This window comes from Conexibacter stalactiti, assembly GCF_033542075.1.
GTDB lineage: Bacteria > Actinomycetota > Thermoleophilia > Solirubrobacterales > Solirubrobacteraceae > Conexibacter > Conexibacter stalactiti.
The window spans coordinates 57,672-105,116 of record NZ_JAWSTH010000009.1 but is presented as its reverse complement, the minus strand read 5'-3'; the positions used below and the strand labels follow the sequence as shown (position 1 = coordinate 105,116).

At 74.0% G+C, this 47,445-nt stretch carries 45 protein-coding genes and 1 pseudogene (1 of these 46 cut by a window edge); 15 read left to right on the top strand and 31 right to left on the bottom strand.

Features of this window, described 5'->3' with window-relative positions; translation table 11 throughout:
• From R7226_RS06015 to R7226_RS06005, 3 genes are all read right to left on the bottom strand, one after another.
• On the bottom strand, positions 1-1,168 hold a 1,168-nt coding region (locus tag R7226_RS06015), incomplete at its 3' end, for an AAA family ATPase (RefSeq protein WP_318596137.1).
• A 60-nt stretch (positions 1,169-1,228) separates the two neighbouring features.
• Complete coding sequence (locus R7226_RS06010) at positions 1,229-4,639, bottom strand: hypothetical protein (protein WP_318596136.1); 3,411 nt, start codon at positions 4,637-4,639, stop codon at positions 1,229-1,231.
• A 329-nt stretch (positions 4,640-4,968) separates the two neighbouring features.
• Positions 4,969-5,325 carry a winged helix-turn-helix transcriptional regulator gene (locus tag R7226_RS06005; protein ID WP_318596135.1) on the bottom strand — a complete coding sequence of 119 codons (357 nt, stop codon included), beginning with the start codon at positions 5,323-5,325 and terminating at the stop codon, positions 4,969-4,971.
• A 101-nt stretch (positions 5,326-5,426) separates the two neighbouring features.
• Here R7226_RS06005 and R7226_RS06000 point away from each other — a divergent pair, with 101 nt between their 5' ends.
• On the top strand, positions 5,427-6,092 hold the full coding sequence (locus R7226_RS06000; protein ID WP_318596134.1) for an NADPH-dependent F420 reductase: 666 nt from the start codon (positions 5,427-5,429) through the stop codon (positions 6,090-6,092).
• 13 nt (positions 6,093-6,105) lie between these two features.
• On the opposite strand, the gene R7226_RS05995 is transcribed toward R7226_RS06000, so the two are convergent.
• The 16 genes from R7226_RS05995 to R7226_RS05920 form a co-directional block, all read right to left on the bottom strand.
• A complete protein-coding gene (locus tag R7226_RS05995; protein WP_318596133.1) occupies positions 6,106-6,570 on the bottom strand; it encodes a Fur family transcriptional regulator in 465 nt (154 codons plus the stop codon).
• Entirely contained in the window at positions 6,567-7,679 is a 1,113-nt protein-coding gene (locus tag R7226_RS05990; protein WP_318596132.1) for a Nickel transporter NicT, read from the bottom strand. The genes R7226_RS05995 and R7226_RS05990 overlap by 4 nt, the downstream gene beginning before the upstream one ends.
• 124 nt (positions 7,680-7,803) lie before the next feature.
• On the bottom strand, positions 7,804-10,128 hold the full coding sequence (gene hypF, locus R7226_RS05985) for a carbamoyltransferase HypF (RefSeq protein WP_318596131.1): 2,325 nt from the start codon (positions 10,126-10,128) through the stop codon (positions 7,804-7,806).
• Positions 10,125-11,384 (bottom strand): SIS domain-containing protein, encoded by a 1,260-nt coding sequence (locus tag R7226_RS05980; protein ID WP_318596130.1) that lies wholly within the window; start codon positions 11,382-11,384, stop codon positions 10,125-10,127. The genes hypF and R7226_RS05980 overlap by 4 nt, the downstream gene beginning before the upstream one ends.
• Complete coding sequence (gene hypB, locus R7226_RS05975) at positions 11,381-12,091, bottom strand: hydrogenase nickel incorporation protein HypB (RefSeq protein ID WP_404827784.1); 711 nt, start codon at positions 12,089-12,091, stop codon at positions 11,381-11,383. The genes R7226_RS05980 and hypB overlap by 4 nt, the downstream gene beginning before the upstream one ends.
• Complete coding sequence (locus R7226_RS05970) at positions 12,079-12,429, bottom strand: hydrogenase maturation nickel metallochaperone HypA/HybF (protein ID WP_318596128.1); 351 nt, start codon at positions 12,427-12,429, stop codon at positions 12,079-12,081. Before R7226_RS05970 ends, hypB begins: the two co-directional genes overlap by 13 nt.
• Before the next feature lie 2 nt (positions 12,430-12,431).
• Entirely contained in the window at positions 12,432-12,947 is a 516-nt protein-coding gene (locus R7226_RS05965; RefSeq protein WP_318596127.1) for a hydrogenase maturation protease, read from the bottom strand.
• Positions 12,944-14,167, bottom strand: a complete 1,224-nt coding sequence (locus R7226_RS05960) for a hypothetical protein (protein ID WP_318596126.1) — start codon at positions 14,165-14,167, stop codon at positions 12,944-12,946. The genes R7226_RS05965 and R7226_RS05960 overlap by 4 nt, the downstream gene beginning before the upstream one ends.
• Positions 14,164-14,847 (bottom strand): DUF6084 family protein, encoded by a 684-nt coding sequence (locus R7226_RS05955; RefSeq protein ID WP_318596125.1) that lies wholly within the window; start codon positions 14,845-14,847, stop codon positions 14,164-14,166. The genes R7226_RS05960 and R7226_RS05955 overlap by 4 nt, the downstream gene beginning before the upstream one ends.
• Positions 14,844-16,280 (bottom strand): DUF5947 family protein, encoded by a 1,437-nt coding sequence (locus tag R7226_RS05950; RefSeq protein ID WP_318596124.1) that lies wholly within the window; start codon positions 16,278-16,280, stop codon positions 14,844-14,846. The genes R7226_RS05955 and R7226_RS05950 overlap by 4 nt, the downstream gene beginning before the upstream one ends.
• Before the next feature lie 4 nt (positions 16,281-16,284).
• The gene (locus R7226_RS05945; RefSeq protein ID WP_318596123.1) at positions 16,285-18,063 is read right to left on the bottom strand and encodes a nickel-dependent hydrogenase large subunit; all 1,779 of its coding nucleotides are present in this window, start codon (positions 18,061-18,063) and stop codon (positions 16,285-16,287) included.
• An 11-nt stretch (positions 18,064-18,074) separates the two neighbouring features.
• A complete protein-coding gene (locus R7226_RS05940; protein ID WP_318596122.1) occupies positions 18,075-19,136 on the bottom strand; it encodes an NADH-quinone oxidoreductase subunit B family protein in 1,062 nt (353 codons plus the stop codon).
• Positions 19,137-19,148: 12 nt separating this feature from the next.
• A complete protein-coding gene (gene hypE, locus R7226_RS05935; protein ID WP_318596121.1) occupies positions 19,149-20,252 on the bottom strand; it encodes a hydrogenase expression/formation protein HypE in 1,104 nt (367 codons plus the stop codon).
• Positions 20,252-21,367, bottom strand: coding sequence for a hydrogenase formation protein HypD (gene hypD / locus R7226_RS05930; protein WP_404827783.1), 1,116 nt, complete (start codon positions 21,365-21,367; stop codon positions 20,252-20,254). The genes hypE and hypD overlap by 1 nt, the downstream gene beginning before the upstream one ends.
• Positions 21,364-21,576, bottom strand: coding sequence for a HypC/HybG/HupF family hydrogenase formation chaperone (locus tag R7226_RS05925; protein WP_318596119.1), 213 nt, complete (start codon positions 21,574-21,576; stop codon positions 21,364-21,366). The genes hypD and R7226_RS05925 overlap by 4 nt, the downstream gene beginning before the upstream one ends.
• Positions 21,573-21,851: a HypC/HybG/HupF family hydrogenase formation chaperone gene (locus R7226_RS05920; protein WP_318596118.1), complete on the bottom strand. Its 279-nt coding sequence runs from the start codon at positions 21,849-21,851 to the stop codon at positions 21,573-21,575. The genes R7226_RS05925 and R7226_RS05920 overlap by 4 nt, the downstream gene beginning before the upstream one ends.
• A 112-nt stretch (positions 21,852-21,963) precedes the next feature.
• Here R7226_RS05920 and R7226_RS05915 point away from each other — a divergent pair, with 112 nt between their 5' ends.
• From R7226_RS05915 to R7226_RS05895, 5 genes are read left to right on the top strand one after another with little or no spacing between them, the layout of a single operon-like run.
• Entirely contained in the window at positions 21,964-22,632 is a 669-nt protein-coding gene (locus tag R7226_RS05915) for a GntR family transcriptional regulator (RefSeq protein WP_318596117.1), read from the top strand.
• Between the two features lie 9 nt (positions 22,633-22,641).
• Positions 22,642-23,961 (top strand): AAA family ATPase, encoded by a 1,320-nt coding sequence (locus tag R7226_RS05910; RefSeq protein ID WP_318596116.1) that lies wholly within the window; start codon positions 22,642-22,644, stop codon positions 23,959-23,961.
• Positions 23,958-24,428, top strand: coding sequence for a hypothetical protein (locus tag R7226_RS05905; protein WP_318596115.1), 471 nt, complete (start codon positions 23,958-23,960; stop codon positions 24,426-24,428). The genes R7226_RS05910 and R7226_RS05905 overlap by 4 nt, the downstream gene beginning before the upstream one ends.
• Positions 24,425-25,087: an RNA ligase family protein gene (locus R7226_RS05900; protein ID WP_318596114.1), complete on the top strand. Its 663-nt coding sequence runs from the start codon at positions 24,425-24,427 to the stop codon at positions 25,085-25,087. The genes R7226_RS05905 and R7226_RS05900 overlap by 4 nt, the downstream gene beginning before the upstream one ends.
• Positions 25,088-25,137: 50 nt before the next feature.
• A complete protein-coding gene (locus R7226_RS05895; protein WP_318596113.1) occupies positions 25,138-28,521 on the top strand; it encodes a pyruvate carboxylase in 3,384 nt (1,127 codons plus the stop codon).
• Here the strand turns inward: R7226_RS05895 and R7226_RS05890 are convergent.
• The 4 genes from R7226_RS05890 to R7226_RS05875 all read right to left on the bottom strand — a co-directional run bounded on the left by R7226_RS05890 (position 28,518) and on the right by R7226_RS05875 (position 31,395).
• Positions 28,518-29,513, bottom strand: a complete 996-nt coding sequence (locus R7226_RS05890) for a GGDEF domain-containing protein (RefSeq protein WP_318596112.1) — start codon at positions 29,511-29,513, stop codon at positions 28,518-28,520. The genes R7226_RS05895 and R7226_RS05890 overlap by 4 nt on opposite strands.
• A gap of 162 nt (positions 29,514-29,675) precedes the next feature.
• Complete coding sequence (locus tag R7226_RS05885; RefSeq protein WP_318596111.1) at positions 29,676-30,557, bottom strand: TIGR03619 family F420-dependent LLM class oxidoreductase; 882 nt, start codon at positions 30,555-30,557, stop codon at positions 29,676-29,678.
• Positions 30,554-31,027 (bottom strand): SRPBCC family protein, encoded by a 474-nt coding sequence (locus R7226_RS05880; RefSeq protein ID WP_318596110.1) that lies wholly within the window; start codon positions 31,025-31,027, stop codon positions 30,554-30,556. The genes R7226_RS05885 and R7226_RS05880 overlap by 4 nt, the downstream gene beginning before the upstream one ends.
• Positions 31,024-31,395: an ArsR/SmtB family transcription factor gene (locus R7226_RS05875; protein WP_318596109.1), complete on the bottom strand. Its 372-nt coding sequence runs from the start codon at positions 31,393-31,395 to the stop codon at positions 31,024-31,026. The genes R7226_RS05880 and R7226_RS05875 overlap by 4 nt, the downstream gene beginning before the upstream one ends.
• Positions 31,396-31,596: 201 nt before the next feature.
• On the opposite strand from R7226_RS05875, the gene R7226_RS05870 reads away from it, so the two are divergent.
• The 6 genes from R7226_RS05870 (at position 31,597) to R7226_RS05845 (ending at position 37,499) form a co-directional block, all read left to right on the top strand.
• Positions 31,597-32,775 carry an acyl-CoA dehydrogenase family protein gene (locus R7226_RS05870; protein WP_318596108.1) on the top strand — a complete coding sequence of 393 codons (1,179 nt, stop codon included), beginning with the start codon at positions 31,597-31,599 and terminating at the stop codon, positions 32,773-32,775.
• Positions 32,776-32,794: 19 nt separating this feature from the next.
• On the top strand, positions 32,795-33,688 hold the full coding sequence (locus R7226_RS05865; RefSeq protein WP_318596107.1) for a haloalkane dehalogenase: 894 nt from the start codon (positions 32,795-32,797) through the stop codon (positions 33,686-33,688).
• Positions 33,685-34,896, top strand: a complete 1,212-nt coding sequence (locus R7226_RS05860; protein ID WP_318596106.1) for an acyl-CoA dehydrogenase family protein — start codon at positions 33,685-33,687, stop codon at positions 34,894-34,896. Before R7226_RS05865 ends, R7226_RS05860 begins: the two co-directional genes overlap by 4 nt.
• A gap of 14 nt (positions 34,897-34,910) precedes the next feature.
• Complete coding sequence (locus R7226_RS05855) at positions 34,911-36,251, top strand: LLM class flavin-dependent oxidoreductase (RefSeq protein WP_318596105.1); 1,341 nt, start codon at positions 34,911-34,913, stop codon at positions 36,249-36,251.
• 48 nt (positions 36,252-36,299) lie between these two features.
• The gene (locus R7226_RS05850; protein ID WP_318596104.1) at positions 36,300-36,929 is read left to right on the top strand and encodes a class I SAM-dependent methyltransferase; all 630 of its coding nucleotides are present in this window, start codon (positions 36,300-36,302) and stop codon (positions 36,927-36,929) included.
• Positions 36,930-37,031: 102 nt separating this feature from the next.
• Positions 37,032-37,499: a hypothetical protein gene (locus R7226_RS05845; RefSeq protein ID WP_318596103.1), complete on the top strand. Its 468-nt coding sequence runs from the start codon at positions 37,032-37,034 to the stop codon at positions 37,497-37,499.
• Between the two features lie 21 nt (positions 37,500-37,520).
• Here the strand turns inward: R7226_RS05845 and R7226_RS31770 are convergent, their stop codons facing one another.
• On the bottom strand, positions 37,521-38,519 hold the full coding sequence (locus R7226_RS31770) for an ATP-binding cassette domain-containing protein (RefSeq protein WP_412103077.1): 999 nt from the start codon (positions 38,517-38,519) through the stop codon (positions 37,521-37,523).
• A gap of 123 nt (positions 38,520-38,642) precedes the next feature.
• A pseudogene (locus tag R7226_RS31765) lies at positions 38,643-39,164 on the bottom strand (ATP-binding cassette domain-containing protein); the annotation flags it as partial.
• 315 nt (positions 39,165-39,479) lie between these two features.
• Here R7226_RS31765 and R7226_RS05835 point away from each other — a divergent pair.
• On the top strand, positions 39,480-41,948 hold the full coding sequence (locus R7226_RS05835; protein WP_318596101.1) for a choice-of-anchor D domain-containing protein: 2,469 nt from the start codon (positions 39,480-39,482) through the stop codon (positions 41,946-41,948).
• On the opposite strand, the gene R7226_RS05830 is transcribed toward R7226_RS05835, so the two are convergent.
• The 4 genes from R7226_RS05830 to R7226_RS05815 all read right to left on the bottom strand — a co-directional run bounded on the left by R7226_RS05830 (position 41,927) and on the right by R7226_RS05815 (position 44,928).
• The gene (locus R7226_RS05830; RefSeq protein WP_318596100.1) at positions 41,927-42,910 is read right to left on the bottom strand and encodes a calcium-binding protein; all 984 of its coding nucleotides are present in this window, start codon (positions 42,908-42,910) and stop codon (positions 41,927-41,929) included. The genes R7226_RS05835 and R7226_RS05830 overlap by 22 nt on opposite strands.
• Before the next feature lie 96 nt (positions 42,911-43,006).
• On the bottom strand, positions 43,007-43,543 hold the full coding sequence (locus R7226_RS05825) for a flavin reductase family protein (protein ID WP_318596099.1): 537 nt from the start codon (positions 43,541-43,543) through the stop codon (positions 43,007-43,009).
• The gene (locus tag R7226_RS05820; protein ID WP_318596098.1) at positions 43,540-44,058 is read right to left on the bottom strand and encodes an NADPH-dependent FMN reductase; all 519 of its coding nucleotides are present in this window, start codon (positions 44,056-44,058) and stop codon (positions 43,540-43,542) included. Before R7226_RS05820 ends, R7226_RS05825 begins: the two co-directional genes overlap by 4 nt.
• A 204-nt stretch (positions 44,059-44,262) precedes the next feature.
• Complete coding sequence (locus R7226_RS05815; protein ID WP_318596097.1) at positions 44,263-44,928, bottom strand: MBL fold metallo-hydrolase; 666 nt, start codon at positions 44,926-44,928, stop codon at positions 44,263-44,265.
• A 50-nt stretch (positions 44,929-44,978) separates the two neighbouring features.
• Here R7226_RS05815 and R7226_RS05810 point away from each other — a divergent pair, with 50 nt between their 5' ends.
• On the top strand, positions 44,979-45,533 hold the full coding sequence (locus tag R7226_RS05810; RefSeq protein WP_318596096.1) for a TetR/AcrR family transcriptional regulator: 555 nt from the start codon (positions 44,979-44,981) through the stop codon (positions 45,531-45,533).
• Between the two features lie 31 nt (positions 45,534-45,564).
• Here the strand turns inward: R7226_RS05810 and R7226_RS05805 are convergent, their stop codons facing one another.
• Both R7226_RS05805 and R7226_RS05800 read right to left on the bottom strand, forming a co-directional pair.
• Positions 45,565-45,933 carry an antibiotic biosynthesis monooxygenase family protein gene (locus R7226_RS05805; RefSeq protein WP_318596095.1) on the bottom strand — a complete coding sequence of 123 codons (369 nt, stop codon included), beginning with the start codon at positions 45,931-45,933 and terminating at the stop codon, positions 45,565-45,567.
• A gap of 136 nt (positions 45,934-46,069) precedes the next feature.
• Positions 46,070-46,438 (bottom strand): glyoxalase superfamily protein, encoded by a 369-nt coding sequence (locus tag R7226_RS05800; protein ID WP_318596094.1) that lies wholly within the window; start codon positions 46,436-46,438, stop codon positions 46,070-46,072.
• Between the two features lie 301 nt (positions 46,439-46,739).
• Here R7226_RS05800 and R7226_RS05795 point away from each other — a divergent pair, with 301 nt between their 5' ends.
• Positions 46,740-47,445: the beginning of a TolB-like translocation protein gene (locus R7226_RS05795; RefSeq protein ID WP_318596093.1), read on the top strand. It continues 1,520 nt past the right edge of the window; only the first 706 of its 2,226 coding nucleotides appear in the window; its start codon is at positions 46,740-46,742; its stop codon lies off the right edge, out of view.

The window sequence follows — 47,445 nt, the reverse complement described above, 5'->3', positions numbered from 1 at the left end:
AGGCGCCGGCCGGCGCCTGCAGCAGGTGCGCCGCGACCGCCGCGGGCGCTTCGCCGGCGGCCTCCAGCAGCTCGGCGGCGCGCGCGTGCAGCCGTGCGCGAGCATGCGCCGGCAGGTCGGCGGCGACCGCTCCGGCGACGAGCGGATGGACGAAGCGCAGCGGCTCACCGGGTGCCAGCACGTGCGTCGCCGCGAGCCGGTCGGCCGCCTCCGCCGCGGTCGCGTCATCGATCTCGACCAGCGCGGCGGCGCGCGCCAACGGCGCCCGCTCACCGAGCACCGCAGCCGCGCGCGCCAGCGCGACCGCCTCCGGCGGCAGCCGCCGGAAGCGCAGCAGCGTCGCGCGCAGGATGGTCTCGGGAACGAGCGACCGCACCTGCGAGGCGGCCGCGGCGGTCGGCGCGACGGCATCGGCGGCCGCCGCCTCGATCAGCTCCGTCAGCAGGAACGGGTTGCCGTCGGTCGCGGTCGCGCAGGCGGCGACGAAGGCGGGATCGGGCGCCGGCAGCCGTCGCGCGACGAGCGCCGAGACGGCCCGCGGACCGAGCGGCGCCGGCCGCAGCAGGCGCGCGCCGGGGGCGCCGCGCAGGCGGTCGAGCAGCTCCTCGGCGGCATCCGGCTCGCCCGGCCGCAGCGCGAGGACGAGCACGAGCGGCAGGTCGAGCCGCGCCGCCAGCGCGGCGAGGAAGGCGAGCGACGGCTCATCGGCCCAGTGCGCGTCGTCGACGAGCGCGATGCACGGCCGCGGCTGCCCGGCGTTGGCCAGCAGCCAGCGCAGCCCGTGCGCGAGCGCATGACGGTGGTCGTCGCCGAAGGCGATCGCGGCGGCGTCGGCGTCGCCCTCCAGCAGCGAAGCGGCCAGGCCGGCCGGGCCGGCGAGCAGCCGCGCGCGCTCCTGCGCGTCGGCGCCGGCCAGCAGCGGCTCGACGAGCTGGCGCGCGACGCCGAACGGGAAGGCCCGCTCCAGCTCGACGGCATGGGCGCTCAGCACGCGCAGCCCGCGCCTGCGCGCCGCGGCCCGCGCCGCCTCCAACAGCCGCGACTTGCCAGCCCCGGCCGGGCCCTCGACCAGCGCGAGGCCGCGCTCAGCCGCGGTCGCGGCGGCGTCGAGCAGGGCGTCGAGCGCGGCCAGCTCGCGCTCGCGCTCCAGAAGGGGCGTCCGTGCCACGGGCCGCAGTATGGACGACCGGCGGCCTCCTCAACGCGACTCGCCGGCCGCGATGTCAGCTCATCTGCCGAAGCAGAAGTTGGCGCGGCTGTTGCCGTCGGCGTCCTCGGCGCCGCCCCACGTGATCGTCAGCACCTTCAGCCGCCCGTAGACCGACAGCGCGTACGGCAGCGGCAGCAGCGGCGGCACGTCGAGGCCGGTCGCGTTCGTCGCGAACATCCCGCTCGTCAGCTGCGCGCTCGGGAAGCTCGGCGCCCACTGCCAGCCGCGCAGCATCGTGTCGCCCGGGTCGGCGTCGGTGTTGGCCGGCGTCGCGTTCGAGAGGACCCAGTTCTCGCGCTGCGGCCCGGCATTCGTCACGACCGTCTGCACGCCGCCGGCCGAGGCGCCGCCGAACGGCTCGAAGGTCGTGATCCCGCGCGATGTCTTGAAGCTGCTGCAGACGTAGTCGCGCGCGTCGTTCGGGACGTCGGGGAAGCTGCCGCGCGTGCCGCGCAGCAGGCCGTCGTAGACGGTCGGCACGAGCTGCTCGTACGCCTGCCGCTGCGCGCCGTAGCCGAGCAGGTCGATCGCCTGGTCGGTCTTCTCGTCGCTCCACTCCCACGGCCCGCCCGGCTGCTGGCGCTCGTCGGCGAGCGACAGCTTGCCCCAGTCGCCGACGAGGATCGCGAAGACCTGGTCGAACTGCTGCGAGGCGTGCAGGTAGCCCTCGTCGATCGTGATCCCCAGCTCGTCGGCGGAGACGGCGTCGTACTCCAGCTCCTTCGGCCCGGCCGGCTCGGTCGTCGTGTCGGCGACCAGCCCGATCAGGCTGGCGATCATGTCCGGCCCGCCGAAGGTGAACTCGTCGATCCCGGGCAGCGCTCCGAGGATCAGGAAGGCGTCCTCGGCGATCCCCATCCCGTCGGCGCCGACCTGCTTGTCGGCCGGCGGCTTGACGCTGCCCTCGATCGCGTCGGAGATCGCGGCGACCTTCAGCGGAGAGATCGAGCTGGAGCCCGCGAACGGCTCCTTCACTCTCGCGATCCAGTTGCGCAGGTCGTCGACCGCGGTGAACTCTCTGCCGAGCTGGACCTTCACGGCGGAGAGGTCGGCGGCGGCGAACTGCTTCGGCTGGCAGTCGGCCGTCGGCTCCAGCTCGTCGTAGGTGAGCCCGCTGACGGTCGCCGCGCGCGTGCCCCAGCTGAGCGTGCCGGAGCTGTAGCTGGCCTCGATCGGCATCTCGAGGTCGAGCGTGTCGGCGACGCACGAGATCGCCGCGCGCGTCGCGGCGCCGGCGCGCAGCGGCCACGGCGTCGGCGCCTGGTAGGCGACCAGCGGCAGGTCGTCGGTCGGCGTCGGCACGGCGGCCGCGTTCTGCGCGTAGAACTGCGAGCTGCCGTTGCGGCTGAGCGTGCCGGCGAGCTGCGCGGCCGTGTTCGAGACGGTCGGCCCGGCGAGCTTCGTCCACGGCGCCGGGTAGCCCCACTGCGCGCCCGACTGCGCCGGCCCGACCTGCGTGTAGCCGTGGTCGGTCAGCGTGTCGAACAGCATCGCGTGACCGCCGAGGTGCTGCAGCGAGGCGGCGACGCGGTTCCACCACGCCGACAGGTCGGTGCGACCCTCGAACGTGTCCCAGCGCGCCAGTCTCCCGATCGTCTGCACGAAGACGAGCACCGACGGGTCGTTCGCGAGCCCGTCGAGCAGCTTCGAGAGGTTCTGCATGTTCGTCACGAGCGGGTCGAGCGGCCCGTAACGCAGCGCGAAGGTCGCGTCGCTGCGGTAAGCGAGCGTGCCGGCGTCGAGCACCAGCACGTACACGCCGGCGAGCGGGTTCGCGAGCGCGTCGGAGGTGTAGGTCTGTCCGCCGACCTGGATCGCCGCCTGACTGTTCGTCGTTCCCGGCGCGGTCGTGTCGAAGGCGACGTAGTCGCCGTCGACGTAGGTGAAGTTGTCGTGCGCGTCGAGCTGCAGGTAGCCGCGCAGCGCGCCGCCGACCGAGTCGTCGCTGTCGGTCGAGCTGCCGAGGCCGGGGTTGAGGGTCCCCTGCCCGCTCGGCAGGCCGGGGATCCCGATCGCGGAGAAGCCTGCGCAGACGCCGGCCGTGACGCCGCCGCAGAGGCTGATCCCCTGGCCGCCGGCCGGCGCGCTGCCGGCCGTCAGCGGGGCCGCGCCGATGATCTTCAGCGTCGCGTTGACGTTCGCCAGCGCGGCGGCGTCGGCGATCGGGACGATCGAGCCGAAGCGCGGCGTCGAGACGATCACGAGCGCGCTGCTGTCGAGCGCGGCGACGGCCGCCTTCAGGCTCGCGGTGCTCGTGTCGTCGGCGCCATAGGAGCTGTTGGCGCGCGGCTCCAGCGTCGCGCGGTCGAGCACCAGCAGCTGCAGCGGCTTGGTGGCGTCGGGCGCGGCGTGGAAGAAGTCGCCGACGCGCACGCCCATCTGCTCGCCGCTCTCGGCGATCGTGTCGAGCTGGAGGCCGATCGCCGGCGTGCGCGGGACGACCTCGGTCGTCGTCGTGTCGCTGGCGGAGGCGAGCGGGCCGGTCGCGGCGATGGTGGCGTGGGTGACGGGCGCGGCCACCGGCATCCGCTCGCTGACGGTCAGCCGCAGGCGGTAGCGGCCGGGGCGGTCGGGCGTGAAGCGCGGCCGGCGCGCGGTCGCGTTGCGCAACGTCGCCTTCGACCCGCGCGGCTTGCGCACGAACCGCCAGCGGTAGCGCAGCCGCTGCGGCGCATGCGCGGCGCGCGATCGGCGGCCGTCGAGCACGACGGCGCGGCCGGCCGTCGCGCGGCGGTCGCGGCCGGCGCCCGGGATCGGCGCCTCGCGGGCGATCCTGATCGTGCGCCACTCGACGTCGTGGCGGCCGCGCGCGCGGTCGACGGCGGTGACGCGCAGCGTGTTGGTGCCGTAGCGCAGCCCCTCGTCGGCGGCGAGCAGCAGCACGCGGTTGCGGCCGCGCTGCGCCGGCGGGTCGATCGCGCGGCCGTTCAGCCGCGCCGTCACGACGGCGTCGGACGGCGCGAGGCGCAGCCGCACACGCGCCGCGGCCGCTCCCCGGCGCGGGGCGCTGACGCGCAGCAGCGGCGCGTGGCGGCGCACGGAGGCGAAGCGGACGGCGTCGACGTCGATCGCGCCGCCGCGCGAGCGGGTGCGCACCTTCAGCAGGTTGCTGCCGGCGCGGAGGCCGCTGGCCGCGCCCGCGGGCAGCCGCGCGACGCGCAGCCGGCCGCCCTCGCGCGTCGTGAAGCGGCTGCCGATCGCGCGGCCGTTGAGCGTCGCGGAGAAGCCGGTGACGTCGCCGCGCAGCCGCACCGTGATCGTCGGGCCGCCTCTGAGGATGGCGTCGGCACGCGGCGAGAGGACCTGCGCGAGGCGGGCCTCGACGCGCGGGGATGCGGCGGCGGACGCGGTCGGCGTGACGGCCGCCACCGCGAACACGGCGGCGGCGAGGGCGATGCCCCGGCAGGCTGAGGGGCAGCGCACGGTCATTCCGGTCCTCCTGGTCGTCACTTCAGGCGGCGACCGTGCCGCCCGGCGAACGATTGTGCGCGCGGCGGGCGCGGTTCTCGCCCGTGGCGACCCCGGGATCCAAGCGCGTCGACCCCGGGATGCAAGGCGTGCGGGCAAAGGAAGGGCCGGTCGCTGAAGGTGCTTGCCCAGAGGGTGCACCAGCGACCGGCCCTTGCGTTCTAAGGAGGAGAGATTTAGAACGACCTCCATGATGAGCGTCGCCCGACGGCCGGTCGTCGGCCAGATGGCGAAGAAATCGCCGCGATCTTCCGACAGCGACTGTGCGGTGGCTCACCCACGCCGCGAGTTCACGTGGATGCGCTGAGGTGCGCCAGCAGCTCGTCGCCGCGCTCGACGGTCCAGCGGCCGAGCGCGGCGATCGGGCCTTCGACGAGGCTCTCGCCCAGCTCGGTCAGCGCGTAGTCGACGCGCGGCGGCGCCTCCGCGTAGGCGCTGCGGACGATCAGGCCGGCGCGCTCCAGCCGCCGCAACGTCTCGGTCAGCACCTTGTCGCTGATCCCGCCGACCGCCGCGCGCAGGTCGCGGCGGCGGCGCGGACCCTCGCGCAGCGCAGCCAGCACGACCGGGTTCCAGGTGTGCGCGAAGAGGTCGGTCGCGAGTCGCACGCGGCAGTCCGCGACGAACGGATCGCAGGTGTGGGGCATAGCCGCATCCTCGTCGTTTCGACGCGCACCGGGCGGTGCGCGTCGCCGCTCGTAGCGTAGCCCTCGTCGAGCAGCGAGAACGAACGAACGGAGCGGACGAGATGCGGATCGGGACGATCGGAAGCGGGACCATGGCGGCGGCGCTCGGCAGCGGCTGGGCGCGCGCCGGGCACGAGCTGCTGATCGGCGGGCGCTCGCCTGAGCGCAGCGCGGCGCTGGCGGCGCGGCTCGGCGCTTCGGCGACGGCGGTGACGCCGCGAGCGGCGGCAGAGCAGGCCGACGCGCTGCTGCTCGCGGTCCTGTGGGAGGGCGTCGAGGAGGCGCTGACGGCGGCCGGCGGAGCGGACGGCGCGCTCGCCGGCAAGCTGCTGATCGACTGCTCCAACGCCGTCGAGCACGGCATCGGCACGCTGCTGACGCCACCCGGCGAGGCGGCCGCGCAGCGGGTCGCCGCGCTCGCTCCGGGCGCGCACGTCGTGAAGGCCTTCCACCTCTTCCCGGCGGCGCAGTGGGAGGGTGGGCCGGCTTCGGCGGCGCCGGGCGACGCGACGCCGGCGCCCGGCCCGGTCGTGCCGATCTGCGGCGACGACCCCGCCGCGCTGGAGACCGCCTTCCAGCTCGTGCGCGATGTCGGCGGGCGGCCGTTCACGCTCGGCCCGCTCGCCCGCGCGCGGCAGTTGGAGGAGGTCGCCGGCTTCGTGATCGGGCTCGCCTTCGGCGGCGCCGACCCGGCCGCCGCGATCCCGGCGGTGCCGGCGGCGGCGTGAGCGGCCCCTCGGCTCAGCCGCCTCTGCGCGCGCAGGCCGCACAGCGCCCGTGCATCGGGAAGTGCGTGAAGCTCGCCTCGTAGCCGAACGCCTCGCGCACCGCGGCGCGGACCGGCTCGAGCGCCGCGTGGTCGGCGGTCACGACCGCGCCGCAGCCGTCGCAGACGATGTACTCCGGGTCGCCGTCGCGCACGAGCGAGTAGAGGCCGGGGCTGTGGCCGACGTGGACGTGGCTGACGACGCCGAGCTGCTCCAGCCGCTCGAGGTTGCGGTAGACCGACGTCAGCTCCAGCGCCGGCAGATCGCCGCCGAGACCGTCGGCGATCTGCTCGGCGGCGACCGGCCGCTCGGCGGCGAACAGCGCGGCCAGCACCGTGCGCGCCGCTCTCGAGACGCGGTGGCCGGCGGCGCGCAGCGCCACGACGACCTCGTCGGCATCACCGAACGCGAGCGGCTCGCGGCGCGGCGCGGTCGTCACGGCTGCCGCACCTCGACGCTCCAGCGCTCCTCGATCCGCCCGAACCGCCAGATCGCGACCGCGCCCGCCCATGTCACGACGAACAGCACGACGACGACGTAGCCGAGCAGGTTGAGGTCGACGCGCGCGACGAGGTCCCAGATCCCGCCCGTCAGGTTCAGCCGCTCGCCCAGCACGGCCAGCAGCTCGACCGTCCCGATCAGCAGCGCGACCGCGACCGACAGCCCGGTGACGGTGATGTTGTAGAAGACCTTGCGGACCGGCTGCGAGAAGGCCCAGCCGTAGGCGACGTTCATGAAGGCGCCGTCGATCGTGTCGAGCAGCGACATGCCGGCGGCGAACAGGATCGGCAGGCAGACGATCGCGTAGAACGGCAGCCCGCTGGCGGTCGCGCTGCCGGCCAGCACGAGCAGCGCGACCTCGGTCGCGGTGTCGAAGCCGAGCCCGAACAGCAGCCCGAGCGGGTACATCTGCCACGGTCTGCGGATCGCGCGTGTCGCGCGCCCGTAGAAGCGGCTCATCACGCCGCGCCGGCCGAGCTGGCGCTCCAGCTCGGCCTCGTCGTAGAGACCCAGCCGCATCCGCCGGAAGACGCGCACGATGCCGGCGAGCACGACGAGGTTGATCAGCCCGATCAGCACGAGGAAGCTGCCGGAGACGACGGGTCCGACGAGCCCGGTCGCCTGCTGCAGCGTCGAGCCGTCGTCGGCGAGCGCACCGGAGAGGCCGCGCACGCCGATCACGACGAGCACGCCGAGTGCGAAGACGACGGTCGAATGACCGAGCGAGAACCAGAAGCCGACGCTGAGCGGCCGCTGGCCCTCGCTCATCAGCGTGCGCGTGGTGTTGTCGATCGCGGCGATGTGGTCGGCGTCGAAGGCGTGCCGCAGGCCGAGCGTGTAGGCGGTGATGCCGACGCCGAGGCCGAAGACCCCGCTGGCGCCGAGGCTGTACTCCCGCGGCACGACGAAGGCGAGCAGGATCCCGAAGCCGACGACGTGGAGTGCCGCGATGGTCGCCGCGAGCGCCGCCGCCCGCCGCCACTCCCGCGGCGTCAGCGCCTCCTTGCAACGCGTCCAGCGTGAACCAGCTCCGGCGGGGACCGTCATCGCTGCCCTCCTCGCTCCGGAAACCGTAGCGCTGTGGATCGCTATTGCAAGCGATTCGCAGCAAGGCGGCGCGCCCGCGTGGTGGCGGCGTCGTTGCGCGTCGCCGCGCTGACGCGCGGGCGCCTCAGGCGTCCGTCGCCGCGGCGACCGCGGCCTGTCCGTAGGCGATCCCGCCGTCGCCCGGCGGCAGCCGTCGCGGCACCAGCGGGCGCAGGCCGAGGGCGCTCAGCTGCGCGCGCGTCAGCTCCAGCAGCAGACGGTTCTGGAAGACGCCGCCCGACAGCACGACCAGCTCGCTGCCGGCGACGGAGGCGGCGCGCGCGCAGCCGCGTGCGGTCGCGTGCGCGACGGCGCGGTGGAAGCGCGCCGAGACGATCCCGGTCGCGACGCCGGCGCGCACGTCGGCGGCGACGGCGGCGATCGTCGCGCGCGCGTCGAGGCGCCCGTCGACGGTCACCGGCAGCGGGTAGGCGTCGTGCTCGGCGGCGTCGGCCGCGGCCTCCAGCTCGATCGCCGCCTGGCCCTCGTAGGTGCAGTGGGTGCGCAGCCCGCAGAGCGCGGCGACGGCGTCGAACAGCCGGCCCATGCTCGTCGTGACCGGCGCCGCGAAGCCGCTCGCCGCCATCCGCGCGACCGCCGCCCACGCGCGCGGCTCGACCCGCCCGGCGAGCTGCGGCGGCAACGGCGGCGGGTCGGCATCGGCAGCGCCGGCGCCTGTCGCCGCATCGCCCGCCCCGTCGCCGAGCGCCACCAGCCACGCGCAGGCCATCCGCCACGGCTCGTACGCGGCGCGGTCGCCGCCCGGCAGCCGCACCGGCCACAGGCTGCCGGCGCGCGCGTAGCCGCGCAGGTCGCCGACGAGCAGCTCGCCGCCCCAGACGGTGCCGTCCGGGCCGAGGCCGGCACCGTCGTAGATCGCGCCGACGGCGGTGCCGCGCTCGCCGTGCTCGGCGAGGCAGGCGGCGAGGTGGGCGTGGTGGTGCTGGACGGCGAGCAGCTCGATGCCGTCGCGCTCGGCTCGCTCGTGGGCGTAGGCGGTCGACAGGTAGTCGGGATGGAGGTCGTGCGCGATCAGCTCGGGCCGGACTGCGAACAGCCGCTCGAAGTGGGTGACGCCGTCGCGGTAGGCGGCGAGCGTCGCGGCGTTGCGCAGGTCGCCGATGTGGTGGCCGACCCAGGCGCGGCCGCCGCGTGCGAGGCAGAAGGTGCTCTTCAGCTCCGCCCCGCAGGCGAGCAGCGGGCGGGCGGCCGGCCGCGGCAGCCGGCTGCTCGCGGGCACGTGGCCGCGCGAGCGCCGCAGCGTCAGCGGCTGGCCGCCGACGGCGCGCACGACGGAGTCGTCGGTGCGCGTGCGGATCGGGCGGTCGTGGACGAGGAAGGCGTCGGCGATCGGGGCCAGGCGCGCGAGCGCGTCGTCGTCGGCGAAGGCGATCGGCTCGTCGCTGACGTTGCCGCTGGTGAGCACGAGCGGGCCGCCTGCGTCGGCGGCGAGCAGGTGGTGCAGCGGCGAGTACGGCAGCATCACGCCCAGCTCGCGCACGCCCGGAGCGACCGCCGCCGCGACGGGCGCGTGCGCGCGGCGCGGCGCGAGCACGATCGGCCGCGCCGGCGCGGTCAGCAGCGCCCGTTCGGCGTCGCCGATCGAGATCAGCGTCGCGGCGGCGCCGAGGTCGGCGGCGAGCAGCGCGAAGGGGCGGTCCTCGCGGCGCTTGCGCGCGCGCAGCTCGGCCACCGCGCGCGCATCGTCAGCGCGGCAGGCGAGGTGGTACCCGCCGATCCCCTTCACCGCGACGATCTCGCCGCCGGCCAACAGCCGCCCGGCGGCGGCGACCGCGTCCTCCCTGGGGCGGGCGTCCGCGCCGATGAGCCGCGCCTGCGGCCCGCACTGCGGGCAGGCGTTGGGCTGGGCGTGGAAGCGGCGGTCGGCCGGATCGTCGTACTCGGCCTGGCAGGCGGGGCACATCGCGAAGCCGGCCATCGTCGTGCGCGGCCGGTCGTACGGCACGTCGCGCACGATCGTGAAGCGCGGGCCGCAGTTGGTGCAGTTGACGAACGGGTAGCGGTAGCGGCGGTCGGCGGGGTCGCGCAGCTCGGCGAGGCAGGCGTCGCAGGTCGCCGCGTCGGGCACGACGAGCGCCGCCGCCGCGCCTTTGCGCGCGCTCTTCACGATCGCGAAGAGGCGCTCCCCCCGCGCCGGCAGCTCGTGCACGCGCACCTCCTCGACCTGCGCCAGCGGCGGCGCCTCGGCCGGCAGCCGCGCGAGGAAGGCGGCGACGGCAGCCTGCTCGCCCTCGACCTCGACGACGACGCCGCGCTCGTCGTTGCCGACGCTGCCGCCGAGCCCCAGCTCGCGCGCGAGGCGGTGGACGTAGGGGCGGAAGCCGACCCCCTGCACCGTCCCGTCGACCCGTGCCCGCACGCGGCGGCGGGCCGCCACCGTCGCCGTCACCGCGGCGCCTCCGACCCGGAAGAGCGAGCCCCCCGGGCGAGTTCTTCCAATGGAATCCGAGGGCTCTGCCCGAGCGATTCCACCAGCTCGCGCAGCGCGTGCCACGCGCTCGCCTGCGCCTCCTGGATCCGCGGGATGTGCTCCGAGCGCGTCACGACGACGTGGTCGGCGAGCCGCTCGGCGGCGGTGCGGCCGCCGTCGTAGCCGACGAAGGCGATCGTCAGCAGGCCGCGCCGGCGCGCCTCCGCCAGCGCCGCCAGCACGTTCGCGGAGCTGCCGCTGGTCGACAGCGCCAGCAGCGCGTCGCCGGCGCCGCCGTAGGCGATCACCTGCCGCGCGAAGATCGCCTCGGTGCCGATGTCGTTGGCGATCGCGGTCAGGATCGCCGGGTCGGCGGTCAGGTCGAGCGCGCGCCGCGCCGGCCAGCCACGTCCCGGCGGCGGCGCGCGCAGATCGGCGACGGCATCCTGCGCGTCGGTCGCCGAGCCGCCGTTGCCGAGCGCCAGCAGCGTGCCGCCGCCGTCGAGCCGCGCGCGCAGCTCGCGCGCCGCCGCCAGCAGCGTCGGTCCGCCGTCGCGCAGCGTCTGCGTCCGCAGCGCGCTGATCTCACCGGCCTTCGCGAGGGCGGAGGCGCGCACGTCGGCGAGGACCGCGTCGAGGTCGTCCTCCTGCTCGCCGAGGAAGGGGTAGAGGAAGCTCGACGCGCCGCTGTCGTGGCGCGGCCCGGCGTCGCGCCCGCGCAGCAGCCCGCGGTGCTCGAAGAAGACGTGGACCAGCTCCCACAGCACGTGGTACGCCGTCTCCGCCAGCTCCTGCGCGACGAACGGGTCGTCGCTCGGCGGGACCAGCTCCCAGGCGGCGCCGACCGGCGTGAACGCGACCGTCAGGCAGCCGGCCGCCGCCGCGTCGCGCACCGCGCCGCGCACCTCCGGTCCGCTGCCGTACGCGATCGCGATGTCGTCGGCGCGTGCCAGCAGCGCCACGTCGGCCGGTGCCAGCGCGAGCGCCGGCAGCGCGCGCTTGCCGACGATCACCGGATGGACGAACTCGACCGCGACGTGGCGCGCGTCGGACAGCTCGACGGCGCCGTCGCCGAACGCGAGCAGCCGGCCGCCGCGCGCGAACCGCTCGGCGAGCGCGTGGCAGAGGCTCGCCAGCCGCTCGGCCTCGGCGACGAAGAAGCGCTCGTTGGCCGTGACGCGTGCGGCAAGCAGCACGTCGAGGCGGTCCGCGCCGGTCGTCGCCGCGGGGCTCACACGGCCGCCTCCGCCGCGCGCTGGGCGCGCTCCGCACGCCGCGCCGGCAGCGCCGCCAGCCAGTCGCGCAGCGCCTCGACGCCGTCGCCGCTGCGCGCGCTCGTGCACAGATGGGCGACGCCGGGATGGACCGCGTCGAGGTGGTAGAGGAAGCGGTCGAGGTCGAAGTCGACGTGGTCGAGCAGGTCGACCTTGTTGACGACGACCAGCTCGCAGGCGCGGAACATCAGCGGGTACTTGAGCGGCTTGTCGTCGCCCTCGGCGACCGACGAGACCATGATCCGCGCGTCCTCGCCGATGCGGAACTCGGCCGGGCAGACGAGGTTGCCGACGTTCTCGACGATCAGCAGGTCCAGCTGCTCCAGCGGCAGCGCCGGCAGGGCGGTGCGGATCATGTTCGCGTCGAGGTGGCACTCGCCGCCGAAGCCGCCGCCGGTGTTGAGCTGCACGACCGGCACGTGCAGGGCGGCGAGCCGGTCGGCGTCGAGCGAGCCCTGCACGTCGCCCTCCAGCACGCCGGCGCGCACGCCACCCGGGAGACCGTCGGCGAGCGCGCGTTCCAGCAGCGTCGTCTTGCCTGCGCCGGGAGCGCTCATCAGGTTCACGACCGTCACGCCGGCGCGGTCGAAGTCGGCGCGGTTGGCGCGCGCGATCGTGTTGTTGGCGTCGAGCGCGTCTTCGACGACCCGGACCCTCACGCGGTGCATCGTGCCTCCTGAACGTCGATCGACTCCACTTCCAGCTCCTCACCCTGCTCGACGGCGACGGCCGCGCCGCCGCAGGCCGGGCAGCGGAAGGCCGGCACCTCCGCCGCCCACGCCGTCGCGCAGCCGTCGCAGCGCAGCCGCGCCGGGACCAGCTCCTGCTCCAGCCGCGCCCCCTCGCAGACGGTCTCGCGCGCGAGCAGGCCGAACCAGAACGCGAGCGACTCGGGCACGACCTGGCGCAGCGCTCCGACGCGCAGGTAGACGACCTCCACGCGGCGGCCGGCGGCGTGGCGCACGACCGTGTCGAGGACGGCGCTGCCGATCGACAGCTCGTGCACGGTCAGCCTCCGTAGGCGGCGTCGGTGCGCAGCGTCGCGATCGTCTCGCGCACGAGCGTCAGCGCCCGCTCGACGGCGGCCTCGACGGCCGGCGTGAGGCCCAGCCCGACGTCGTCGACCTCGCCCGGCTCGCAGCCGATCACGACGACCTTGCCGGGCCAGCCGCCGGTCGCGCTGACGAAGCGCAGCACCGTGTGCGGATCCATCGCGTGCGGGTCGATCGCCTCTCCGTCCTCGAGTGCGCCGGCGAACTGGTCGCGCTGCGGCTCGATCACGAACAGCGTCCCGGGCCGCTCGCCCTGGCGGCTGGCGTCGAGCAGGATCAGTGCGTCATAGCCGCGCATCACCTCGTAGGCGAGGTCGAGGCCGCTGGTGCCGAAGTCCATCACCGTCACGCCGGAGGGGACGCCGTCGCGCTCCAGCCGGCGCGCCGCCTCGCCGCCGAAGGCGTCGTCGCGCAGCCACGCGTTGCCGACGCCGGCGACGAGGATCTGCTTCTCGAACGTCCGCGTGCTCATCGCGCCTCCTCCACCAGCTCGACGTCGGATGGTCTGAAGTAGAGGTAGCGGCCGACGTCGCGCATCAGCTCGCGGCCGGGGTCGTCGTCGAGCGTGACGCCGAGGTGGACGGCGTCGTCGTAGTCGACGAAGACCCGTTCGACGGTCGCGGCACGGCCCGCGAGCAGGTGGTCGTGGGCGGTCGCGCTGGTCGCGCCGGCGGCGCCGACGCGCAGCCGCACGCGCGCGCCGGGGCGGTAGGCGACGCCGTCGACGACCGCCTCGGACTCGCCGGCCTGGCCGTCGCGCGGGGGCGCTCCGGGTGGCCGCGGCGGCGGCGCGGCGGGCGCCGGGTCGCGCACCGTCACGCGGCCGTGCAGCGCCGCGATCTGGGCGGGCGTCGCGGCGACGGCCCGTCTCAGCATCGCCCGCACCGCCGGGTCGTGGGCGGCGATCTGCTCGCGCTCGCCGTCGCTGAGCGCGAGCACGTGCAGCAGCAGCGCCTCCTCGATCTCGGTCGCGTCGAACAGGTCGCCGCGGCTCTCGGGCGCGAGCTGGGGATGGTCGGGCAGGGCGATCGCGGCGCCCAGCAGCGCCTCGTCGTGCTCGCCCGCGAGCACCGGGAAGGTGTTGACGGCCGCGCACGCCATCACCGCCGCGGCGGCATGTTCGGGCGGCGCGACCGGCGAGTGGAAGCGGCCGTGCGCGACCTGCGCGAGCAGGTGGGTGGAGAGCAGGCTGTGCGCGAGCGCGGCCGCGCGGTCGAGGCCGGGCGGCGCGTCGCTCTCGTTGGCGACGTCGAGCGTGACACGCGTGAGCAGGTCGTCGAACCGCTGCGCGCTCATGCGCACCCGGCCGCGCAGCGCGCCTGAGGCCCCGGCCTCCTCGGCGCTGGCGCCGGCGGTCGCGCCGAACGCGAAGCCCGTCTCGACACCGTCGCCGTCAAGCGCCTCCAGCGCCGTCGCCGGCAGCGTCACGCGCCGCTCGACCGCCTCGTGGCGCGCGCCGGCCGACTGCATGAAGCGCAGCTCCAGCGCCACCGACGCCGCCGCGCCTCCCTCGACGATCCCCTGCATGCGGATGCGCGAGAAGGTCGTCGGCGAGCCGGCCGCGTAGACGGGCGGGTAGACGATCCCGAACGGCGTCGGCGTCGCGTTCTTGGTCGCGCCGGGCGTGTAGGGATAGAGCGCGTAGCCCTCCCACAGCAGCGTTCTCAGCAGCTCGTCGAGCGCGGCGGTCATGGCGCCTCCTCGCCGTCGAGCAGCTCCCGCACCGTCGCGTCGAAGGAGTGGTCGCCGCGCTGCGCCTTGCGCAGCTGAAGCGCGTCGAGCGTCTCGTGCGAGAGCCGCACCCAGCCGCCGCCGGGGTAGCAGGCGTCGATCGCGGCGCGCCACGCCGCGACCGGCATCGACCAGCGCGCCGAACAGGCCCAGGGGACGGCGGCGACCTTCAGCAGGTCGCCGCCGTCGCGATAGAGCACCAGGCCGGAGAAGTGGAACGACAGCGGCACGTCGCCGTCGGGCAGCGAGTAGAAGTACTTGCTGGCGGCGACCTCGAGGTCGTAGGTGCAGGGCAGCTCGAGTGCGAACGAGGTCGCGCCGGTGAATCCGGGCACGAGCGCGTCGACGCGCGCCCATTGGAAGCTGTGCGTCGTCGCGCCCCAGCGCTCGGGCGCGCCGAACAGCTCGGCCAGCCGCGCGCGCGTCGCGTCGTCGTAGCCGCGGCGGGCGGGGTCGACCTGGATCTGGGTCGAGAGAGCGATCGTGTGAACGGCGCGGCCGTCGGGGTCGCTGACGTGCAGCTGGAAGCGCAGCGTCGGCGCCAGCGCGTGCGCGACGTGCTCGACGTCGAGCACGCTGAAGACGGGGTCGTGCAGGCGCGCCTTCGGGACGGGGCGGGGGCGGTCGACGTCGAGGCTCATGCCGCCGCCCGCTCCCGGAGACCAGCGAAGAACTCGCGCACGGCGTCGTCGATCGCGTCGCCGCCGGAGATGCCCTGCCAGCGCGACTTGATCAGCCCGACGAGCCGGTAGCAGTCGTCGATCGGCGCGATCGCGTACTGGCCGCCGTCGCCGCCGCCCGCACCCGGGAGGCGGTTGACGACGAGCGCCTCGGCGTCGGGCTCCAGCCGCTGCAGCACCGGGTTGACGGCCTCGATCGCCGCCCACGACAGCAGGTCGACCTCGGCCTCGGTCGCGCCGGCGGGGCTGGGGTAGAGCGCGACGACCTGGCCGGTCATGCTCGAGCGCATCGCGAACGCCAGCCCGATCGGGATCTGCAGCGCCGCCCACAGCTCGTCGGGCAGCTCGAAGTCGTCGAGCCACAGCGTCCGCACGCCGGCCGGGCGGTACTCCTCGTCGCCGGAGTGCAGCGACCAGCAGGTCTCGCAGACGCAGACGATCCGCCGCTCGTAGAGGTGCAGCAGATGGCGGTGGCCGTCGCTGAGACCGGAGGGGCAGAGGCCGCAGCGGGCCTCCTCCTTCGCGCCGCGCCCCTCCGCCCGCGCGCCGCCCGGCGCCTCCGACGCCGCGCCCTCGAACGCGACCTTGACGGTCCCGCCGCCGCGCAGCAGCGGCACCGGGGCGAGCTGAAGCGCGTCGCCGTCGCGGCTGCGGCCGGCGCGCGGCAGGTCGTAGGAGCAGCCGCAGGCGACGCAGGTGAGCGTGCCGCCGACCAGCATCCCGCCGTGCAGCGGCTCGCCGCAGGCGGCGCAGGCGTCGCGGTAGGCGAGCAGCGTGCCGGCGACGTTGGCGACGACGAGCCCGTCGGCGACCAGCGCCAGCGCGCCGCGCGGCACCTGCGCGGCGGCGTCGAGCGCGCGCCACGCTGGCGAGCCGGCCGGCGGTCGGGCCGGTGCCGGCGCCACCGCGCCCTCCACGTCGATCCCCAGCAGGTCGGGCGCCGCCGCCTGCAGCGCATGCTCGACGGCGGCCTCGAGCGTCGCCGCGGAGGCGGCGCAGCCGTCGCAGGAGCCGCGCAGCCGCAGCCGCGCGACGCCCTCCTCCAGCGCCAGCAGCTCGATCCCGCCGCCGTGCGATTCGAGGTAGGGGCGGACGCTGTCCAGCGCCTCCGCGACGCGCTGCTCCAGCGCGATGGGGTAGAGGCCGTGCAGCAGCAGCAGGCTCGCGACGACGCCGTCCTCCAGCAGCCGCTCGCGCGCGGCCGCCAGCGACAGCTCGTCGTCGCCGAGCACGGCGAAGATCCGCTCCAGCCCGTCGCCGTAGAGCGCGGCGACCGCGGCCGCCAGCTCCCGCCCGCGGTCGCGCGCGGCCGGGTCCTCGAGCTCCTCCAGCCGCGCCGTCAGCTCCTGCACGCGCTCGGCGAGCGCCTGCTCGCTGCCCGCTGAGACGGCCATCGCCTCATGCCATCCCGGTCGGCGTGTGCACCACCTTGCGGACCTTTCCGGTGCCGCCGTACATGTGCACGCCGCAGGGCAGGCAGGGGTCGAAGCTGTGGACGGCGCGCATCACGTCGATTCCCTTGAATCTCTCCGGCCCGTTCTCCTCGAAGATCGGCGAGTTCTGGACCGCGTCCTCGTACGGTCCCGGCGTGCCGTGCGTGTCGCGCGGGTTCGCGTTCCACGGCGTCGGCGGGTACGGCTGGTAGTTGGCGATCTTGCCCTCGCGGATGACCATGTGGTGGGAGAGCACGCCGCGCGCCGCCTCGTGGAAGCCGACGCTGATCGTCTCCTCCGGCACGGTGAACTCGGCCCAGCTCTTCGTGCGCCCGGCGCGCACCTCCTCCAGCGCCTTCTCGAGGCAGTGCAGCCCGACGAGCGCCGAGTAGGCCTGGTGGTAACTGCGGGCCCGCTGGCGCTCGATCGCGTTGGACCACTGCGGGATTCTCCACTCCAGCTCCATCTCCGGCATGAAGCCCGTCTTCGGCAGCAGCATCTGGAGGCTGTGGCCGGTCGCCTTCAGGTATCCGAAGTCGACGAGGCCGGCCTTCGCCGTCACCCACTGGCGCGCGAACGGCCCGCCGCCGGTGTCGCTGGCGACGAACGAGCCGTCGCGTCTGTCGAGCATCCGCGGCGAGGCGACCCACGAGTACTTGTCGGTGAAGTCGCGCGCCTGCGGCTTCGGCAGCGTCACCTTGTTCCACGGGTGGCGCTTGTCGACCGCGTTGCCGAGCGGGTCGCGGCTGACGAACGTCTCCTCGTTGGTCCAGTCGTCGAAGTAGGAGGAGCCGAGCAGGATCCGGATCGCGAGGTTGATCTCGACGAGGTCGGTCGTGATCAGCTCGCCCTTGAAGACGAGCCCGGGAGTGACGTAACGGCGCCGGCCCCACTCGGTCATGTGGCGGTAGTCGTAGTCGACGTAATCGGGGTCGTCGAAGCAGCCCCAGCAGATCAGGTCGGTGTCGCGGTAGCCGACCTGCTCGTAGCCGGGCAGCGCCGCGTAGAAGAAGTCGTAGAGGTCGTCGTGCATCGGGATGCTGCGCTTGCAGTAGTCGACGTAGCGCATCAGCCGCACGTAGTAGTCGGTCAGCGTCTGATGGGTGATGTCGGCGCTGCAGCCGCCCGGCAGGATCGTCGACGGGTGCGTGTGGCGCCCGCCGAAGAGGCAGTACATCTCGCGCGTGTAGCGCGCCACCTGCAGCGTCTCCAGGTAGAAGTCACCGGTGAACGCGTTGAGCGCGCGCATGATGTCGGCGATCGTTCTGTAGCCGTGCACGTCACTGTGCGGCGCGCGCGTTCTCTCCGCTTTCGCCAGCACGCCGGGGTTCGTCTCCTTCACCATCTGCTCGGAGTAGTCGACGTTCGCCATGCAGTCGTTGTAGATCGCGTGGTCGAACATGAAGTCGGCCGACTCGGCGAGGTTGAAGGCGTAGTCGCCGAGCTTCGGCGGCTTGACGCTGTACGCCATGTTCTGATTGAGGCACGAGCAGGTGCAGTGGTTGTCACCGCAGATGCCGCAGATGCGGCTGGTGATGAAGTGCGCGTCGCGCGGGTCGATCCCCTTCATGAAGATGTCGAAGCCGCGGAAGATCATCGACGTGCTCCAGCATCTGAGCACCTGCTGGTTGGTGAAGTCGATCTCCGTGTGGATCCCGAGCGACCCGACGATGCGGGTGATCGGGTCCCACGACATCTCTTTGACGACGACTCTCTGCTGGCCTGGTACCTCGACGGTTGCCATCTCGTGCTCCTCTACCAGCGCTTCGCGTAGCCGGTCGTCAATTCAGCGCGGCTGTGCCGCCACTCGGGCTCTCTGTCGTACTTGCGTCTGATGTTGAGGTGACGGCCCCAGCGCAGCAGCGGGCCGTAGGTGAATCTGGAGATCGCGGCGGAGATCCCGCCCATTCTGTCCTCGTCCATGAACGGCATGTACTTGTCGGGGAAGCCCGGCATCGTGCACGCCATGCAGATGCCGCCGACGTTGGGGCAGCCGCCGATCCCGCTCTGCCAGCCGCGCAGCGGCACATTGCACTTGACGACCGGGCCCTTGCAGCCGAGCTTGACGAGGCAGCGGTGGTCGGAGCCGTACTCGGTCGCGAAGTCGCCCTGCTCGTAGAAGGCGGCGCGGTTGCAGCTCTCGTGCACGGTGCGCCCGAACAGCCACGTCGGCCGGCCCTGGTCGTCGAGCTCCGGCAGCGGCGCCATCCCGGCGAGCGCGAAGACGAGGTACATCAGCGTCTCGGTCATGTTGTCCGGCTGCGCCGGGCAGCCGGGAATGTTGACGATCGGGATGCCGGCCTTCGAGGTCCAGTTGCGGCCGAGGTAGTCGCGCACGCCCATCGCGCCTGTCGGGTTGTTGCGCATCGCCGGGATGCCGCCGTAGGTCGCGCAGGTGCCGACGGCGACGACCGCCGCCGCCTTCGGCGCGAGCCGGTCGACCCACTCGTTGGTCGTGATCGGCTGCCCGTTGGACGGGTTGACGCCGAAGCCGGTCCAGTAGCCGTCGCCGTTGATCTTCTCGTTGCCGAGGGAGCCCTCGATGATCAAGACGAACGGGTCCAGTCTGCCGGCCTCGGCGTCGAACCACGCCTGGACGTACTCCTGCCCGTACTCGTACGCGAGCACCTGGTTGTGGACGACGACTCTCGGCATGCCGGGGATCGCGCCGGTGATGATGTCCTCGAGGCTCGGGCTGGTCGCCGACGTCATCGCGACCGAATCGCCCTCGCAGGAGAGCCCGACCGTCATCCACAACACGTGGGCGGTGACCGCCTCCGTTCTGGCCTGACCGGGCACGAACTCTGTCGCTGCCATCTCCTGCTCCTCTCAACAGATCCGCGGCAGCGGATCGCCTACGAGCTGATCCATCACGCGCTTGCCGCCGAAGGCCGTCTCGACCAGCACCAGCGCGGGCGGCTCGGTCTTCACCTCGCCGATCTCGGCGGCGCGCGCGAACGTCTCGCCGTCGCCGGCGCCGCGCAGCGCGGCGAGCGCGGCGCCGGCCTGCTCCGCAGCCACGACGGCGACGAAGACGCCCTCGTTGGCGACGTGCATGGGGTCGATCCCGAGCAGCTCCGCCGCGCCGGTCACGACGGGGTTGACCGGCACCGCGCGCTCGTGCACGAGCAGTGCCACGCCGGAGGCGCGCGCCAGCTCGTTGAGCACCGAGGCGACGCCGCCGCGGGTCGCGTCGCGCAGGCAGCGCAGGCCGGGTCCGGCCGCGTCCAGCAATGCGTCGACCGCCGGCCACAGCGGGCGCGTGTCGGACTCCACCGTCGCGCCGAGGTCGAACTCGCCGCGCGCCAGCATGATCGCGGTGCCGTGCTCGCCGATCGGACCGGAGACGAGCACGCGGTCGCCGGGGCGCAGCGCGGCCGGCGACAGGCGCGCACGGGGGTCGCGACGCCCGACGCCGGTCGTGCAGATGTAGAGCTGATCGGCATGGCCGCGCTCGACGACCTTCGTGTCGCCCGCGACGATCTCGACGCCGGCGGCGCGTGCGGCCGACGCGATCGCGTCGACCTCCGCGCGCAGCACGCCCGTGTCGAGCCCCTCCTCGAGGATCAGCGAGAGCGTCAGCGCGAGCGGACGGGCGCCCGCGACCGCGAGGTCGTTGACGGTGCCGTTGACGGCCAGCTCGCCGATCGAGCCGCCGGGGAAGCGGATCGGCTTGACGACGAAGCTGTCGGTCGTGAGCGCGAGCTGGGCGCCGTCGACCGCGAGCGCGCCGGCGTCGGCCAGCTCGTCGAGCGCGGGCGAGGCGAAGGCCGGCACGAGCAGCCCCTCGATCAGCGCCGCGGTCGCTTTGCCGCCGGCGCCGTGGGCCATCGTGATGCGCTCGTCGCGGAACTTCGGCCGCTTCGCGCGCGCCGTCGCGATGATGTCGAGGATGCGGTCCTCACGGCCGGTGCGCGCGTCGGTGGCGGCCATCAGACGACCTCCCGCTCGCGCGCGAAGCGGCCGTAGTTGTAGTAGGCGGCGCAGGCGCCCTCGGAGCTGACCATGCACGTCCCGATCGGCCGCTCCGGCGTGCAGGCGGTGCCGAAGACCTTGCACTCCCACGGCTTGATCACGCCCTTCAGCACCTCGCCGCACTGGCATGCCTTCGGGTCGGCGACGCGCACGCCCGGCACCGGCCAGCGGCGCTCGGCGTCCAGCTCGGCATAGGCGTCGGAGAGGCGCAGGCCGCTCTGCGAGATGAAGCCGAGGCCGCGCCACTCGAAGTGCGGCCGCAGCGCGAAGACCTCCTGCATCACCTCGAGCGCGCGCAGGTTGCCGTCGTAGGGGACGACGCGCTTGTACTGGTTCTCGACCTCGCGCCGGCCGTCGCGCAGCTGGCGCAGGATCATCAGCACCGACTGCAGGATGTCGACGGGCTCGAAGCCGGAGATCACGACCGGCTTGTCGTAGTCGGCGGGGATGAACTCGAACGGCCGCGCGCCGACGACGGTCGAGACATGGCCGGGGCCGACGAAGCCGTCGAGCCGCAGGTCGGGCGACTCCAGCAGCGCCCGCAGCGGCGGCACGATCGTGACGTGGTTGCACATGCAGCTGAAGTTGGCGACGCCCTCCGCCTTCGCGCGCTTCAGCGTCAACGCGGTCGAGGGCGCGGTCGTCTCGAAGCCGATCGCGAAGAAGACGACCTGGCGGTCGGGCTCGCGCTTGGCGATCCGCAGCGCGTCGAGCGGCGAGTAGACCATCCGCACGTCGGCGCCGGCCGCCTTCGCCTCCAACAGCGTCCCGCGCGAGCCGGGCACGCGCATCATGTCGCCGAAGCAGGTGAAGATCACGCCCGGCTGGTGCGCGAGCGCGATGCCGTCGTCGACCCGGCCCATCGGGATCACGCAGACGGGGCAGCCGGGGCCGTGGACCAGCTCGACGTTGGCCGGCAGCAGGTCGTCGACGCCGTACTTGTAGATCGAGTGCGTGTGGCCGCCGCAGACCTCCATCAGCTTGTAGTGACGGCCCGGCTCGACGGTCGCGACGATCTCTCCGGCGAGCACGCGGCCCAGCTCGGCGTCGCGGAATTCATCCACGAATCTCACGCGGCGACCTCCAGTCGGGTCAGCGCGGTGCCGGCGTGCACGAGCAGCGTGTCGCCCGGCCCGGCGTCGACGAGCGCGATCTCGACGCTGCTGTGCGCGCCCTCCGCGTCCTCGCACAGCGCCAGCCCGCGCGCCGCGTCGATCCGCAGCACGCGCATCGGCACGCCGTCGTCGCCGCACGTGATGCAGTGGTGCGCGTCGCAGCTCACTCGATCACGCTCTCCTTCAGCTCCTCCAGCTCGCGCTGGTAGTCCTCGCCCATCCCCTGCAGCAGCGCCAGCGTCGCGGCCGCCTCGGCCTCGTCGACGCGTGAGATCGCGAAGCCGACGTGAATCAGCACCCAGTCGCCGACCACGGCCGCGCGGCCGTCGGCGTCGAGCAGCCCGACGTTGACGGTACGCCGCACGCCGGCCACGTCCACGAGGGCGAGACGGTTGGCCTCGTCGACCAGCTCGATGATCTGGCCAGGGATCGCCAGGCACACGATGGTCTCCTCTGCTCACGGCCGCCGGGGGGAGTTCGACCGTTGCCCGGTTCTACACCCGCCGGCACACGGGGGCAAGCGTCTTGACGGCGGTGATCTACTGGGATGTGGAATGCCAGTGCCCCAGGATCGGGACGCCGTCGAACGGCATCTGCTGCGCGACACCGCGTACGACACGCTCTGCGACGCGATCGTCAACGGCACGCTGGCGCCGGGCGAGACGCTGCACGACGGCGAGCTGTGCGCCTGGCTGGGGCTGAGCCGCACGCCGGTGCGCGGCGCGCTCGCGCGGCTGGAGGACGAAGGCCTGGTGCAGACCGCGCCGCAGCGCTTCACGCGCGTGACGCCGCTGGACGAGGCCGACGCGCACGCGCTCTTCCCGGTCGTCGCGGCGCTGCACGCGCTCGCGACCGAGCTCGCGGTGCCGCGCCTGCTGCCGGAGCAGCTGCGCCGGCTGCGTCACGAGAACGACCTCCACGCCGCCGCGCTGGCGGCGCGCGACGCCTCCGCCGCCTACGCCGCCGACGACCGCTTTCACGGCATCTTCGTGACGGCGTCGGGCAACCCCGAGATCGCCCGCGCCCTGGCGCACGTCGCGCCGCGGCTGCAACGACTGGAGCGGCTGCACCGCGGCACGCTGCCGGGCCGTCGCGCGCTCGCGCAGCACGAGGCGATCATCGCCCGCGCGGCCGGCGGCGACGCGCCCGGCGCCGCGACCGCCGCGCGCGAGAACTGGCTCACCTGCGGCGGCCTCGTCGAGCGCGCGCTGGCACAGCAGTAGGGTGGGGCGATGGACGTCTCGCCGTACCTGGAGCAGCTGCGGCTGACCCGCTTCAAGTCGTTTCGCGACGCGGTCCTGCCGCTGCGCGACCTGACGCTGCTGATCGGCCGCAACGGCAGCGGCAAGTCGAACACGCTCGACGCGCTGCACGTGCTCTCGCGCCTGGCGGAGGGCGAGGATCTGCGCGAGGCGATCGACGGCAACCGCCGCGACGGCGAGGGGATGCGCGGCGGCGTGCGCGGCTGCGCGCCCTACGGCGAGACCAGCTTCGCGCTCGGCTGCACGGTCGTGCGCGGCGAGGACCGCTTCGACCTCGACGTCGAGGTGCAGGTCGAGCCCGACGTGCAGATCGTCGCCGAGACGCTGCGGCTGCGGCCGGCGAGAGGCAAGCCGCGCGACTACCTCACGACCGACGCGCCGCAGCCGGGGCTGGTCGACATCGCCGGGCGCTACTTCAACGGCAGAAGCGGCGTCAACCCGGCCGTCACCTTCCGCTCCGACCGGCTGCTGACGGCGCAGGTGCCGACGAAGGTGCCGACGCGCACGATCGCCACGCGCGCCGTCCACGACGCCGCGCTGGCGGTCGTCGAGACGCTGCGGGCGGTCTTCATCCTCGACCCGGTCCCGTCGCTGATGCGCCACTACGTGCCGGCGCGCGACACCGTCCTGCGGCGCCAGGCCGACAACCTCTCGGCCGTGATCGCCGGCCTCCAGGCCGACCCGGTTCGCTGGGCGCGGCTGGCCGAGCTGGTCGAGGCGCTGCCCGAGCAGCAGGTCGTCGGCGTCGGCGTCGAGTCCTCGCAGCTCGGCGACGTGATCCTGACGCTGCGCGAGCGCTTCGGCGACGCCGAGGTGTCGGTCTCCAGCCGCGTGATGAGCGACGGGATGCTGCGCTTCCTCGCCTTCGCGGCGGCGCTGCTGGAGGCGCCGGAGCTGAGCGACGAGCAGGACGGCGGCACCGGCGGGGGCGTCAACACGCAGCTGGTGATCGAGGAGATCGAGAACGGCCTGCACCCGTCGCAGGCGGCGCGGATCGTGCAGCTGATCAAGGAGGAGAGCGCGCGGCGGCGGATCCGCACGCTCGCGACGACGCACAGCCCGGCGATGCTGACGGCGCTCGGCGCCGCCGACCACGACGGCGTCGTCGTCTGCCGCCGCAACCCCGAGACTGCCGGCAGCGAGCTGATCGGGCTGGTCGAGCTGCCGGGCTACGCGGAGGCGCTGGCGGCCGGCTCGCTGGGGGACGCGGTGACGCAGCAGCGGCTCGGCGCGGTGCCCGACAGCGCCGGCCGGCTGGCGGCGCTCGACGACCTGCTCGCGAGCCTGTGAAGCGCGAGGTCGTCTTCCTCGACACGTCGGTGCTCGTGGAGGTGCTGAGGGTTCCGGGCAAGAGCCAGCAGCCCGCGGCGGTCGCGGCCGAGCTGCGCGAGCGGGTCGGCTCCGGCGCTTCGCTGATCCTGCCGACGGCGGCGATCATCGAGACCGGCAACCACATCGCGCAGGTCGCCAACGGGGCGGAGCGGCGGACCGTCGCCGAGCGCTTCCAGACGCTGCTGCGCGCGACGGTCGACGGCGCCGCGCCATGGGCGCTCAACGGCGCGAGCTGGAACGGCGAGCTGCTGTCGGCGATCTGCGAGGGCACGCGCGGCTGCCCGCCGCTGCCGGAGATGGCGTCGCAGGGGATCGGCGCCGGGGACGTCTCGATCCTCGCCGAGGCGGAGGCGTACGCGGCCCGTGTCGCGCACGTCGAGGTGCGCATCTGGACGCTCGAACACGCGCTCGGCGCCTACGCATGAGCGCGCCGCCGCCGCCCAAGTTCCCGCGCGTCCCGCACCTCGCGCCGTCGCTCGCGGCGACCCCGGACGACGTCGTGCTGGCGGCCGCCGGGCGTGAGGAGCTGCTGCACGTCGAGGTCGTCGTCGAGGAGAAGCTCGACGGCATGAACGTGATGGTCTGGGTCGATGACGGCGTGCCGCGCGTCGGCACGCGCGGCGGCGCGGAGACGAGCGACCGCTCCGGCGAGCGCGGCCGCCTGAAGGCATGGGCGGCCGTCCGCTCCGACCTGCTCGTCGCCGGCCTCGGCGAGCGCTACGCGCTCTACGGCGAGTGGCTGCGGCGCCGCCACGGCGTCGCGTACGACCGCCTCCCGGCCGAGCTGGTCGGCCTCGACGTGCACGACCGTCGCAGCGGCGAGTTCCTCGGCGTGGAGGAGCGTGACGCCGTGCTCGCCGCGCTCTCGGTCCCCGCCCCGCCGCGCCTCTTCCGCGGCACGATCGAGACCCCGGAGCGGCTGGAGGCGCTGTTCGGCGCCTCCGCCTTCTCCGACGACCGCGCCGAGGGGATCGTCGTGCGCGCCGTCGCCGGCACTCCCCGCCGCGTCGCCAAGCTCGTCGACCCGTTCTGGCACGGCATCGGCGCGACCCCGTGGGAGGGCGAGAACCGCTTGGCGGATTGACGCTCCTCAGCGGAATCTCGTTTCCACGCGCCAGCGGGCATCATCCGCGCATGATCGAGAAAGTGCTCGTCGCCAACCGCGGCGAGATCGCGACGCGCGCCTTCCGCGCGGCCAACGAGCTGCGCATCCGCAGCGTCGCGCTCTACGCCCCCGAGGACCGCGACTCCGTCCACCGGCTGAAGGCTGACGAGGCGTACGAGGTCGGCGAGCCCGGCCACCCCGTCAGCACCTATCTCGATCCGCAGGTGGCGGTGGAGCTGGCGCGCAGAGTCGGCGCCGACGCGATCTACCCCGGCTACGGCTTCATGTCGGAGAACCCGGAGCTGGCGCGCGCCTGCGCGGCCGCCGGGATCGTCTTCGTCGGCCCGCCGCCGGAGGTGCTCGGCCTCGCCGGCAACAAGACCCGCGCGCGCGACGCGGCGCTGGCGGCCGGCGTGCCGGTGCTGGCCGCCTCCGAGCCCGTCGAGAGCGGGGCGGAGGTGCAAGCGGCGGCTCAGAAGATCGGCTTCCCCGTCTTCGTCAAGGCCTCGCACGGCGGCGGCGGGCGCGGCATGCGGCTCGTGACCGACCCGGCGAAGCTCGAGGCGGCCGTGATCGAGGCGCGCGCGGAGGCCGAGGCCGCCTTCGGCGACGGCACCGTCTACCTGGAACAGGCGCTCGTGCGCCCGCGCCACATCGAGGTGCAGCTGCTGGCCGACGCGACCGGCGAGGTCGTCCACCTCTACGAGCGCGACTGCTCGCTCCAGCGCCGCCACCAGAAGGTGATCGAGATCACGCCGGCGCCGAACCTCGACGCCGAGCTGCGCGACCGCATCTGCGCCGACGCGGTCAAGTTCGCCCGCCACGTCGGCTACGTCAACGCCGGCACCGTCGAGTTCCTGCTCGATCCCGCCAGCGGCCGCTACGCCTTCATCGAGATGAACCCGCGGATCCAGGTCGAGCACACCGTCACCGAGGAGACGACCGACGTCGACCTCGTGCGCGCGCAGCTGCGGATCGCGGGCGGCGCGACGCTCGCCGACCTCGGGATCACGCAGGAGTCGATCAGACAGCGCGGTGTCGCATTGCAATGCCGCGTCACGACCGAGGACCCGGCCAACGGCTTCCGCCCCGACGCCGGCCGCATCACCGCGTACCGCTCGCCGGGCGGCGCCGGCGTCCGCCTCGACGAGGGCTCGGCCTTCGTCGGCGCCGAGGTCTCGCCGTTCTTCGATCCGCTGCTGGTGAAGATCTCCGCCCGCGGGCGCGACCTCAACTCCGCCGTCTCGCGCGCCCGGCGCGCCGTCGCCGAGCTGCGCGTGCGCGGCGTCAAGACCAACCAGGGCTTCCTGCTGGCGCTGCTCAACGACCCCGACGTGCTCGCCGGCCACACGCACACGACCTTCGTCGACGAGCGGCCCGACCTCTCCGCCGCCGGCCCCGGTCGCGACCGCGCCAGCCGCCTGCTGAACCTGCTCGCCGAGGTGACGGTCAACCACGAGCCGGCGACGGCCGCGCTCGCCGGCGACCCGCGCGGCAAGCTCGGCCCGGCGCCGCAGGGCGAGCCGCCGGCCGGCTCGCGCCAGCGGCTGCTGCAGCAGGGGCCGACCGCCTTCGCGCAGGCGCTGCGCGCGCAGCAGGCGGTCGCCGTCACCGACACGACGCTGCGCGACGCGCACCAGTCGCTGTTCGCGACGCGGATGCGCACGCACGACATGCTCGCGGTCGCGCCGCACCTCGCGCACGAGCTGCCGCAGCTGCTGTCGATGGAGGTGTGGGGCGGGGCGACCTTCGACGTCGCGCTGCGCTTCCTGCACGAGGACCCGTGGGAGCGGCTGGCGCAACTGCGCGAGCTGGTCCCCAACGTCTGCCTCCAGATGCTGCTGCGCGGGCAGAACCTGCTCGCTTACTCGCGCTTTCCGGAGAAGGTCGTGCGCGCCTTCGTCGCCGAGGCGGTCGAGACCGGGATCGACGTCTTCCGCATCTTCGACGCGCTCAACGACGTCGAGGGGATGCGCGCGGCGATCGAGGCGACGTTGGAGACGCCCGCGATCGCGGAGGGGACGCTCTGCTACACCGGCGACCTCGCCGACCCGCGCGAGCAGCTCTACACGCTCGACTACTACCTCAAGCTCGCCGAGCAGCTCGTCGACGCGGGCGTGCACGTGCTCGCGATCAAGGACATGGCCGGCCTGCTGCGCGCGCCGGCCGCGGGCACGCTCGTGAGCGCGCTGCGCAGAGAGTTCGAGCTGCCGGTCCACCTGCACACGCACGACACGGCCGGCGGTCAGCTCGCGACCTACCTGGCCGCGATCGAGGCCGGCGTCGACGCGATCGACGGCGCCGCGGCGCCGCTGGCGGGGATGACGTCGCAGCCGTCGCTGGCGGCGATCGTCGGCGCGACCGCGACGACCGAGCGCGACCCCGGCATCTCGCTCGACGCGCTGCTGCGACTGGAGCCGTACTGGGAGTCGGTGCGCGGCATGTACGGCGCCTTCGAGACCGGCCTGAAGGCGCCGACCGGCCGCGTCTACCGCCACGAGATGCCGGGCGGCCAGATCTCCAACCTGCGCCAGCAGGCCGACGCGGTCGGGCTCGCCGGCCGCTTCGACGAGGTCGAGGTCGCGTACGAGCGCGCCAACGCGCTGCTCGGCCACATCGTCAAGGTGACGCCGTCGAGCAAGGTCGTCGGCGACCTCGCGCTGTTCGCCGTCTCGACAGGGATCGACTTCGACGAGCTGGAGCGCAGACCGGGCTCGTTCGACCTGCCCGACTCGGTGATCGACTTCCTGCGCGGCGGGATCGGGACCCCTCCCGGCGGCTTCCCGCAGCCGTTCACCGAGCTGGCGCTCGCCGGCCGCGCGCCGGCCCCGGCGGGCATGGTCGTCGAGGGCGAGCTGGCGGCGCGGCTGGAGCACGCCGGCGAGGACCGCCGCGCGGCGCTGGCGGAGATCCTCTTCCCCGGCCCGGCGAGAGAGTTCGCCGCCGCGCGCGAGCAGTTCGGCGACGTCTCGCTGATCCCGACGCCCGAGTTCTTCCGCGGCCTGCGCGAGGAGGAGGAGCTGGCGATCGAGCTCGGCCCTGGCGTCACGCTGCTGTTCGAGCTGGAGGCGATCGGCGAGGCCGACCAGCGCGGCATGCGCACCGTGCTCGTGCGCGTCAACGGCCAGATGCGGCCGGTCGAGGTGCGCGACAGAGCGGTCGAGGCGGCCGGCGAGCAGATAGAGCGCGCCGACCCGACGGTGCCCGGCCAGGTGCCGGCGCCGGTGACGGGGATCGTGACGCTGCAGGTGAAGGTCGGCGACACGGTCGCCGAGGGCGACCCGATCGCGACGCTGGAGGCGATGAAGATGGAGTCGACGATCACCGCGCCGCAGGCCGGCACGATCGAGCGGCTGGCGGTCGCCAGCGGCAGCCGGCTGGAGCAGGGCGACCTGCTGCTGGTGATCGGTTAGGCGGCGACCAGCGCGGCCGCCGGCAGCACGCGGTCGCGGCCGGAGCGCTTCGCCTCATAGAGCGCGCGGTCGGCGGCGTCGAGCAGCGCCTGCACGTCGGCCGGGGCGACGGCGGCGGCGACCCCGCCGCTGATCGTCACGCGCAGGTCCCGGACCACGCCGGCGCGATCGCGACCGCTCAGCGGCGGCGTGGTCGTCAGCGCCTCGCGCACCCGCTCGCCGAGCGCCAGTGCCCCGTCGGCCTCGGTCCGCGGCAGCAGCACGACGAACTCCTCGCCGCCGAGTCGCGCCACGACGTCGATGCCGCGCACATGCTCGGTCAGCACGCGGGCGACCCAGGCGAGCACGCGGTCGCCGGCGTCGTGGCCGTGGACGTCGTTGACCGCCTTGAAGTGGTCGACGTCGAAGGTCGCGACCGCCAGCGAGGAGCGGTCGCGCTGCGCCCGCCGCCGCTCCAGCTCGATCCGCTCCTCGAAGCCGCGGCGGTTGAGCAGCCCGGTCAGCGGGTCGACGCGCGCCTGGTCCTCGAGCGTGCGCACGAGCCGTTCGTTGCGCGCGACCAGCAGCCGCACGACGACGGCGACCACGCCGACGACGACGACCACGTCGACCCAGCGGTCTATGTTCGCGTGCGAGGCCGGCATCGACAGCAGCGCCAGCCCGTGCACGACGCCGATCCAGGCGACGATCGCGATCGCACCGCGCGTGCCGAGGAAGTAGGCCGACCACAGCGCCGGCCAGACGTAGAGGATCGCGCCGTCGCCGTACTCGCGCGTCTCGGCGAGCGCCATCGCGATCATCGCCGCGCCGATCGGGCCGAGCAGCGCCAGCAGCGGTCGCGGCAGGCGCGGGCCGGCCACGGCGGCCAGCAGCGCGAGCGCGAGCGCCGCGAACGCGACCCCGACCGACAGCTGCTGGCCGGCCGGCAGCAGGTTCTCGATCAGGCCGATGCCGGCCGCTCCGGCGTAGATCCCGGCGGCCGTCCGTGCCATCAACCGCTGGTCGCCGCGTGCGTGCACTGAAAAGCCCATCGACCGCGCGCGAGGAGTGGTTGAGCGCGTGCGTCACGCGGCGGACCGCGGCCGGCCGGAGCTGGCGCGCTCGCGGCATGGCCGCGCGAGGCCGAGACCGGCGGCCGAGAGCGCGCTGCGTCGTCAGGCTCGCGCCGGCAGCGCCAGCTCGGCGGCGAGCCGCTCCAGCGCCGCGACCTGCCGCGCCGGCTCGTAGCCGACGATGTTGAGATCCCAGGCGAACTCGTCGACACCGTGCTCGGCGAGGCGCGCGAGGTCGTCGGCGATCTGCTCCTCGCTCCACGTGCTCGGCGCCGTCGCGTGCTCGGCGTCGGCGAGCATCGGGCCGCCCTTGACGACGATCTCGCCGTCGCCGCCGGCCGCGCGGTACCAGTCGATCTGCTCAGCTGTCGCCTCCCAGCTGCGGAAGGCGATCGTGACGCCGTCACCGATCCGCGCCGCCCGCTCGATCGCCGGCCGCGTGACGCCGCCGACGTGGATCGCGATCGTGCCGTGCAGCGGCTTCGGCCCGACTCTCGCGGGCGGGATGCGGCACTGGCGACCTTCGAAGGCGACGGGGTCGGGTCCCCAGCAGGCGCGCAGCGCGGCGATCGACTCCTCGAAGGCGGCAGCGCGCGTGGCCGGGTCGACGCCGGTCGCCTCGTACTCCTGCGGCAGCCAGCCGAGCGCGAGCCCGGCGTCGACCCGCCCGCCGGAGAGGTGGTCGAGCGTCGCCAGCCGCCGCGCGAGCACGATCGGCTGCTGGAAGAGCGGCACGACGACGCCGGTGCGCAGCCGCACGCGGCGCGTCTTGGCGGCGACCCAGGTGAGCGTCTCGAGCGCGTCGAAGGAGGGATGGTCGGGCAGCCCGAAGTCGTTGCTCCAACCGTCGTGCGCCGGCAGCAGCAGCCGCTCGGCGACGTTGACGCTGTGGAAGCCGAGCCGGTCGGCCGCGGTCGCGACCAGCTCGATCGACTCGGGCCTGGCGTGCGGGCCCAGCAGCGGCAGCCCGACGCCGACGTTCACGCCTCGACCGCCGCGCCGTCGACGAAGGCGCCGAGCGCGTCGAGCAGCAGCCCTGTGCCGTGCTCGCGCGTCGCCGGCTGCTCGTGGCCGTCGAGGAAGGCACCCTGCTCGGTGAAGACCATCACGGTGCCGTCGCCGTCGGCGCGCAGCTCGATCGTCGCGAGCGAGACGGAGATCAGCGTCTCGTCGAGCAGCAGGTCGTAGGCGTAGACGATCCGCTCGCCCTTGACGATCTCGTGGAAGCGCGCGTCCATCGTGTGGACGGTGCCGCCGGGCGGTCCGCCTCTGTTCAGCTCGCGCCCGCCGACGCGGAAGTCGAGCTCGTGGTGCTTGCCGACCCATGACTCGGGCATCGCGAACCAGCGCCGCTTCGTCGGCGGATCGGCCCACGCCGCGAAGACGCGCGCCGGCGGGGCCGCGTAGCGGCGCTCGATCGTGAAGGTCGTGTGGGTGACGGACCGGCTGCTCACGGTGATCTCCTGCTTCTCTCGTTCTCGTAGGCGGCGTCCTCGTCCAGCATCTCTCCGAGCCGGTCGAAGTGCCGCTCCCAACCGCTTCTGCGCTCAGCGATCCACTGTTCGACCGGCGCCAGCGCCGCCGGCTCGATCCGGCAGGTGCGCACGCGCCCGGCCTTCCGCGAGCGGACCAGGCCGCTCGCCTCCAGCACCTGCACGTGCTGCACGACCGCCGCCAGCGACATCGGCAGCGGCGCGGCCAGCTCGCTGACCGACGCCGGCCCCTGCGCCAGCCGCTCGACGATGCCGCGCCGCGTCGGGTCGGCGAGCGCCGCGAAGACGCGGTCGAGCGGATCGCCATCGCGCTGTGAAAGCTTAAGCACTTGCTTGACTATACAGCTGTGCGATGCGATGGGGTCGGGGATGTGGCTCATGAACGTTCGTATGCGTTCCTGAAAGTCCCGTGAACATTTGGATTTCGGCGTTGCGGGGCTCTGGTCGACTGCTATAAATGCATAAAGCCGATCGAACTTGTCAGGTATATGACGACCTCACCAATCGCCACACCCACCCCGTCCGGCGCCATGGCCCGCGACGAGCTGTTCGCACGGATCGCCGAGGGCGAGCGGGAGCGTGAACGCGAACGGATCGCGCCGCACGATCAGATCGCCCTCCTGCGCGAGTCGCGGCTCGGGGCGCTGCGCGTCCCGGTCGCGCTCGGCGGCGCCGGCGCCAGCGTCCGCGAGCTGTTCGAGACGCTGATCGCGCTGGCGCAGGCGGACGCCAACGTCGCGCAGATCGTGCGCGCCCACTTCGCCTTCGTCGAGCAGGTGCTGCTCGTGCCCGACGCCGCCTTCCAGGAGCGCTGGCTGGCGCCGGTCGCGGCCGGCGAGATCTACGGCAACGCCGTCACCGAGATCGGTGGCCAGCAGGCCGGCGACTTCGTCGGCTTGTCGACGAGAATCGCGCCGAGCGGCGACGGCGACGGCGGCTACCTGATCGACGGCACGAAGTACTACTCGACCGGCACGCTCTACTCCGACCGCGTCTGGGTCTGGGGCGTCACGCCCGAGGGCGTTCCGGCCAGCGCCGTCGTCCCCGTCGATCGCGACGGCGTCACGGTCGAGGACGACTGGGACGGCTTCGGCCAGCGCCTCACCGGCACCGGCACGACCCGCTTCGCCGGCGTGCGCGCCGCCGCCGACGAGGTGCTGCTGTCCGACCCCGACAACGTGCCGCCGCGGCTCCCCGTCGGCGCCTTTCTGCAGCTGTGGCTGACGGCGACGGTCGCCGGCGCGGTCCGCTCGCTGCGCGACGAGGCGGTCACGCTGCTGCGCGACCGCAGACGCGGCCACACCCACGGCGCCGCCGCGCTGCCGCGCGAGGACCCGGTGCTGCTGCAGGCGGTCGGCCAGATCGCCAGCGACGCGTGGGCGATCGAGGCGACGGTGCTGAGCGCCGCCGAGGCGATCGACCGCGCCAACGCCGACGTCGCCGCCGGCAGAGCCGACAGCGGCGCCGTCCACGCGGCGTCGAAGCGCGCCGCGGAGGCGAAGGTCGTCGTCGACCGCCTCGCGCTGCGCAGCGCCTCGCTGCTGTTCGAAGCCGGCGGCGCCTCGGCGACGAAGGCCTCGGCCGGGCTCGACCGCCACTGGCGCAACATCCGCACGCTCGCGTCGCACAACCCGACGCCGCTGAAGGCGTACGCGCTCGGCGACTTCGTCGTCAACGGCGCGACGCTGCCCGACAACACTTACTTCTAGAGAAGCCGAGGAACCGCAGATGTCCCAGACCGCACCCCGCTCCGCGCACCCCGGCTTCGGCCCCGACGCGACCTCCAACGAGGTCGCCGTCCTCGACTCGACGATCCACTGGGTCGAGCAGGGCGAGGGCGACCCGTTCGTCTTCCTGCACGGCAACCCGACCAGCTCCTTCCTGTGGCGCAAGGTATTCGCGAACCTGAACGGCGAGGGCCGCCTGCTGGCCGTCGACCTGATCGGCTTCGGCGACTCCGGCAAGCCCGCGATCGACTACGACCTGGCCGACCACGAGCGCTACCTCGACGCCTGGTTCGACGCGCTCGACCTGCGCGACGTGACGCTCGTGCTGCAGGACTACGGCGCCGCCTTCGGCGTCTCGTGGGCTCGTCGCAACCCCGACCGCGTGAAGGCGGTCGCGCTGCTGGAGCCGGTCCTGTGGCCGATCGACTCGGCCGACCTGCCGGAGGCGTTCGTGCAGACGCGCGCGCTCGTCAAGCGCCCCGGCGAGGGCGAGGAGTTCGTGCTGGAGCAGAACGCCTTCCTGACGCAGCTCTTCCCCAACGTCTTCCTGCAGCCGCTGCCCGACGACGTGCTGGCCGAGTACCTGCGGCCGTTCCCGACGCCCGAGTCGCGCAAGCCGGTGATCGTCTTCCCGCGCAGACTGCCGGTCGACAACGAGCCGGCCGACACGATCGCGCTGCTGGAGGCCAACGCCGAGTGGCTCGCGTCGAGCGAGGTGCCGAAGCTGCTGCTGACCTTCGAGCCCGGCTTCCTGCTGACGCCGCCGATCCTCGCGTGGGCGCGCGAGACGATCAAGAACCTGACGGTGCAGGAGGGCGGCGCCGGCGTCCACTTCGTGCAGGAGGAGGAGCCGGAGAAGGTCGCCGACGCCGTCAAGGGCTGGCTCCCGCGATGACGGCGACGCGGCAGCCCGCGGTCCGCTACGGCAGCGAGCAGCTCGACGAGCTGCTCGCGCGGATCGCGGAGGGCGCGGCCGAGCGCGAGCGCACCGGCACGGCGCCGTTCGAGCAGATCGGGTGGCTGAAGGAGGCCGGCTTCGGCGCGCTGCGCATCCCCGTCGAGGAGGGTGGCGGCGGCGCGAGCGTGCGCGAGTTCTTCGACGTGTTGATGCGGCTCAGCCACGCCGACTCGAACGTCGGCCACCTGCTGCGCGCGCACTTCGGCACGGTCGAGGACCAGCTGATCTCGGGCGACGCGGAGCGGCGCGCGCTGTGGGTCGAGCGGGTCGTCGGCGGCGCGCTGATCGGCAACGGCAACAACGAGCTGACGACCAGACACGCCGGCGACTTCGCGAAGGCGACGACGCTGACGCCCGCCGGTGACGGCGGCTTCCTGCTGAACGGCACGAAGTACTACTCGACCGGCACGCTCTACTCCGACTACACCTTCGTGACGGCGGTGACGCCCGACGGCATGCCGGCCTTCGTGCTCGTCCCGACCGACCGCGACGGCGTCACCGTCGAGGACGACTGGGACGGCTTCGGCCAGCGGCTGACGGCGACCGGCACGACGCGCCTGGTCGACGTCGCCGTCGCGCCCGACGAGGCGTTCCTGCCGCCGGCCGACCTCAGCGGCCTGCCGCGCTGGCACCTGGGGCCGTTCTACCAGCACTACCTCAACGCCGTGATCGCGGGCAACATCCGCTCGGTCCTCGACGACGCGGTGACGCTCGTCCAAGGCCGCAGACGGTCGTTCACGCACGGCTCGGCCGACCTCCCGCGCGAGGACCCGGTGCTGCTGGAGGTGATCGGCGAGATCTCCGCCGACGCCGCGGCCGCCGAGGCGATCGTGCTGCAGACGGCCGACGCGCTCGGCGCGATCGGCGACTCGGTCGTCGGCGGCCTGCCCGACGACGACGTGATCCACGCGGCGGCGCTGCGCGCCTCCGAGGCGCAGGTCGCGATCGACGAGCTGGGCCTGCGCAGCGCCAACCTGCTGTTCGAGGTCGGCGGCGCCTCCGCCGTCAAGCAGGGCGTCAACCTCGACCGCCATTGGCGCAACATCCGCACGGTCGCCTCGCACAACCCGGCGCGCTTCAAGAACCGCGCGATCGCCGCCTGGCTCGTGAACGGCGAGCGGCTGCCGGACAACACGTACTTCTAGATCGCAGGGACGGCATGGCCTCACAGCAGCGACAGCTCCACCTCAACGCGTTCATCCTCGGGACCGGCCATCACGAGGCGGCCTGGCGGTCGCCGCTGACGACGCCGGAGCGGGTCTTCGACCCGTCGTTCTTCGCGCAGCAGGCGCGCACGGCGGAGGCGGCGAAGTTCGACGCGATCTTCCTCGCCGACATCCCGAAGCTCGACGACAACATCCAGTTCAACACCTCCGGCCGGCTCGACCCGCTGATCGTGCTGGCGACCGTCGCCGCCGCGACCGAGCGGATCGGGCTGATCGGGACCGCCTCGACGACCTACTCCTACCCGTGGGCGCTGGCGCGGGCGCTCGCGACGCTCGACTTCATGTCGAACGGTCGCGCGGCGTGGAACATCGTCACGACCGACAGGCAGGAGGCGGCCGAGAACCACGGCCTGTCGGTCAACCCCGACCACGCGGCCCGCTACGCGCGCGCCGAGGAGTACGTCGAGGTCGTGCTGCGGCTGTGGGACAGCTGGGAGGACGACGCGATCGTGCTCGACCGCGAGGGCGGCACCTACGTCGATCCCGCGAAGATCCACCACCCGAGGTTCGCCGGCAAGGACGTCAGCGTCGCCGGCGCGCTCACCAGCCCGCGGCCGCCGCAGGGCTACCCGGTGCTCGTGCAGGCCGGCTCCTCCAACGACGGCCGCGCCTTCGCCGCCCGCTTCGCGGAGGCGATCTTCACCGCCCAGCCGCACCTCGACGACGCGGTCGCCTTCGCGCATGACGTGAAGGGTCGCGCGGCGGCGCTGGGGCGCGGTCCGGAGTCGATCAAGATCCTGCCGGGGCTCTCGCCCTTCGTCGCCTCGACGGAGGGCGAGGCGAAAGCGCTGCAGCGGGAGTTCAACGAGCTGACGGTGGTCGAGTACGGCCTGATCCAGCTGGCCGACTTCGCCGCGGTCGAGCTGAGCCGCGACCAGCTCGACGAGCCGGTCCCGCCGGAGGCGTTCGCCGGCTCCGGCGACGTGACCGACAACAGCCACAGCCGCAGACAGGTCTACGCCGGGATCGTCGAGCGCGAGCGCCCGACGCTGCGGCAGCTGCTGCACAGACTGGCCGGCGCGCGCGGCCACCGCGTGATCGCCGGCGCGCCCGAGCAGATCGCCGACACGATGCAGCAGTGGTTCGAGGCTGGCGCCGCCGACGGCTTCAACGTGATGCCGCCCTACCTGCCGGGCGGCCTGGAGGCATTCGCCGATCAGGTCGTGCCGCTCCTGCGCGAGCGCGGCCTCTTCCGCAGCGAGTACGAGGGCACGACGCTGCGCGACCACCTCGGCCTCGAGCGGCCGGCGCGGCGGGTGGAGGCTGTTGCCTGAACGGCAAGAGTCCTTGGCAGATCGTCGCCGCCCTGCGACGGTTGGCCGATGAGCACGACTGAGAGCAGCGAGCAGTTCTGGGAGACCTTCTACAGCAGCGGCAGAGGCCGCTGGAGCGGCAAGCCGAACCCGTCGCTGGTCGAGGAGGTCTCCGGTCTGCGGCCGGGGAGCGCGCTCGACCTCGGCTGCGGCCAGGGCGCCGACGCGATCTGGCTGGCGCTGCAGGGCTGGCAGGTGACGGCCGTCGACGTCTCGGCCGCCGCGCTGGAGGTGGCCGCGCGCGCGGCCGAGGCGGCGGGCGTGGCCGACGCGCCGGGCACGATCGTCTGGGACCGTCGCGACATCGCCGACGCGCTGCCGGCCGGCAGCTTCGACCTCGTCGCGGCGACCTTCCTGCACTCGCCGGTCGAGGGCTTTCCGCGCACGCGGGTGCTGCGCGAGGCGGCCGCGACGGTCGCGCCCGGCGGGACGCTGCTGATCGTCGGCCACGCGCCCTCCGACGCCCATCCGGAGCTCGAGTTCCCGTCGCCCGAGGAGACGATCGCGGAGCTGGCGCTCGTGCCGGACGAGTGGCAGGTGCGCACGAGCGTCCTGCGCGAGCAGCAGCACGCCTTCCGCGACGAGGCGCCGACGCAGCGGGTCGACAGCGTCGTGCGGCTCGAGCGCGCGGGCGGCTGAGGCGGGCGGCTGAGGCGGGCGGCGCGCACGGCGAGCGCGCCCGCTGACAGCCCCGCGCTCGCTCCTGTTTCCTGCTGCTGGGAGCGCGGATAGGAGAGGGCGATGCGCATCATCACAACCCTGCTCGCGACCGTCGTCGCCGTCCTCGCCCTGACTGCCGCCGCGGCCTCAGCCGACGTCGTCCGCTTCGATCCCGGCGAGGGCAGCTTCATCACCGACGGCGACGTCGGCTGCATCGTCGGCGTCACCGACGCCGGGCGCGGCACCGTCACCTGTGCCGGCAAGCCCGTCTACGCCGCGATCTGGGACGGCGTGCCGTGCGGGACGCGCACCGCTCGCGGCTGCGTGAACGATCGCCGCGGCGGCCTGCTCTCGATCGGCCTGCGCGAGCGCGGCCGCCCGCTGCGCGACACGATCGACGGCGTCGGCGGCGCGAAGGGCACCGTCCGCGGCGACGCGATCGCGCTCGCCGGGATCCGCGGTCGCCATCTCCCCGACGGCGGCTTCTCCTTCCGCAACCGCAGCGGTCACGGCTTCACGCTGACCGAAGGTCGCCTGCGGCGCTTCTGAGATCGCTGCGGGCGCCTGGCCCTACGCGGGCGCGCCGACCCGCAGCACCGGCCACTGCTCGACGGCCGTCAGCAGCGTGCGGTCGTGCGTCACCAGCACGACGGCGGCGGGCGTGTCGACGAGCGCGGCCGTCAGCTCGTCGACGAGCGTGACCGAGAGGTGGTTGGTCGGCTCGTCGAGCAGCAGCAGCGACGGTCTGCGCAGCAGCACCTCCGCGAGCACCGCGCGGCGCCGCTGGCCGACCGAGAGGTGGCCGACGGGACGTTCGAGGTCGGCGTCGGTCAGCAGCCCGGTCGCGCGCGCCGCCTCGCGGATCGCGTCGAGGTCGGGCTCGTCGCCGGCGTCGGGCTCCGTCTCGCCGGCATCGGCAGCGGCGCGGGCGGCGTCGGCCTCGCGGGACTCGTCGGCGGCTCGCGCGAGCAGCGCCAGCGGCGTGTCGCTGGGGTCGAGGTCGTCCTCCTGAGCGAACAGGCCGACGCGCAGGCCGGGGTGGCGCGCGAGCGTGCCGCCGTCGGGCTCCAGCCGTCCGGCGAGCAGCGCCAGCAACGTCGACTTGCCGGCGCCGTTGGGGCCGCGCACCAGCAGCCGCCCGCCCGCTCTCAGCACGAGCGGCGGCTCGGGCGGCAGCGTGAGGCGGCCGCGGTAGCGCAGCCCGTCCGCGCTCAGCAGCGGCTCCTCGTCGTCGGCGGCCAGCTGCGGCAGGCCGAAGCGCAGCGGCTCGGGCGGACCCGGGCCGCGCTTGGCGCGCGCCTCCTCCAGCCGCCGGCGCAGCGCGGCGACGGTGTTGCCGGCGCGGCTGGCGCGGCCGTGCCCGGCCGCCGCGGCGCCGGGACGCCAGCTCTCGCGCGCCCGCGCCTGCGCGCTGGAGAGCTGGTCGGCCAGTCTCTTCTCCTGCTCGATCCCGCGCTGGTGGTGCTCGCGCCAGCGCCGCAGCGTCGTCGCGCGCGTGGCGCGGAACTCCGCGAAGCTGCCGCCGAACAGCACGCCGCTGCCGTCAGCGGTCGGGTCGAGGTCGAGCATCGCGGTCGCGACGGCGTCGAGCAGCCAGCGGTCGTGGGTGACGAGCACGACGATCCCGCCATGCTGCTGCAGGCGCAGCGCGAGGCGGTCGAGCGCGTCGTCGTCGAGGTGGTTGCTGGGCTCGTCGAGCAGGACGGCGCCGGCCGGGTTGTGCAGCGCGCAGGCGAGTCGCAGCCGGTAGCGCTGGCCGGGCGAGAGCCGTCGCAGCGGCGTCGCGGCGGGGAAGGCGGCGCCGAAGCCGGCGAGCGCGTCGTCGAGGCGCCGCTCGGCGTCCCAGGCGCCGACCTGCTCGGCGGTGGCGAGCGCTGCCGCATACCGCTCGGCGACGTCGTCGCCGCCCGCGCCGTTCGCGCCGTTCGTGGCATCCGCGACGACCGCGCGCGAATCGCCGCCGAGCGCGGCAGTCGCGCCGTCCAGCTCCGCGAGCGCGTCGAGCGCTGGGCGCAAGGCATCGTCGCGCACGGTCGCGACGGTCGCGTCGACGGCCGCCGTCAGCTCCTGCGCGACGAGCATCCGCGCGGTCGTGCAGGTGACGGTCCCGCCGTCCGGTTCGAGCGTGCCGGCGAGCAGTCGCAGCAGCGTCGACTTGCCCGCGCCGTTGTCGCCGATGATCGCGAGCCGCTGGCCGGCGGCGACCGTCAGCGAGATCCCGTCGAGCACCGGCCCCTCGCCGAAGCCCTTGCGCAGGTCGCGCGCGGCGAGGTGGGCGGAGCGCCGTTCGACGCGGCCGAGCGGCGCGCTCGCAGGGGTGTCGCGGCCGCGCTCAGCGGGCGTCGTCGCCTTCTCGCCCATGAGCGCAGGCACGGTAACAGGCCGCGGGCGAGCGCCCGCGCGTGAGCGATGACGCGCCGGCTGCGGATTGCGGTTCAGTAGTCGACTACGGAGGTCAGATGAGCGCGGTCGCGCCATCGTGATGACAGCACGAATGCTGTCCGTCGTTGTCGTCGTCTGAGGAGCAGGATGCTCACCCGCAGTTCGCGTCTTCGCCGCACCGCCGCCGCGCTCGCCGCCGGCGCCGCCTCGCTCGCCCTCGCCGACGCCGCCACGGCGGCGACGCTCACGGTCACGGCCGCCGCCGACAGCGGCGCCGGCACGCTGCGCGCCGCGCTCGCCGCGGCCGACGACGGCGACCGGATCGAGTTCGCGCTCCCGAACCCCTCCTCGATCGTGCTCGCGTCCGAGCTGGTGGTCGACAGAGCGGTCACGCTCGCCGGCCCCGGCTGGAGATCGCTGGAGCTGAACGGCGGCGGTGTCACGCGCGTGCTGCGCGTCAGCGCGGCCGGCGTCGAGATCGAACGGCTCGCGATCCGCGACGGCTCCGCGCCGCCCAGCGGCGAGCGCGCCTACGGCGGCGGTCTGCTGGTCGAGCAGAGCGGCGACGCGACGCTGCGCGAGGCGGTCGTCGAGGACAACGTCGCGGGCGGCCAAGGTGGCCGCATCGTGGCCGGCGGCGGGATCTGGGTCGGCGGCGTCAACGGCGGCAACGGCGGCTCGCTCCACGTCGTGCGCTCGGCGATCGTCGGCAATCTCGCCAGCGGGGTCGGCAGCGGGGGACTGGCCGCCAGCGTCTCCGGCGGCGGCCTCGGCGCCTCGACGGCGTCGGCGTCGGTCGTGACGATCGAGGACTCGACCGTCGCCGCCAACACCGTCGACTCGACCTCCGACGGCATGGCCTTCGGCAACGGCGGCGGGATCGCCTCCACCGGCTTCACCTCCGGAAGACTGCTGCGCTCGACGGTGACGGCCAACGCCGTGACCGTCGCCGGCGTCACGCTGACCAGCGCCTCTGCCGGCGGCGCCGGCGACAACACCTCGTCGGCATGGCAGAGCTACGGCTCGATCGTCGCCGGCAACACCGTCCAGGCCGTCCCCTCCGACTGCTCGGCGAGACTGGCCGGAGACCACAACGTCGTCGGCACGTCGAGCGGCTGCGCGATCAGCGGGACGGGCAACAGCGTCGTCAACCCGCAGCTCGGCGCCTTTGGCGATCACGGCGGCCCGACGCCGTCGTACGCGCTGGCGCCGACCAGCCCGGCGCTGCAGGCCGTGCCGGCCGGCAGCACCGCCTGCCCCGCGGGCGCGACCGACCAGCGCGGCGTCGCGCGGCCCGAGCTGGCCGCCTGTGACGCCGGCAGCTACGAGCTGCGCCCCGGCCGGCTGACAGTGCCGGCCGATCGCGACCTCGGCTCCGCCGGTCCCGGCGACGAGCCGTCGCAGACGGTCACGGTGACGGCGACCGGCGACCTGCCGGCGACCTTCGACGCGGTGCGGATCGATCCGGCGGGCGGCCGGTTCGCCGTCGAGCTCGACGGCTGCAGCGTCGCGCTCGTGCTGCAGCCGGGCGACAGCTGCAACGTCACGGCGCGCTTCGCGCCGCGGGCGAGCGGTGCCGACTCCGCGACGCTGGAGGTCGACTACAGCTCGCAGCTGGTCGCGGCCGCGACGCTCGACACGAGACTCGACGGTCTCGGCCTCGGTGGGGAGGCGCGGGTGACGCCGGCCGGTCAGAGCTTCGCCGAGCGCATCCGCGGCAGCGGTCCGTCGGCACCGCTCGCCTACCTGTTGGAGAACGACGGCAACAACGCACTGCTGCTCGACGCCGTCACGCTGACCGGCGCCGACGGCGACCAGTTCACGCTCGACACGAGCGACTGCACGGCGGCGGCCGGCGCAGGCGGCGTGCTGGCGCCGGGTGCGAGCTGCGCGCTGCAGCTCGCCTTCTCCCCGACGACGAGCGGCGCGAAGCAGGCGACGCTCTCCATCGCACACGACGGCTTCGGCCCGGCCGCGACGGCGAGCGCGAGCGGCGTCGCCGTCGATCCGGCGCCCGACCCCGATCCGAGACCGGAACCGAGACCCGACCCCGAACCGAGACTCGATCCGACGACAGACCCGCCGGCGTCGCTGCCCGCTCCGACCCCGATCGCCCCGCAGCCGCAACCGCCTGTGGCGCCGCAGCCGCAGCCGGCCGCGCCGAGAGCGCCGGCCCTCCCGCGGATCGCCGGCCTCGCGGTCACGCCGCGCTGCGCGCTGCCGCTCGGGAGCAGACTGCCGCGGCTGGTCGCGCGCTTCCGCCTCGCCGCGGACGCGCGCGTCACCTACCGGATCCAGACGCGCCCGCTCGCAAGACCGTGGCGGCGCTGCCCGCGGCCGTCGGCTGCCGGGACGCGCCCGCCGGCGCGCAGCTGGCGGACGCTGAGCAGCGTCGAGCGCACGACGCGCGCCGGGCTGACGACGGTCTCCGTCGAGCGCGGCGCGAAGGCGAACGCGGCCGCGACCGGGGCGCTCGTGCTGCGCGACCTGGCGCCCGGCTCCTACCGGCTCGTGATCACCGCCCGCAACAAGGCCGGGACCACGCGCGCGATCCGCAACTTCGTCGTGCTCGCGCCGCCGGCCGCGGGCGCGCCTCAGCCGACCGCGGTCAGGTAGCCGTCGATGTAGGCGTCGGCGCCTATGCGGCCGTTGACGAAGTTGAGGTAGAGCGGACCGCCGGGCCGGCCGGCCGGCACGCCCGGCCGGTCGAGCGTCCGCAGGCGGGTCGGGTTGGCCAGCGTCCACGCCGACTCGACGGAGAGGTTGGCGGAATTGCTGGCCGGCAGCGTCCCGTCGAGGAAGCCGATCGGCGGGAAGTTGCGGAAGCCGATGATGCGTGCCGGCGCGCGCGTGGTCACCCACGAGAACTGCGCGTAGAGGCCCGGGAAGTCGGTGAAGTAGACGGCCCAGCCGACCGGCGCGTACGGCGTCTTGCCGACGCACGGCGGGACCATGCCCTGCGATGCGCCGAAGCCCGCGCAGACGGAGGCGTCGAAGTGCATGTGGAAGCGGCAGAGGCCGTCGTTGCCGAGCCGCGGGCAGTCGGGCGCGCCCGGATCGGCGACGCCGGCGTTCTTGCCAGGGCCGCCGGAGAGGAAGTTTCTGCCGGGGCCGCCGTCGAGCGTGTCGTCGCCGAGCGCGGCCCACAGCCCGTCGTCGCCCGGTCCGCCGAAGAGGCGGTCGGCGCCGCCCTCGCCGTAGAGGCGGTCGTCGCCCGCGCCGCCGGTCAGCTGATCGTCGCCGGTCTCGCCCTGCAGCACGTCGTCGCCGGCGCCGCCGGTCAGGCGGTCGTCGCCCGCGCTGCCGTAGATCTCGTCGTCGCCGGGGCCGCCATCGACGCGGTCGTCGCCGCCGCCGGCGTAGATCTCGTCGTCACCGCCGAGGCCCGAGATGACGTCGGCGCCGCCGAGGCCGCAGATCACGTCGGCCTTCGGCGTTCCGCGCAGCGTGTCGGCAGCGGCGGTTCCGCTGATCGTGCAGCGCGGCAGTCTCTGCGTGACGTCTGCCGACGCCGCGGCCGGCGCGAGCAGGAGGACGGCGACCGCCGTCGTGAGGAGGGGGAGCAGCGAACGGCGCATACGGCGTCCTTTCCGCAGGGTTCGAGGACGCCGTACTTTACCGTACGGTGTTCTAAATCGGCGAGGGCGGCCGCTGCGGCGGCCGGCACCGGAACCTCAGGCGGCGGGCAGGTCGTCCGGCTGCCGGAACGAGCCGTAGCGGCCGCGGAAGAAGACGAGCGGCTCGAGATCGGCGGCCGAGGTCGCCTCGATCGCGAGCACCTGCGCGACGACGATCGTGTGGTCGCCCGCCTCGTGCTCGTCGTGCAGGCGGCACTCGATCCAGGCGACCGCGTCGGCGGGCGCGGGACCGGTCGACCGCTCCTGCAGCTCCAGCCCGGCGAAGCGGTCGGCCTCCTTGGAGGCGAAGCGCCGCGTCAGCTCCTCGTGGTGCCCAGCCATCACGCTGACGCAGAACGTCTCGGCCGCGCGGATCTTCGGCCACGTCGCCGACGTCTTCGCGGGGCAGAAGAGGATCAGCGGCGGATCGAGCGAGACCGACGTGACGGAGTTGGCCGCCATCCCGACCGGGCCGTCGCTGCCGTGCGCGGCGATCACCGTGACGCCGGTCGGCAGGTGGGCGAGCACGTTGCGGAAGTGCCCGGGGTCGATCGCGACGACCTCGCGCGCGGGCGTGCGGGCGTCAGCCGTCATCGCTGCGCCTCGCTGCGGGACCCCAGCCCCAGCCGGCTCCGCGGCGGCAGGTTGTCCTGCGCCCATCTGTCGATCAGCGCGTCGCGCTCGTCCATCAGCGTCATCGGGAGGAACAGCCCGCGCGTCGGCACCGACGCGCCCAGCTCGACGAGCACGGGGCGCAGCGCGGTGTCGACCGCCATCGTGTGCGCCTCGGAGCCGCCCGTCATCACCGGGACCGCGGTCACGCCCGCCAGCCCGTTGCTCGGGTAGCGGTCGAGGAACGCCTTCAGCAGGCCCGTGTACGCGGCCTTGTAGGTCGGCGAGGCGAAGACGGCGAAGTCGCTCGCGGCGACCGCGTCGTTGAGCGCCGCAAGTCCTTCGTGCGGCCACTTGAAGAGGTCGTCCGCGTGGTCGCACAGGTCGACCGTCGGCTCCACCGTCGCACCGGTGGCGTCGGCGACACGCGCCGCGACGGCCTCGGCGAGCGCGAGCGTGCGCGAACGCGGCTTGGGATTCCCTACGACAACCGACACCTTCACGTTGATCGACCTCCGCTGTCCGGACAAGCTTGCTGGAGTCGTCCCCGTTGGTGAGACGACGATCGGACCACGGTGTTTTGTCGCAGCACGCCGACGGCGTCTTATGCCGTCGCGTCCGGATGATGCCTCATCGATCGAATGGTCGCAAGGCGGCTGGCGTGCCTGCCGCCGGCGGCCTTCGCGACGCGTCGCTCGTCGTCAGCTCGGCAGCGAAGCGGCGAACCGCTGCAGCCCCTCGGGATCGCGCCACGGCGGCCCGTGGCCGAAGGTCACGACGGCGGGGCGCAGCTCGGCGAGGCGGCGGATCTGCTCGCGGTTGAGCGCGGGGTCGAGCGTGAAGATGGCCGGCGGCTCGTGGAGGCAGGGGCGGCCGGTGACGGGGTGCTGCCCGAACAGCACGTCGGCCGCCAGCAGCGTGCGGTCGGACTCGCGCCAGAGCGAGATCAGGCCGGGCGAATGACCGGGCGTCTCGAGCACGACGAAGGAGCCGACGCGGTCGCCCTCGTGCAGGCGCCGCGCGACCGGGGTGGCGCCACCGGCCCACGTGCGCAGCTGCAGCCGCGTGATCGGGTTGACCGGCGCGCGGTCGCGCAGCTGCCCGCTCGCGATCGCGTCGGCGTCGCGGTGGCCGACGAGCACCGGCAGGCCCAGCTCGCGCGCGAGCGCGGCGCTCGCGCCCTGATGGTCGGCGTGCGCGTGGGTGATGAGGTGGCCGGCGAGCTGCTGGTCGCTGACCTGGCGCACGATCCGCCGCGCGGCCCAGCGGGTGCCGGCATCGACGACGTGACCGTCGGCGAGGTAGACGTTGACGGCATGGCGGGGCGTGCCGCGGAGCAGGTGGAGTCCTTCGGCGATCTGTTCCATACAGGGATGTACGGTACACGATGCCAAACACCCCTGTATGGTGATTCTCGATGACGCCCGACCGCCTCGATCGCGACGCCTGGGTCCGCGCCGGCCTCGCGGCGCTGGAGCAGGGCGGCGTGGCGGCGGTCAGCGCCGCCGCGATCGCGAAGTCGCTCGGCGTCACGCGCGGGAGCTTCTACTGGCACTTCTCCAGTCGCGACGAGCTGCTGGAGGCGACGCTCGAACGCTGGGAGCGCGACCACTCCGACGCCGTCCTCGACGCGCTCGCGGCGGTCCCAGACCCGCGCGAACGGCTGCGGCTGCTGATCGACGCGGCGACCTCGAAGCCGCCGTCTCTCTTCATCCGCCTGCTCGAGGCGCAGGCGAGCGAGCCGGCCGTCGCCGCCGTGCTGAACCGCTCGCGCGGCCGGCGCGTCGCGTTCCTGGCCGCGGCCTATCGCGACGCCGGCGTGGCGCCCGCGGCGGCGCGCCGGCGCGCGCTCGCGGCCTATGCCGCCTACGTCGGGCTCGCCCAGCTCGTGACGGCCGATGAGACGCTGCTGGCAGGCCGCGAGCGCCGCGCCTTCGCGCGCGAGCTGAGCGCGCTGCTGCTGCCGGAGTGAGGCGCCCGGCCGGGCCGGGCGACTCGCGCGGCTACCGAGCGCCGGCCGGCGGGAGTGGACCGACTTCGCGCAGCAGCCGGTAGCGGGGAGCGCCGGTCATCCGCGGCTCCGCATGGCCCGAGAGGCCGTCGAGCGCACGCTGGATCGCGGCCTGCCGCTGCTCGCGGTCGTCGGTCTCGTCGAAGCGCAGGTAGTCGGCCTCGCTCGCCCACGAGACGACGTTGTAGACGCGGGTGCCGTCGGTGCTGGCGAAGAAGCGTGCCGAGCGATAACCGGGGTGGCTGCGGACGCGCTGCTCTTGGATCTCGGCAAAGGCCTCGATCAGCTCGCGCTGCGTCTGCGGACCGTCGACGGTGTAGTCGATGAACGAGTAGAAGCCGGTGTCGGCAGCGGGGGTCAAGGCGTCTCCTGTCGTCGCTGATCTCGCCGAACGCCGTTCGGCCCGCGCCGATCATGAAGGTTCAACCCTGCTTGAAGTCAAGCGGCCCCGGCTTCCGCGGCGGGGCCGCGCGCCGAGCGCGCGGCCCGATCGGCGCCTAACCCTGCCGGACCAGCTGCTGCAGCGCCCAGGCGTTCCCGTCGGGATCGCTGAAGAAGACGAACCGGCCCCACGGAAACTCCTGCACGTCGCTGGCCTCCACCCCGCGCTCGACCAGCTCGGCACGGGCGGCGTCGGCGTCGGCGACGACGATCTGCATCCCTCTGACCGAGCCGGGGGCGGCGTCGGTCAGCCCGTTGCCGACGGCGATCGAGCAGGCCGAGCCGGGCGGCGTCAGCTGCACGAAGCGGATCTCGTCGCTGACCGCGTGGTCGTGGTCGGCGTTGAAGCCGATCCGCACGTAGAACTCCTTCGCGCGGTCGACGTCGCTGACGGGGAGCGTGATGAGCTCGAGCTTCCAATCCATGGGTCTGCGTCCTCTCTCCGATGCGGTGTCGACGACAGTCTCTCGGTGATTCAGGTCAAGTACGGTCCTGAATGAGCACGGTTCGCAGCCGGCGCTGTCAGACTGGCGCGTCCGTGACACCGAGCTGCACCGGCGCTCCAGCGAAGCGTCCGTGTTCGCTTGCCGGTACAGAAACTGACGTTCTTCGGTTTGTCGTACTGCTCCAGCTAGCAGTTTGACAACCAAAAACTCAACGTTCTATGGTTCGGCGCGCTCGGTGCGAACGCTGGCGTTCGCACGAGGGCACGGACCGAGGAGAGGCATGAGGAAGAGCAACGCCAACCGGGGACGTCGCGGCAGGCTCGCGACGGCGCTCGCGGCGACCGCCTGTGCAGGGACGCTCGCATCCGGGTTGCCGGCGGCCGCCGGCGCCGAGGGGCTGCCGAACGGTCGCGCCTACGAGATGGTCACGCCGATCGAGAAGGGCGGCTTCGACATCACGGCGTGGACGTTCGGCGGCTGGATGGTCGGAGGGTCCGACGGAGAGCGGATCGACTACGGGCTCTACGGCGGCATCGAGGGTGGCAGCTCCTCGACGCTCGGCACCGCCCTGCTGCAGGCGAAGCGGACCCCGGCCGGTTGGACGAGCAGCGGCGTGCTGCCGAGACTCCAGCCCGGCGTGCCGTACCTCGTCGGCTTCGGGCAGGGCAGCGTGATCGCCGAGACCCCGGACCTCCGGACCGTCGTCGGCTCCTCCACCCAGCCCGAGCGGCCCGGCGCGATCGCCGGCAAGCACAACCTCTTCGCACGCGATCTCGACGGCGGCTTCTCGCTGCTGGCCCCGGGGTCGGTGCCCTACTCCAGCTTTGACACGCCCGACGTCCCCGGCCTCTCCGACGACGGGCGGCACATCGCGTTCGAGTCCGACCTCCAGCTGACGCCGGACGCGCAGGCCGGGGTCATCAACCTCTACGAGTCGGTCGACGGCGTCGTGCGGCTCGCCGGGATCCTCCCCGACGGAAGCGTTC

What these genes read in the sequence shown, in the direction of transcription:
- R7226_RS05990 (WP_318596132.1), bottom strand. Translation starts at nt 7,679, where the DNA reads ATGACGGTCCCCGCCGGAGCTGGTTCACGCTGGACGCGTTGCAAGGAG.
- R7226_RS05810 (WP_318596096.1), top strand. Translation starts at nt 44,979, where the DNA reads ATGACGCCCGACCGCCTCGATCGCGACGCCTGGGTCCGCGCCGGCCTC.
- R7226_RS05890 (WP_318596112.1), bottom strand. Translation starts at nt 29,513, where the DNA reads ATGGCACGGACGGCCGCCGGGATCTACGCCGGAGCGGCCGGCATCGGC.
- hypE (WP_318596121.1), bottom strand. Translation starts at nt 20,252, where the DNA reads ATGGCCGCCACCGACGCGCGCACCGGCCGTGAGGACCGCATCCTCGAC.
- R7226_RS05845 (WP_318596103.1), top strand. Translation starts at nt 37,032, where the DNA reads ATGCGCATCATCACAACCCTGCTCGCGACCGTCGTCGCCGTCCTCGCC.
- R7226_RS05800 (WP_318596094.1), bottom strand. Translation starts at nt 46,438, where the DNA reads ATGGATTGGAAGCTCGAGCTCATCACGCTCCCCGTCAGCGACGTCGAC.
- R7226_RS05915 (WP_318596117.1), top strand. Translation starts at nt 21,964, where the DNA reads ATGCCAGTGCCCCAGGATCGGGACGCCGTCGAACGGCATCTGCTGCGC.
- R7226_RS05860 (WP_318596106.1), top strand. Translation starts at nt 33,685, where the DNA reads ATGACGGCGACGCGGCAGCCCGCGGTCCGCTACGGCAGCGAGCAGCTC.
- R7226_RS31770 (WP_412103077.1), bottom strand. Translation starts at nt 38,519, where the DNA reads ATGCTCGACCTCGACCCGACCGCTGACGGCAGCGGCGTGCTGTTCGGC.
- R7226_RS05910 (WP_318596116.1), top strand. Translation starts at nt 22,642, where the DNA reads ATGGACGTCTCGCCGTACCTGGAGCAGCTGCGGCTGACCCGCTTCAAG.
- R7226_RS05940 (WP_318596122.1), bottom strand. Translation starts at nt 19,136, where the DNA reads ATGGCAGCGACAGAGTTCGTGCCCGGTCAGGCCAGAACGGAGGCGGTC.
- R7226_RS05945 (WP_318596123.1), bottom strand. Translation starts at nt 18,063, where the DNA reads ATGGCAACCGTCGAGGTACCAGGCCAGCAGAGAGTCGTCGTCAAAGAG.
- R7226_RS05815 (WP_318596097.1), bottom strand. Translation starts at nt 44,928, where the DNA reads ATGGAACAGATCGCCGAAGGACTCCACCTGCTCCGCGGCACGCCCCGC.
- R7226_RS05895 (WP_318596113.1), top strand. Translation starts at nt 25,138, where the DNA reads ATGATCGAGAAAGTGCTCGTCGCCAACCGCGGCGAGATCGCGACGCGC.
- R7226_RS05965 (WP_318596127.1), bottom strand. Translation starts at nt 12,947, where the DNA reads ATGAGCACGCGGACGTTCGAGAAGCAGATCCTCGTCGCCGGCGTCGGC.
- R7226_RS06000 (WP_318596134.1), top strand. Translation starts at nt 5,427, where the DNA reads ATGCGGATCGGGACGATCGGAAGCGGGACCATGGCGGCGGCGCTCGGC.
- R7226_RS05835 (WP_318596101.1), top strand. Translation starts at nt 39,480, where the DNA reads ATGCTCACCCGCAGTTCGCGTCTTCGCCGCACCGCCGCCGCGCTCGCC.
- R7226_RS05950 (WP_318596124.1), bottom strand. Translation starts at nt 16,280, where the DNA reads ATGGCCGTCTCAGCGGGCAGCGAGCAGGCGCTCGCCGAGCGCGTGCAG.
- R7226_RS05900 (WP_318596114.1), top strand. Translation starts at nt 24,425, where the DNA reads ATGAGCGCGCCGCCGCCGCCCAAGTTCCCGCGCGTCCCGCACCTCGCG.
- R7226_RS05825 (WP_318596099.1), bottom strand. Translation starts at nt 43,543, where the DNA reads ATGACGGCTGACGCCCGCACGCCCGCGCGCGAGGTCGTCGCGATCGAC.
- R7226_RS05870 (WP_318596108.1), top strand. Translation starts at nt 31,597, where the DNA reads ATGGCCCGCGACGAGCTGTTCGCACGGATCGCCGAGGGCGAGCGGGAG.
- R7226_RS05850 (WP_318596104.1), top strand. Translation starts at nt 36,300, where the DNA reads ATGAGCACGACTGAGAGCAGCGAGCAGTTCTGGGAGACCTTCTACAGC.
- R7226_RS05955 (WP_318596125.1), bottom strand. Translation starts at nt 14,847, where the DNA reads ATGAGCCTCGACGTCGACCGCCCCCGCCCCGTCCCGAAGGCGCGCCTG.
- R7226_RS05830 (WP_318596100.1), bottom strand. Translation starts at nt 42,910, where the DNA reads ATGCGCCGTTCGCTGCTCCCCCTCCTCACGACGGCGGTCGCCGTCCTC.
- hypB (WP_404827784.1), bottom strand. Translation starts at nt 12,091, where the DNA reads ATGCACCGCGTGAGGGTCCGGGTCGTCGAAGACGCGCTCGACGCCAAC.
- R7226_RS05855 (WP_318596105.1), top strand. Translation starts at nt 34,911, where the DNA reads ATGGCCTCACAGCAGCGACAGCTCCACCTCAACGCGTTCATCCTCGGG.
- R7226_RS05865 (WP_318596107.1), top strand. Translation starts at nt 32,795, where the DNA reads ATGTCCCAGACCGCACCCCGCTCCGCGCACCCCGGCTTCGGCCCCGAC.
- R7226_RS05960 (WP_318596126.1), bottom strand. Translation starts at nt 14,167, where the DNA reads ATGACCGCCGCGCTCGACGAGCTGCTGAGAACGCTGCTGTGGGAGGGC.
- R7226_RS06005 (WP_318596135.1), bottom strand. Translation starts at nt 5,325, where the DNA reads ATGCCCCACACCTGCGATCCGTTCGTCGCGGACTGCCGCGTGCGACTC.
- R7226_RS06010 (WP_318596136.1), bottom strand. Translation starts at nt 4,639, where the DNA reads ATGACCGTGCGCTGCCCCTCAGCCTGCCGGGGCATCGCCCTCGCCGCC.